The 55045-nt window shown below is 76.3% G+C and carries 60 protein-coding genes and 2 riboswitches (2 of these 62 running past the window's edge); of the genes, 30 read left to right on the top strand and 30 right to left on the bottom strand.

What is annotated here, in order from left to right; genetic code table 11:
- Window positions 1-696, bottom strand: partial view of an ABC transporter ATP-binding protein gene (locus tag FN207_RS04730; RefSeq protein ID WP_281282126.1) — the beginning only. 1152 nt of this gene lie to the left of the window's left edge; only the first 696 of its 1848 coding nucleotides appear in the window; it begins with the start codon at window positions 694-696; its stop codon lies off the left edge, out of view.
- Between the two features lie 65 nt (window positions 697-761).
- On the opposite strand from FN207_RS04730, the gene FN207_RS04725 reads away from it, so the two are divergent.
- Together FN207_RS04725 and FN207_RS04720 are read left to right on the top strand one after the other, a co-directional pair.
- Window positions 762-1178, top strand: coding sequence for a MarR family winged helix-turn-helix transcriptional regulator (locus FN207_RS04725; RefSeq protein ID WP_246065760.1), 417 nt, complete (start codon window positions 762-764; stop codon window positions 1176-1178).
- A gap of 56 nt (window positions 1179-1234) precedes the next feature.
- Window positions 1235-1669: a DUF1707 SHOCT-like domain-containing protein gene (locus FN207_RS04720; RefSeq protein ID WP_221888026.1), complete on the top strand. Its 435-nt coding sequence runs from the start codon at window positions 1235-1237 to the stop codon at window positions 1667-1669.
- Here FN207_RS04720 and FN207_RS04715 read toward each other — a convergent pair.
- From FN207_RS04715 to FN207_RS04705, 3 genes are all read right to left on the bottom strand, one after another.
- Window positions 1666-2535 (bottom strand): GGDEF domain-containing protein, encoded by an 870-nt coding sequence (locus tag FN207_RS04715; RefSeq protein ID WP_142457113.1) that lies wholly within the window; start codon window positions 2533-2535, stop codon window positions 1666-1668. The two genes, FN207_RS04720 and FN207_RS04715, sit on opposite strands and share 4 nt — an antisense overlap.
- Entirely contained in the window at window positions 2536-3669 is a 1134-nt protein-coding gene (locus FN207_RS04710) for a serine hydrolase domain-containing protein (protein ID WP_142457112.1), read from the bottom strand.
- Window positions 3670-3777: 108 nt separating this feature from the next.
- Complete coding sequence (locus tag FN207_RS04705; RefSeq protein WP_142457111.1) at window positions 3778-4992, bottom strand: hypothetical protein; 1215 nt, start codon at window positions 4990-4992, stop codon at window positions 3778-3780.
- A 101-nt stretch (window positions 4993-5093) separates the two neighbouring features.
- On the opposite strand from FN207_RS04705, the gene FN207_RS04700 reads away from it, so the two are divergent.
- The gene (locus FN207_RS04700) at window positions 5094-7184 is read left to right on the top strand and encodes a hydantoinase/oxoprolinase family protein (RefSeq protein WP_142457110.1); all 2091 of its coding nucleotides are present in this window, start codon (window positions 5094-5096) and stop codon (window positions 7182-7184) included.
- Window positions 7181-9049 (top strand): hydantoinase B/oxoprolinase family protein, encoded by a 1869-nt coding sequence (locus FN207_RS04695; protein ID WP_142457109.1) that lies wholly within the window; start codon window positions 7181-7183, stop codon window positions 9047-9049. Before FN207_RS04700 ends, FN207_RS04695 begins: the two co-directional genes overlap by 4 nt.
- Before the next feature lie 47 nt (window positions 9050-9096).
- Here FN207_RS04695 and FN207_RS26150 read toward each other — a convergent pair whose 3' ends face one another.
- A complete protein-coding gene (locus FN207_RS26150; RefSeq protein WP_185938158.1) occupies window positions 9097-9264 on the bottom strand; it encodes a hypothetical protein in 168 nt (55 codons plus the stop codon).
- A gap of 38 nt (window positions 9265-9302) precedes the next feature.
- Window positions 9303-10112, bottom strand: coding sequence for a helix-turn-helix domain-containing protein (locus tag FN207_RS04690; protein WP_142457108.1), 810 nt, complete (start codon window positions 10110-10112; stop codon window positions 9303-9305).
- 87 nt (window positions 10113-10199) lie between these two features.
- Between FN207_RS04690 and FN207_RS04685 the strand changes: the two genes are divergently transcribed.
- Window positions 10200-10613, top strand: a complete 414-nt coding sequence (locus FN207_RS04685) for a hypothetical protein (protein ID WP_142457107.1) — start codon at window positions 10200-10202, stop codon at window positions 10611-10613.
- A 23-nt stretch (window positions 10614-10636) separates the two neighbouring features.
- Window positions 10637-11005 (top strand): nuclear transport factor 2 family protein, encoded by a 369-nt coding sequence (locus tag FN207_RS04680; protein WP_142457106.1) that lies wholly within the window; start codon window positions 10637-10639, stop codon window positions 11003-11005.
- A gap of 4 nt (window positions 11006-11009) precedes the next feature.
- Here FN207_RS04680 and FN207_RS04675 read toward each other — a convergent pair whose 3' ends face one another.
- Window positions 11010-11504 carry a DnaJ family domain-containing protein gene (locus FN207_RS04675; RefSeq protein WP_142457105.1) on the bottom strand — a complete coding sequence of 165 codons (495 nt, stop codon included), beginning with the start codon at window positions 11502-11504 and terminating at the stop codon, window positions 11010-11012.
- A gap of 48 nt (window positions 11505-11552) precedes the next feature.
- On the opposite strand from FN207_RS04675, the gene FN207_RS04670 reads away from it, so the two are divergent.
- Window positions 11553-12080 carry an NUDIX domain-containing protein gene (locus FN207_RS04670; protein ID WP_142457104.1) on the top strand — a complete coding sequence of 176 codons (528 nt, stop codon included), beginning with the start codon at window positions 11553-11555 and terminating at the stop codon, window positions 12078-12080.
- An 18-nt stretch (window positions 12081-12098) separates the two neighbouring features.
- Here the strand turns inward: FN207_RS04670 and FN207_RS04665 are convergent, their stop codons facing one another.
- Window positions 12099-12692: an NADPH-dependent FMN reductase gene (locus FN207_RS04665; RefSeq protein WP_221888025.1), complete on the bottom strand. Its 594-nt coding sequence runs from the start codon at window positions 12690-12692 to the stop codon at window positions 12099-12101.
- 237 nt (window positions 12693-12929) lie between these two features.
- Here FN207_RS04665 and FN207_RS04660 point away from each other — a divergent pair, with 237 nt between their 5' ends.
- Window positions 12930-13943, top strand: a complete 1014-nt coding sequence (locus FN207_RS04660; protein ID WP_142457103.1) for an ATP-dependent DNA ligase — start codon at window positions 12930-12932, stop codon at window positions 13941-13943.
- Window positions 13944-13953: 10 nt separating this feature from the next.
- On the opposite strand, the gene FN207_RS04655 is transcribed toward FN207_RS04660, so the two are convergent.
- From FN207_RS04655 to aceB, 5 genes are all read right to left on the bottom strand, one after another.
- Window positions 13954-14457, bottom strand: coding sequence for a MarR family winged helix-turn-helix transcriptional regulator (locus FN207_RS04655; RefSeq protein WP_110909298.1), 504 nt, complete (start codon window positions 14455-14457; stop codon window positions 13954-13956).
- A 32-nt stretch (window positions 14458-14489) separates the two neighbouring features.
- A complete protein-coding gene (locus FN207_RS04650; RefSeq protein WP_185938155.1) occupies window positions 14490-15443 on the bottom strand; it encodes a sensor histidine kinase in 954 nt (317 codons plus the stop codon).
- A gap of 179 nt (window positions 15444-15622) precedes the next feature.
- Entirely contained in the window at window positions 15623-20731 is a 5109-nt protein-coding gene (locus FN207_RS04645) for a SpoIIE family protein phosphatase (RefSeq protein ID WP_142457101.1), read from the bottom strand.
- Window positions 20732-20752: 21 nt separating this feature from the next.
- Window positions 20753-21979: a DUF6986 family protein gene (locus FN207_RS04640; protein ID WP_142457100.1), complete on the bottom strand. Its 1227-nt coding sequence runs from the start codon at window positions 21977-21979 to the stop codon at window positions 20753-20755.
- Between the two features lie 77 nt (window positions 21980-22056).
- The gene (aceB, locus tag FN207_RS04635; protein ID WP_142457099.1) at window positions 22057-23628 is read right to left on the bottom strand and encodes a malate synthase A; all 1572 of its coding nucleotides are present in this window, start codon (window positions 23626-23628) and stop codon (window positions 22057-22059) included.
- A 45-nt stretch (window positions 23629-23673) separates the two neighbouring features.
- On the opposite strand from aceB, the gene uraD reads away from it, so the two are divergent.
- From uraD to pucL, 4 genes are read left to right on the top strand one after another with little or no spacing between them, the layout of a single operon-like run.
- On the top strand, window positions 23674-24171 hold the full coding sequence (gene uraD, locus FN207_RS04630; RefSeq protein ID WP_221888024.1) for a 2-oxo-4-hydroxy-4-carboxy-5-ureidoimidazoline decarboxylase: 498 nt from the start codon (window positions 23674-23676) through the stop codon (window positions 24169-24171).
- Entirely contained in the window at window positions 24168-24485 is a 318-nt protein-coding gene (gene uraH, locus FN207_RS04625) for a hydroxyisourate hydrolase (protein ID WP_142457097.1), read from the top strand. Before uraD ends, uraH begins: the two co-directional genes overlap by 4 nt.
- 14 nt (window positions 24486-24499) lie before the next feature.
- A complete protein-coding gene (locus FN207_RS04620; RefSeq protein WP_142457096.1) occupies window positions 24500-25399 on the top strand; it encodes an arginase family protein in 900 nt (299 codons plus the stop codon).
- 55 nt (window positions 25400-25454) lie between these two features.
- Window positions 25455-26360, top strand: a complete 906-nt coding sequence (gene pucL / locus FN207_RS04615; RefSeq protein WP_142457095.1) for a factor-independent urate hydroxylase — start codon at window positions 25455-25457, stop codon at window positions 26358-26360.
- Between the two features lie 6 nt (window positions 26361-26366).
- Here the strand turns inward: pucL and FN207_RS04610 are convergent, their stop codons facing one another.
- Window positions 26367-26756, bottom strand: coding sequence for a DoxX family protein (locus FN207_RS04610; protein WP_142457094.1), 390 nt, complete (start codon window positions 26754-26756; stop codon window positions 26367-26369).
- Between the two features lie 131 nt (window positions 26757-26887).
- Between FN207_RS04610 and FN207_RS04605 the strand changes: the two genes are divergently transcribed.
- Entirely contained in the window at window positions 26888-27382 is a 495-nt protein-coding gene (locus tag FN207_RS04605; protein ID WP_142457093.1) for a phosphoribosyltransferase, read from the top strand.
- A gap of 55 nt (window positions 27383-27437) precedes the next feature.
- Here the strand turns inward: FN207_RS04605 and FN207_RS04600 are convergent, their stop codons facing one another.
- The 3 genes from FN207_RS04600 to FN207_RS26850 all read right to left on the bottom strand — a co-directional run bounded on the left by FN207_RS04600 (window position 27438) and on the right by FN207_RS26850 (window position 29690).
- Window positions 27438-28553, bottom strand: coding sequence for a class I SAM-dependent methyltransferase (locus tag FN207_RS04600; protein WP_142457092.1), 1116 nt, complete (start codon window positions 28551-28553; stop codon window positions 27438-27440).
- Between the two features lie 9 nt (window positions 28554-28562).
- Window positions 28563-29480, bottom strand: coding sequence for a haloalkane dehalogenase (locus FN207_RS04595; RefSeq protein WP_142457091.1), 918 nt, complete (start codon window positions 29478-29480; stop codon window positions 28563-28565).
- 78 nt (window positions 29481-29558) lie between these two features.
- Entirely contained in the window at window positions 29559-29690 is a 132-nt protein-coding gene (locus FN207_RS26850; RefSeq protein WP_246065759.1) for a peptide-methionine (S)-S-oxide reductase, read from the bottom strand.
- 294 nt (window positions 29691-29984) lie between these two features.
- On the opposite strand from FN207_RS26850, the gene FN207_RS04585 reads away from it, so the two are divergent.
- The 4 genes from FN207_RS04585 (at window position 29985) to FN207_RS04570 (ending at window position 32606) form a co-directional block, all read left to right on the top strand.
- Window positions 29985-31007, top strand: a complete 1023-nt coding sequence (locus FN207_RS04585; protein ID WP_221888023.1) for an NADP-dependent oxidoreductase — start codon at window positions 29985-29987, stop codon at window positions 31005-31007.
- 5 nt (window positions 31008-31012) lie between these two features.
- Complete coding sequence (locus FN207_RS04580) at window positions 31013-31252, top strand: hypothetical protein (protein WP_246065758.1); 240 nt, start codon at window positions 31013-31015, stop codon at window positions 31250-31252.
- A complete protein-coding gene (locus tag FN207_RS04575; protein WP_142457088.1) occupies window positions 31249-31947 on the top strand; it encodes a serine aminopeptidase domain-containing protein in 699 nt (232 codons plus the stop codon). The genes FN207_RS04580 and FN207_RS04575 overlap by 4 nt, the downstream gene beginning before the upstream one ends.
- A gap of 155 nt (window positions 31948-32102) precedes the next feature.
- Window positions 32103-32606: a hemerythrin domain-containing protein gene (locus FN207_RS04570; protein WP_221888022.1), complete on the top strand. Its 504-nt coding sequence runs from the start codon at window positions 32103-32105 to the stop codon at window positions 32604-32606.
- On the opposite strand, the gene FN207_RS04565 is transcribed toward FN207_RS04570, so the two are convergent.
- From FN207_RS04565 to FN207_RS04550, 4 genes are read right to left on the bottom strand one after another with little or no spacing between them, the layout of a single operon-like run.
- Complete coding sequence (locus tag FN207_RS04565) at window positions 32585-33607, bottom strand: 1-aminocyclopropane-1-carboxylate deaminase (RefSeq protein WP_142457086.1); 1023 nt, start codon at window positions 33605-33607, stop codon at window positions 32585-32587. The two genes, FN207_RS04570 and FN207_RS04565, sit on opposite strands and share 22 nt — an antisense overlap.
- Window positions 33591-34256: a GntR family transcriptional regulator gene (locus FN207_RS04560; protein ID WP_425459841.1), complete on the bottom strand. Its 666-nt coding sequence runs from the start codon at window positions 34254-34256 to the stop codon at window positions 33591-33593. Before FN207_RS04560 ends, FN207_RS04565 begins: the two co-directional genes overlap by 17 nt.
- Before the next feature lie 42 nt (window positions 34257-34298).
- Entirely contained in the window at window positions 34299-34736 is a 438-nt protein-coding gene (locus FN207_RS04555; protein WP_142457084.1) for a PaaI family thioesterase, read from the bottom strand.
- A complete protein-coding gene (locus FN207_RS04550) occupies window positions 34733-35353 on the bottom strand; it encodes a TetR/AcrR family transcriptional regulator (protein WP_142457083.1) in 621 nt (206 codons plus the stop codon). The genes FN207_RS04555 and FN207_RS04550 overlap by 4 nt, the downstream gene beginning before the upstream one ends.
- 119 nt (window positions 35354-35472) lie before the next feature.
- Between FN207_RS04550 and FN207_RS04545 the strand changes: the two genes are divergently transcribed.
- The gene (locus FN207_RS04545) at window positions 35473-35919 is read left to right on the top strand and encodes a rhodanese-like domain-containing protein (protein ID WP_142457082.1); all 447 of its coding nucleotides are present in this window, start codon (window positions 35473-35475) and stop codon (window positions 35917-35919) included.
- Here FN207_RS04545 and FN207_RS04540 read toward each other — a convergent pair.
- The 3 genes from FN207_RS04540 to FN207_RS04530 form a co-directional block, all read right to left on the bottom strand.
- On the bottom strand, window positions 35903-36478 hold the full coding sequence (locus FN207_RS04540; RefSeq protein ID WP_221888021.1) for a GNAT family N-acetyltransferase: 576 nt from the start codon (window positions 36476-36478) through the stop codon (window positions 35903-35905). The two genes, FN207_RS04545 and FN207_RS04540, sit on opposite strands and share 17 nt — an antisense overlap.
- Window positions 36479-36500: 22 nt before the next feature.
- Window positions 36501-37304 carry an SDR family NAD(P)-dependent oxidoreductase gene (locus FN207_RS04535; protein ID WP_142457081.1) on the bottom strand — a complete coding sequence of 268 codons (804 nt, stop codon included), beginning with the start codon at window positions 37302-37304 and terminating at the stop codon, window positions 36501-36503.
- 74 nt (window positions 37305-37378) lie between these two features.
- Window positions 37379-37891 carry a VOC family protein gene (locus tag FN207_RS04530; protein WP_142457080.1) on the bottom strand — a complete coding sequence of 171 codons (513 nt, stop codon included), beginning with the start codon at window positions 37889-37891 and terminating at the stop codon, window positions 37379-37381.
- 134 nt (window positions 37892-38025) lie between these two features.
- Here FN207_RS04530 and FN207_RS04525 point away from each other — a divergent pair, with 134 nt between their 5' ends.
- The 3 genes from FN207_RS04525 to FN207_RS04515 all read left to right on the top strand — a co-directional run bounded on the left by FN207_RS04525 (window position 38026) and on the right by FN207_RS04515 (window position 40942).
- A complete protein-coding gene (locus FN207_RS04525; protein WP_142457079.1) occupies window positions 38026-38754 on the top strand; it encodes a Mut7-C RNAse domain-containing protein in 729 nt (242 codons plus the stop codon).
- 99 nt (window positions 38755-38853) lie between these two features.
- The gene (locus FN207_RS04520) at window positions 38854-39483 is read left to right on the top strand and encodes a superoxide dismutase (RefSeq protein WP_142457078.1); all 630 of its coding nucleotides are present in this window, start codon (window positions 38854-38856) and stop codon (window positions 39481-39483) included.
- Window positions 39484-39646: 163 nt separating this feature from the next.
- On the top strand, window positions 39647-40942 hold the full coding sequence (locus tag FN207_RS04515; protein WP_142457077.1) for an Nramp family divalent metal transporter: 1296 nt from the start codon (window positions 39647-39649) through the stop codon (window positions 40940-40942).
- A gap of 6 nt (window positions 40943-40948) precedes the next feature.
- Here FN207_RS04515 and FN207_RS04510 read toward each other — a convergent pair whose 3' ends face one another.
- Window positions 40949-41854 carry an alpha/beta fold hydrolase gene (locus FN207_RS04510; protein ID WP_221888020.1) on the bottom strand — a complete coding sequence of 302 codons (906 nt, stop codon included), beginning with the start codon at window positions 41852-41854 and terminating at the stop codon, window positions 40949-40951.
- Between the two features lie 54 nt (window positions 41855-41908).
- On the opposite strand from FN207_RS04510, the gene FN207_RS04505 reads away from it, so the two are divergent.
- Both FN207_RS04505 and FN207_RS04500 read left to right on the top strand, forming a co-directional pair.
- Window positions 41909-42547 (top strand): TetR/AcrR family transcriptional regulator, encoded by a 639-nt coding sequence (locus FN207_RS04505; protein ID WP_142457076.1) that lies wholly within the window; start codon window positions 41909-41911, stop codon window positions 42545-42547.
- Window positions 42544-43443, top strand: a complete 900-nt coding sequence (locus FN207_RS04500) for a DUF1028 domain-containing protein (protein WP_142457075.1) — start codon at window positions 42544-42546, stop codon at window positions 43441-43443. Before FN207_RS04505 ends, FN207_RS04500 begins: the two co-directional genes overlap by 4 nt.
- A 31-nt stretch (window positions 43444-43474) precedes the next feature.
- Here FN207_RS04500 and thiD read toward each other — a convergent pair whose 3' ends face one another.
- The 5 genes from thiD to FN207_RS04475 all read right to left on the bottom strand — a co-directional run bounded on the left by thiD (window position 43475) and on the right by FN207_RS04475 (window position 47008).
- Window positions 43475-44290 (bottom strand): bifunctional hydroxymethylpyrimidine kinase/phosphomethylpyrimidine kinase, encoded by an 816-nt coding sequence (thiD, locus tag FN207_RS04495; protein ID WP_142457074.1) that lies wholly within the window; start codon window positions 44288-44290, stop codon window positions 43475-43477.
- On the bottom strand, window positions 44287-44922 hold the full coding sequence (thiE, locus tag FN207_RS04490) for a thiamine phosphate synthase (protein ID WP_142457073.1): 636 nt from the start codon (window positions 44920-44922) through the stop codon (window positions 44287-44289). Before thiE ends, thiD begins: the two co-directional genes overlap by 4 nt.
- A complete protein-coding gene (thiM, locus tag FN207_RS04485) occupies window positions 44919-45704 on the bottom strand; it encodes a hydroxyethylthiazole kinase (RefSeq protein ID WP_142457072.1) in 786 nt (261 codons plus the stop codon). Before thiM ends, thiE begins: the two co-directional genes overlap by 4 nt.
- A riboswitch (TPP riboswitch) is annotated at window positions 45697-45793 on the bottom strand. It overlaps the preceding gene by 8 nt.
- Window positions 45786-46412 (bottom strand): TenA family protein, encoded by a 627-nt coding sequence (locus tag FN207_RS04480; protein ID WP_142457071.1) that lies wholly within the window; start codon window positions 46410-46412, stop codon window positions 45786-45788. (Overlaps the previous riboswitch by 8 nt.)
- On the bottom strand, window positions 46409-47008 hold the full coding sequence (locus FN207_RS04475; protein ID WP_142457070.1) for a TenA family protein: 600 nt from the start codon (window positions 47006-47008) through the stop codon (window positions 46409-46411). The genes FN207_RS04480 and FN207_RS04475 overlap by 4 nt, the downstream gene beginning before the upstream one ends.
- Window positions 47009-47040: 32 nt before the next feature.
- A riboswitch (TPP riboswitch) is annotated at window positions 47041-47153 on the top strand.
- On the opposite strand from FN207_RS04475, the gene FN207_RS04470 reads away from it, so the two are divergent.
- The 7 genes from FN207_RS04470 to FN207_RS04440 form a co-directional block, all read left to right on the top strand.
- Window positions 47143-48486: a purine-cytosine permease family protein gene (locus FN207_RS04470; RefSeq protein ID WP_142457069.1), complete on the top strand. Its 1344-nt coding sequence runs from the start codon at window positions 47143-47145 to the stop codon at window positions 48484-48486. Its footprint overlaps the riboswitch before it by 11 nt.
- On the top strand, window positions 48483-49604 hold the full coding sequence (thiO, locus tag FN207_RS04465) for a glycine oxidase ThiO (RefSeq protein ID WP_142457068.1): 1122 nt from the start codon (window positions 48483-48485) through the stop codon (window positions 49602-49604). The genes FN207_RS04470 and thiO overlap by 4 nt, the downstream gene beginning before the upstream one ends.
- Window positions 49595-49795, top strand: a complete 201-nt coding sequence (gene thiS, locus FN207_RS04460) for a sulfur carrier protein ThiS (RefSeq protein WP_110909265.1) — start codon at window positions 49595-49597, stop codon at window positions 49793-49795. The genes thiO and thiS overlap by 10 nt, the downstream gene beginning before the upstream one ends.
- The gene (locus FN207_RS04455; protein ID WP_185938151.1) at window positions 49796-50686 is read left to right on the top strand and encodes a thiazole synthase; all 891 of its coding nucleotides are present in this window, start codon (window positions 49796-49798) and stop codon (window positions 50684-50686) included.
- Complete coding sequence (locus tag FN207_RS04450; protein ID WP_142457067.1) at window positions 50683-51309, top strand: thiamine phosphate synthase; 627 nt, start codon at window positions 50683-50685, stop codon at window positions 51307-51309. The genes FN207_RS04455 and FN207_RS04450 overlap by 4 nt, the downstream gene beginning before the upstream one ends.
- Window positions 51310-51356: 47 nt before the next feature.
- A complete protein-coding gene (locus tag FN207_RS04445) occupies window positions 51357-52064 on the top strand; it encodes a 4'-phosphopantetheinyl transferase family protein (protein WP_142457066.1) in 708 nt (235 codons plus the stop codon).
- Window positions 52061-55045, top strand: the 5' portion of a protein-coding gene (locus tag FN207_RS04440) for an acetoacetate--CoA ligase (protein ID WP_142457065.1). 51 nt of this gene lie beyond the right edge of the window; 2985 of the gene's 3036 nt are visible here — the first part of the coding sequence; its start codon is at window positions 52061-52063; its stop codon lies beyond the right edge, outside the window. The genes FN207_RS04445 and FN207_RS04440 overlap by 4 nt, the downstream gene beginning before the upstream one ends.

Below are 55045 nucleotides of genomic sequence, written 5' to 3'. Positions count from 1 at the left end.
CCCCTCCTCGACCTGTCCGTGCAGGTCGGCGAGGTGCCGCTGCCGCTGCGCGGTGACCGCGCGGCGCATCCGGGCGACCCGGCGGGTCAGCGCGATCGCCGGCGGCAGCACGACCAGCGAGAGCAGCGACAGCCGCCAGGACAGCGCCACCATCGCCACCACGGTGCCGACGACGGTGGTGGCGTTGGACGCCAGCGACGTCGCCGTCGAGGTCACCACCGACTGCATGCCGCCGATGTCGTGGGTGAGCCGCGACTGCACCTCTCCCCCGCGGGTGCGGGTGAAGAAGCCGACCGACTGCCGCTGCAGGTGCGTGAACACCGCCGTCCGCAGGCCGTGCATGACGCGCTGGCCGACCGTCGTGGACAGCCAGGTCTGCAGCACGCCGAGGACGGCGGTCACCCCGGTGACGGCGACCATCCCGGCGACCGCCCAGACCAGCAGCTCGACGTCCTGCCGGGGCAGGGCCTCGTCGATCACCAGCCGGACGAGGAACGGCGTCGCCAGCGCGACGGTCGAGGAGGCGACGATGAGCGCCACCACGGTCGCGACCTGCCAGCGGTAGGGGCCGAACAGCGCCGTGACCCGGCGCAGGGAGACCGGCGCGCGCTCCAGCTGCGCCCGGTCGGCGGGGTCGACGGTCCGCCCGGACCCGCCCCTCCCCCGGTTCGTGTCCATCTCCGCGATGGCGACCACCTCCTGACAGTTGCTGAGGCTACCTCACGTTCCGGTAACCACACCATCGCCGCTACCATTCCCCCGTGGCGGACGACGACGGCGCGGAGATCGCCGAGCTGGTCATGCGGGTCGCCCGCACCCAGCGCCGGCGGTGGGGCGACGTCCTCGCGCCGTGGGCGCTCTCGCCGCACCAGGCCCGCGCGCTGCGGGTCGTGGTCGCCCGCGAGGGCGCGCGGCTGTCCGACCTCGCCGAGGCGCTGCACATCGCGCCCCGCTCGGCGACCGAGGTGACCGACGCGCTGCAGGAGCGCGGCCTGGTCGAGCGCAGTCCCGACCCGACCGACCGGCGGGCGGTGCTGCTGCGGGCGACGGAGGAGGGACGGCGGGTGCAGGCCGAGGTCGACGCCGCCCGCCGCGCCGACACCCGTGACCTGTTCGCCCGCCTGCCGGCCGCCGACCGCGCCGAGCTCGCCCGCCTGCTGCGCGCCCTGCTCGACTGACGCGTCCACCGGACGACGGACCCCACGGGGCGGGCCGCGGTGCCACGATGCTGCGCATGAACGAGCCGGTGCGCACCGAGGAGCTCCGCGTCTCCGACGTCGAGCGGAGGGTCGTCCAGGACCGGCTGCACCGCGCGGTGGGCGCCGGCCAGCTCGACCTGCACGAGTTCGACGAGCGCGTGCAGGCGGTCTGGGCCGCGCGGACCCGCGGCGAGCTCGACCACGTCACCCGCGACCTGCCCGAGCCGCCGGCGGCACCGCCCCCGCCGCGGCGGGCGCCGCGGCACCGCGTCTTCTCCGACACCGGCGGCGGGACGGCGATGCGGGTCCTCACCACCGTGTGGGCCTCGATCGTCGCGGTGAACGTCGTCGTCTGGCTGCTGGTCTCGCTGGGCAACGGCGGCCCGGTGTACCCGTGGTTCATCTGGCTGGCGCCCTCCGGTGCCGTCCTCGCCGTCCTGTACGGCACCGGGATCGGCCGGCCCCGCTAGTCCTGCGGGCGCCCGGGCCTGCGGTGCCGGCGGGTCTTGGCCCCGTACATCGCCCGGTCGGCGCGGGTGATCACCTCGTCCGGCGACTCCCCGGGCCGGCCGACGGCGCTGCCGATGCTCACGCCGACCGCCACCGGCCCGGCCGCGGTGGGCACCGGCGCGCCGACCCGCGCGCGCGCCGCGGCGGCGAGCGCGGTGAGCGCGGGCTCGTCGCAGCCGGGGCACAGGACGACGAACTCGTCGCCGCCGAGACGGGCGACGAGGTGGCCGGGGGCGGCCATCGCGCGCAGCCGGGCGGCCACCTCGACCAGCACGGCGTCACCGACGGCGTGCCCGTGCACGTCGTTGACGCCCTTGAAGCCGTCGAGGTCGCAGAAGAGCACCCCGCAGACGCAGTCGGCCCCCGCGTCGAGGTGGCGGGCCAGCTCCTCGAAGAACGTGCCGCGGTTGGGGATCCCGGTGAGCCGGTCGGTGCGCGCCCGCTCCGACAGCTGCGCCTCGCGCTGCCGCTGGTCGGTGACGTCGATGCCGACGGTGGCGACGGCGTAGGCCCGCCCGTCGGGCCCGGTGAGCACGTTGTTCTGCATCGAGATCAGGCGCCGGCCGCCGTCAGCGGTCAGCCAGTCGCCCTCCTGCGGGTGGGCCCGGCCGGTCGCGACCGCGCGGGTGACGGCGTCCACGGCCAGCTCCCGGTGCTCCGGGACGACGTAGACGTCGACGAAGCAGCGCCCGAGGAGCTGGTCGGCCGTGCGCCCGGTGAACCGCTGCAGGGCGGGGTTGGCCAGCAGGATGCGGCCGTCCCCGTCCACGACGCAGACGAGGGCGTCGGTGCCCTCGAGGAACTCGAGCGCGAGCCGGCCGTCCACCTAGCCCAGCGCGGCGTAGAGGGCGCGGACGTAGGCCTCGCTGCGGTCGGAGCCGACGATGCCCGGGGCCATGCGGTTCATCGTGTAGGTGAACGTCACCCGGCGGTCGAGGTCCATCAGCACCAGCGAGCCGCCCCAGCCGCCCCAGAAGCAGATCCTCCCGTCGGGCAGGTAGGGCAGGGCCGCCGAGCCGAGCGCGAAGCCGATGCCGAACCGGACGGGCACGCCGAGCACCAGGTCGACGCCGTCGGACTGCTGGTCGAAGACCAGGTCGATCGTCTTCTCCCCCAGCAGCCGGACGCCGCCGGTGACGCCGCCCAGGGACACCGCCCGCATCACCTGCAGGACGCCGCGGGCGTTGGAGTGCCCGTTGAGCGCGCCCATGTCCGCGCGGCGCCACGCCGGCGTGTTCGCGGCGGCGGCGTCGGCGACCGGTCCGGTGAACGTGCGCACCATCGGGCTGGCCGGGTCGAGGGCGGCGAGGTCGATCGGCAGCGGCGGCGGGGGGACGACGGGCGCGATGCGCGGCCAGTCCTCCTCGCGGGCGCCCACCTGGAAGTCCGCCCCGGCCGGGCCGGCGAGCTCCTCGGCCACGAACTGCCGGAACGGCTTCCCGCTCACCCGCCGGACCACCTCGCCGACGAGGTGCCCCTGGTCGTTGGCGTGGTAGCCCGACGCCGTTCCGGGCTCCCACCAGGGCGCCTGGGCCGCCAGCCGCGCCGTCGCGGTGTCCCAGTCGTACATGTCGGCGAGCGTGAACGGCTGCTCCCACCCGGAGACGCCGGAGGTGTGCGCGAGCAGGTGCCGGACGAGCACGCCCTCCTTGCCGTTGGCCGCGAACTCCGGCCAGTACTCGGCGACGGGGGCGTGCACGTCGAGCAGACCGCGGTCGTGGCAGACGAGGGCGGCCAGCCCGAGCACCGTCTTCGTCGTCGACCAGACGTTGACGATCGTGTCCCGCGTCCACGGCGTCGTCCGGGCCTCGTCCCGCCAGCCGCCCCAGACGTCGACGACCACCTCGCCGTCGACGTCGACCGCGATCGACGCGCCGAGCTCGTCCCTGTCCAGCTGCTCGGCCAGCGCCTCCCGGACACCGGTGAAGCGCTCGTCGCAGCTGCCCTCGACCTCGGCCACGTGGGTTCCTCTCGTACGGTCCGCCCCCACAGACGATGAGATCACGGTCACACGGGGCGCGTCACCCGTTCCGGCACGGCTCCGGCTCGTTGGTCCGGGCCGCGCGGCTCACCGGAGGACCCACAGGCCCTCGGCGCGGCCCTCGCAGGAGCCGACGGCGACGGCGCCGGCCGCGGTGAGCCGGAGGTGGTCGAACGCGGCGTCCTCGGGGCACAACGGGCCGGTCTCCGCGACCTCCCCGGTGGCCAGGTCGACCGTCAGCAGGACCGGGACCAGGACGTCCTGCGCGCCGAGGAGGTGGGCCTGGCCGGCGTCCTCGTCCACGACCAGGGCGTCGCGCGGCGGCGCCCCGCCGGTCTCGGCGAGCACGGTGGGCGCCGGGTCGCCCGGCGTGAGCGCGAGCAGCCGCGTGGTGTTGCTGTGCTCCTCCTGGACGGCGACCAGCAGCGTGCCGTCGGGACGCAGGTGCGAGTCGACGACGACCGCGCTCACCTCCGCCAGCGGCACCCGCGGCCCGGCCGGCTCCCCGGCGGCCGTGGCGTACTGCGCCCAGGGCAGCCGCCAGTCGTAACCGGGCGAGTCCCCCGGCGGCGCCTCCCGGGTGTCGGCGCCGAACAGCACGCGCGCGGTGCCGTCCGGTGCGGGCGTGCCGGGCAGGTCCGCGCCGGGTGGGTCCTCGGCCAGCACCTCCCCGGTGTCGGCGTCCAGGACGACGTCGGCGTCCGCGCCGTCGCCCTCGCTGAGCCGGGCCACGCAGGTCCCCTCGGCGTCGCACGCCAGCTCGGTCCAGGTCAGCAGCGCGCCGCCCGCGAACGGCCACTCCCAGGCCAGCGGCACGCGGGTCACCTCCCCGCTCCCGGGGTCGAACCGCAGCAGGACCAGCTCCGGCAGGCCCCGGTCGACCCCGCTGTCGTCGGCGACCTGGGCCAGCAGGAGGGCGTCGCCGTCGGGGGCCTGCGCCAGGCCGGCGGTGAGCGGCGAGGTGGTCCGCGGCCAGTGCTCCCCCTCGGTGAACACCACCGGCTCGCCCAGCCCGTCGGCCGTCACCGGGTGGGCGAGCAGCACGTCGGGCGGGCGGGGCAGGTCGTCGCGCTCGACGTCGAACGGGCGGTCGCCCAGCACGTACACGACCGCGTCGTCGCCGGTGACGTGCGCGGCCCCGAACTCCCCGTCGACGACGTCCCGGAACAGCGCGCGGTCGGCGAGCCCGGCGTAGGGGCCGGGCGGCACCGGCCCGCCGGCGTCGTCGGGCCAGCCGGTCCCGCAGGCGGAGAGCAGGAGGACGGCGGCGGTCGTCAGGACGGCGGCTCGGCGGCTGGTCACGGGGCCGACCGTCGTCCGCGGGGCTCGCAGGCGGCTTGCGCCCGGCTTGCGTCCGGCGCGGCTCTTCCCGCCGGGATTCCTCAGCACTAAGGTATCGGGGCATGGCAGCGGCGCGCCGGGTGCGGATCGGGATCGACACCGGGGGCACGTTCACCGACGTCGTCGCCGTCGACGAGGAGACCGGGCGGACGACGACCACCAAGACGCCGTCCACCCCGGCCGACCCCGCCGAGGGCTTCCTGGCCGGCGTCCGCAAGGTCCTCGACCTCATGGACCTCGACGGCAGCGCGGTGACGGCGGTCAGCCACGGCACGACGGTGGCCACCAACCAGCTGCTCGAGGGGAAGCTCGACCGGATCGGCTTCATCACCACCGAGGGCTACGAGTCGGTGCTGGAGATCGCCCGGCAGTCGGTGCCCGACGGCTACGGCAACAGCTACTTCTGGGTCAAGCCGCCGCGGATCGTCCCCGCCGACCTGGTGCGCACCGTCCGCGGCCGGCTCGACCCCGCCGGCGCCGAGGTGCGCCCCTTCGACCGCGACGACGCCGTCGCCACGGCCCGCTTCTTCCACGACGCCGGCATCACGACCGTCGGCGTCTGCTTCCTGCACGCCTACGCCGACGACACCCACGAGCGGGCGATGCTCGAGGTGCTGCGCGAGGAGCACCCCGGCGCGGTCGTGTCGATCAGCTCGCAGGTGCTGCGCGAGTACCGCGAGTACGAGCGGTCGGTCACCACGCTGGTCGACGCCGCCGTCAAGCCGCGGGTGGGCGCCTACGTCACCAACATCCGCACCCGCCTCGACGAGATCGCCCCGGGCGTGCCCTTCTACGTGATGAAGAGCAACGGCGGCGTGCTGTCGGCGGCCGAGGTGGTGCACCAGCCGATCACCACGATGCTGTCCGGCCCGGCGGCCGGGGCGCTGGGCGCGGCGCTCATCGCCGGGGCGGCGGGCTTCGACCGGGTCCTGACCTGCGACGGCGGCGGCACCTCCACCGACGTCACGGTCGTCGTCGACGGCGAGCCGACGCTCACCACCGAGGGCTCGGTCGGCGAGTACCCGTCGAAGATCCCGATGATCGACGTCGTCACCGTGGGCGCCGGGGGCGGCTCGATCGCCTGGCTCTCCCCCGAGGGGACGCTCAAGGTCGGGCCGCGCTCGGCCGGCGCCGACCCGGGACCGATGTGCTACCCCTCCGGCGGCACCGAGCCCACGGTCACCGACGCGCACGTCGTCCTCGGCCGGATCCCCCCGCACCTGCTCGGCGGGGAGATCGCCCTGTCGGTGGACGCCGCCCGCAAGGGGCTGTCCGCCCTCGGCGAGCGGCTCGGGCTGTCGCTGGAGCGCACCGCGCTGGGGATCCTGGAGATCTCGGCGTGGAACCAGGCCAACGCGCTGCGCCAGGTCACCGTGGCGCGCGGCCTCGACGTCCGCGACTTCACGCTCACCACCTTCGGTGGGTCCGGCTCGCTGCTGGCCTGCCGGCTCATGGACGTCCTCGGCCTCCCGCGCACGCTGGTGCCGCCGAACCCGGGCAACGTCAGCGCGTTCGGCCTGCTCACCGTCGACGTCCGCAACGACCACGTGCAGACGGCGATCAGCCGGCACACCGACCTCGACCTGGACCGGGTCGGCGCCCTCTTCGCCGCCCTGGAGGCCGACGCCGCGGCGGCGCTGGACGGCGAGGGCTTCCCCCGCGACGAGCAGCGGACGGTGCGCACGGCGGACCTGCGCTACGTCGGGCAGGCCTTCGAGGTGCGCGTGCCCGTGCCCGACGGCGACCTCGACGCCGACGCCGCCGACCGGGTGGCGCAGGCCTTCCACGCCGCGCACCGCCAGCTGTACGGCTACGACTTCGCCGCCGACCCGCGGCAGGCGGTGGAGTGGGTGAACCTGCGGGTGAGCGGCATCGGCCCGATCCGCCGCCCCGACCTGGTGGAGCTCCCGCCGGGCGACGGCGGCGCGGAGCGGGCCGTCACCGGCTCGCGGCCGGTGCTCTTCGGCGACGACGGGGCCGAGGAGTGGGCCGACACCCCGACCTACGACCGCACCCGGCTGGCCCCGGGCGACGTCGTCGCGGGCCCCGCGGTGGTCGAGGAGTTCGGCTCGACCGTGCCGGTGCACCCCGGCTTCACGGCCACCGTCGACCGGTTCGGCAACCTGCTGCTCGAGAGGGAGTCCGCGCGATGAGCCTGACCGACGGGGTCGCCGCCGACCCGGTGCTCGTGGAGATCGTCGCCGGCACGCTGGCCGCCATCGAGAAGGAGGTCGAGACCTCCATCGGGCGCACCTCGCGCTCGCCCATGATCCGCGACGCGCACGACTTCCGCGCCGGCATCCACGACCGGCAGCTGCGCAAGCTCACCGGCCGCTCGTACTCGGCGCTGGTGCACCCGGTGGTCCGCGACCACCCGATCGAGACCATGCACCCGGGCGACGTCTTCTTCCACAACGACGTCTACCTGTCCGAGGGCGGGATCGGGCACCTGCCCGACCTGTGCGTGACCGTGCCGGTCTTCGCGCACGTCGACGGCGGGGAGCGCGTCGTCGCGTTCGTCCAGGCCTTCGGCCACCACGACGACATCGGCGGCGCCGTCCCCGGGTCCATGCCGAGCGCGGCCACCAGCGTGTACGAGGAGGGCCTGATGGTCCCCCCGATCAAGCTGTGGGACCGGGGCGTGCCCAACCAGGCCGCGCTGGCGATCATGACCCGCAACTCGCGGATGCCCGACTCGCTGGCCGCCGACCTCGACGCCGAGTGCTCCGCGTGCCTGGCCGGCGCACGCCGCCTCGGCGAGCTGTTCGACCGGTACGGGGTGGCCGCCGTCGAGGCCTGCTTCGACGCGATCCTGGCCAACTCCACCGAGGTCTACCGGCGGGAGATCCTGTCGCAGATCCCCGACGGGACCTACGTCTGGGAGGACTACGCCGAGCACGACGGCGTCGAGGCGCCGAAGCTGCACCGCCAGCGGATCACGCTGACCATGGACTCCACCCGCGAGACGCCGCTGGTCATCGACTTCACCGGCACCGGCCCGCAGGCCAAGGGCCCGATCAACCACTGCGGCGACTACGCCGACGGCAACTTCCTCAAGAAGTGGCTCGCGCCGATCCTGCGCAACCTCGCCGAGACACCGGAGCGGATGGCCGAGCTCGACGTCAACGAGGGCGTCGTGCCGCTGATCGAGATGCGCTTCCCGGAGAAGGGCACGCTGCTCACGCCGGTCTTCCCGGCGCCGACCAACGCGCGCACCTTCGTCATCCTGCGGCTGCTCGGCGTGCTCGCCGGCGTGCTGGCCAAGGCCACCGGCGGCCGGATGCCGGCCGACCAGGAGACGATCCGCTACACCGGCGTCTACGGCACCGACCTCGACGGCCAGCCGTACCTCATGCGCGAGGTGCTCGGCGGCGGCTCGGGCGGGCGCTGGTACGCCGACGGCGAGGACACCATCCACGTCGTCCCGGACTCGCGGAACCTGCCGACGGAGTTCACCGAGTCGCGGTTCCCGCTGCGGGTTGAGCGCCTCGGCCTGGCGCTCGACTCCGGCGGCCCCGGGCGCTACCGCGGCGGCTGCGGCTACGAGAAGCACATCCGGGTGCTGCGCGACGCGCACTTCATGTCGATCGCCGACCGCTCGATCCTGTCCTGCTGGGGCGTCAACGGCGGCCGCGCCGGGCGGCCGTTCCAGGTGACCGTGGACCCGGGCGGCCCCGACGAGCGCGACGTCGACGCGCTGGCCGACGCCGAGCCGCTGCCGGCCGGCACGGTGGTCCGCATCCGCACCACCGGCGGCGGCGGGTGGGGCGACCCGCTCGAGCGGCCGGTGGAGGAGGTCCTGCGCGACGTCGCGTGGCGCAAGGTGTCGGTGGCCGGCGCGCGGGCGGACTACGGCGTCGTGGTGCTCGACGACGGCACGGCCGACCTCGAGGCGACCACCGCCCTGCGGGAGGAGCTGCGCGCCGCCCGCACCGGTGACGAGCCGTTCTTCGACCGCGGCCCGGGCTACGCGCTGCTGTCCGGCGGCGCGACGTCCAACGAGTTCGACGTCCTCTGAGCGCAGTCGTGCTCTGCCCCCGATCGGGGGCAGAGCACGAGCGTGCGTCAGGTGCCGAGGTCGGTGCTGTGCGGGCGGGGCTTGGCCTCCTCGCCGGTCTCGCCCTCGTCCCCCTCGGTGGAGTCGTCCTCCTCCACCCCCTCGGGGAGGAACGGCGTCTCGCGCAGGACGTTCTCCCGGGCCTGGTCGCGGTCCGTGCCGGGAACCTCGGACATGGGTCCTCCTCGAGATCGGGTGCGGCTGTCCTACCCGGTCACCGGTCGGGCAGCCGCGGGTTCGCCACCGGTGAACGTACGGCGCGGAGCACCTCGGCGGTGTGCTCGTCGGCGGGGAGGAACGCCTCCACGGACAGCTCCGCGGCGGTGAGGTCGACGGCGGTGCCGAAGGTGGTCACCGTGCTCAGGAAGGACAGCACCCCGTCGTCGGTGCGCAGCCGCAGCGGGACGGCGATGCCGTCGGGCGTCGAGCGGTCGGTGCCGCCGGGCAGCGCGGTGAGCTCCCGGTGCAGCGCGGCCAGCCCGGGGTCGCCGGTCAGGTGCGCCTCGCGGCCGAGCCGGTGCAGCAGGTGCGCCCGCCACTGCGGCAGGTTGCCGATCCGCGGCGCGAGCCCGTCGGGGTGCAGGCTCAGCCGCAGCACGTTGGCCGGCGGCTCCAGCAGGTGCGGAGCGACGCCGTCGAGGAACAGCGCCACGCTGGCGTTCGCCGTCACCAGCTCCCACGACCGGTCCACGACGACGGCCGGGTACGGCTCGTGGGCGCTGAGCACCAGGTCCAGGGCGCGGGTGACGGCGGCCATGTCGGGTGAGTCGAGGGCGCGGCGGCCGTAGGCGGGCGCGAAGCCGGCGGCCAGCAGCAGCTCGTTGCGCTCGCGCAGCGGCACCTCGAGCCGCTCGGCCAGCCGCAGCAGCATGTCCCGGCTGGGCCGCGCGCGGCCGGTCTCGAGGAAGCTCAGGTGCCGCGCCGACACCTCGGCGTCGTTGGCGAGGTCGAGCTGGGAGAGCCGGCGGCGCTGCCGCCAGCCGCGCAGCAGCTCCCCGACCGGCGGGCGCGTCAGGGTGGTCACGGCGGCGACGCTAGTGACGACGGCGTCCGGCGTCGCCTACCTGCGAGGTAATCGACCCGCCTCCCTCGCGGCGGCACGGTCTGCGGCATGACATCGACAGCCACCCGCCCCCGTCCCCTCGCCCGGCTCGGCGCCGACCCGCTGCGCACCGTCCTGCGTCTGGACGCCGTCGTCACCGGCGTCAACGGCGCGGCCTACCTGGCGTCCGCCCCGCTGCTCAGCGACCTGCTCGGCGTCCCGTCCGGCGCGCTGCGCGGCCTGGGCGCCTTCCTGCTGGCCTACACGGCCGGCGTCGCCCTGGTGGCGGCCCGCCCCGTGGTCTCGGCCGGCGCCACCGAGGTCGTCGTCGGCGCCAACCTGCTGTGGGCCGCCGCCAGCGTCGCCGCCGTCGCGACCGACCGCTTCGACCTCACCACCACCGGCGCGGTCTGGGTGCTGCTCCAGGCCGCCGTCGTCGCGGGCTTCGCCGCCCTCCAGCTCACCGCCCTCCGCACCCGCTGAACCCATCGAGAAGGAGAACCGCCATGACCGCCACCCCCGACCTCGCCGAGCGCTACATCGCCGCCTGGAACGCGACCGACCCCGCCGCGCGGCGGGCGCTGGTCGAGGAGGTGTTCGCCGAGGACGTCACCTACACCGACCCGATGGCCGACGTCGCGGGCCGGGCTGCGCTCGACGCCACCATCGCCGCCGTCCACGGGATGTTCCCGGGCTTCGTGTTCCGGCTGGCCGGCCCGGCCGACGCCCACCACGACCAGCTGCGTTTCACGTGGCACCTCGGACCCGAGGGCGAGGAGGCGCCAGTCGTCGGCTCCGACGTCGCGGTGACCGACGCCGACGGCCGCATCCGCACCGTGCTCGGCTTCCTCGACCGGGTGCCCGCCAGCGCCTGAGTCGTCAGGAGCCGCCGCGCCGCCGCTGCCACCAGCGGCGGCGCGGTGGCGTGTCCGGGACGGCCTCCTCGGCGGCGGGCGGCGGGGGCGGCGGTCGGTCGCGGCGCCAGCCCTCGACCAGCGCCTCGACGTCGGCCAGACCGGGCACCGGCGACCACCGGCTCGGCTGCGGCCGGCGCCAGAAGGCCTCCACCCGGGCGTTGTAGTCCTCGGCGACGGCGCGGACGGCGGCCTCCGACGGCAGCGCGGCCACGCGGGCGGGCAGGTCGTCGCGCTCCCGGCGCAGCGCCAGCCCCGGCGGCAGCATGTCCGCCGGCTGCACGCCCTCGCGGCGCGCCTTGGCCACCGCCCAGTCGTAGGCGGTCTCGTCGGGGTCGAAGGCCGGCAGCGGCTTGCCCGCACCGGGCAGCCGGCTGAAGTCGCCGCGCTCCTGAGCCTGGCCGATCTGCCGCTCCACCCAGGTCTCGAACGACACCCCCGGCGGCTTCCGCTGGGTCAACCCCACCACCTCCTGGTCCCATGCTCCGCCTCTGGGAGGCTCACCCGCATGCGGACGACGGGCAGCCGGGAGGTCTACCGCAACCCCTGGATCCGGCTGCGCGAGGACGTCGTCGAGCGCGAGGACGGCTCCACCGGCGTCTACTCCGTCGTCGAGAAGCCCGACTTCGCGCTGGTCGTCGCGGTGGAGCGGGACGGCGTCTGGCTGGTCGAGCAGTTCCGCCACCCGGTGGCCCGCCGCGCCTGGGAGTTCCCGCAGGGCACGTGGACCACGGGCAGTACCGGCACGCCCGAGGAGCTGGCCCGCGCCGAGCTCGCCGAGGAGACCGGCCTGCGGGCCGCGCGGATGACCCACCTCGGCCACCTCGACCTCGCGCCGGGGCTGTCCACCCAGGAGTTCGACGTCTGGCTGGCCACCGACCTCACGCCCGGCCCGACCGCCCGGGAGGCGACCGAAGCCGACATGGTGGCGGCCTTCGTGACCGAGGCCGAGCTGCGGGCGATGATCCGCGACGGCCGCCTCACCGACGGCCCCTCGCTGGCCGCCTACGCCCTGCTCCTGCTCTCCCGGGACTGACCCGAGCGGCAGAAATGGCTACTTCTGCCGCCCGAGCCCTATGCCGCGCGGAGGGTGCGCAGGGCGGTGGTGACGCGGGCGAGCTCGTCGAGCATCGCCTTGCCTCCGGCCTCGAGCTCGGCGTTTGGGCACGAACTCGTCGTCCTCGTCGAGGAACTGGGCGAAGAACGGCACCGACACCGCCTCGGGGACGACGTGCACCCGCAGCGCGCCGAGCACCGGCTTGACCGCCGACGACGCGCGCAGGCCGGCGGAGACGCCGCCGTAGGTGACCAGCCCGGCCGCCTTGTCCGCCCACTCGACCGAGAGGTAGTCCAGCGCGTTCTTCAGCGACGCCGGGAAGGAGTGGTTGTACTCGGGGGTGACGAGGACGAACGCGTCGGCGCGGGAGACCGTCGCGCTCCAGTTCCTCGTGTGCTGGTGGGTGTACTGCTGCAGCCGCGGGTGGTTGGGCTCGCCGAACACCGGCAGGCCCACCTCGGCGAGGTCGACCAGCTCGACGTCGAAGCCGGCGTGCTCCTCGGCCAGGCGCTGCACCCAGCGGGCGACGGCGAGGCCGCGGCGGCCGGGACGGGTGCTGGCGGCGACCACCTGCAGGACGGGACGGGACACCGGGACCTCCGAGGACGACGGGACGACTCGTTGACTGCTCAACTGTTGGGGCGGACAACCGCTTCCCGCACCGTCGGTGATCCCCGCCGCAGCGCCGTGACCCGATCGTGCCTGGACAGCCGGACCCCGCTCGTGCCGCCGGCCGGAGGCGTCGCGCAGCGTGGCGACCTGCCCTGAACGGGTGATCCGCCTGCTCAGGAGCCTGCGCACGGCCCGCGCAGCCCCGACGCTGTCCCGGTGCCGCTCAGCGTCCCCGGCCTGCCGGACCTGCCGCCGGACCTCGCCGGTCCGGTGGCGGTGCAGCTGGCCAAGCCGGTGCGCGACCTGCCGACGGCGTCCGCGCTGCCCGGCGGCTGCCGCTACGAGCCCAAGTGGGACGGCTACCGGCTGGTCGTCGTCCGCGGCCGCGGCGGCACCCGGCTGTGGTCCAAGCAGGGCCGCGACCTGACCGACCGCTTCCCCGACGTCGCCGCGGCCGCGCTCGCCCAGGTCCCCGCCGGCACGGTCCTCGACGGCGAGGTCGTCGTCTGGAACGGCGAGCGGCTCGACTTCGGGCTGCTGCAGCGACGCATGGTCACCGCGCCCTCCCGGATGGCCGCCCTCGCCGCCGCGCACCCCGCGTCCTACGTCGCGTTCGACCTGCTCGCCGCCGGCGGTGCCGACCAGCGCCGAAGGCCGTTCCGCACCCGCCGGTCGGCGCTGGAGGACCTCGCCGAGCGGTGGGCGCCCCCGATGCAGCTGTCCCCCGTCACCGCCGATCCGGACGAGGCGCGCGGCTGGGCCGAGGACCTCCGTCCCCTGGGCATCGAGGGGCTGGTGGCCAAGGGCGCGGCCACCCGCTACGCCGGCGGCCGCCGCGAGTGGCTGAAGGTCAAGTCCTGGGAGACGACGGAGGTCCTGGCCGGCGGCGTCATCGGGCCGCTGGAGCACCCGAGCCAGCTGGTGGCCGGCCGCTACCGCGACGGCGAGCTGGTCGTCGTCGGGCGCACCAGCCCGCTCTCCCCCGCCCAGTCGGCCGAGCTGGCCGCCGTCCTGACCCCCGCCGGTCCCGACCACCCGTGGCCCGAGCGGATCGGCACCGGCCGCTTCGGCGGCGGGCGGCTGTCGGTGGCGCTCACCCGGGTGGAGCCGGTCGCCGTCGTCGAGGTCAGCGCGGACGCCGCCCTGACCGCCGGGGTGTTCCGGCACCCGCTGCGCTTCGTCCGGGTCCGCCCCGACCTCGTGCCCGGCGACGTCCCGCCGGCCGACTAGCGCTGCGGTCTCACGGGCGCTGTGGCACGCGGCCGAGCGTCACCAGGAACCGGCGCAGCAGGCAGGCCAGCTGGGCCAGCTCGTCCTCCGACAGCCCGGCCAGCAGGCCGCGCTCGGTCTCCAGGTGGTCGGGCAGTGCCGCGTCCAGGGCCTCCCGGCCGGCCACGGTCAGGGTGACGACGACGGCCCGCCCGTCGGCCTCGCTGCGCGTGCGGGTGATCAGCCCCTTCTCCTCCAGCCGGTCCAGCCGCTGGGTGATCGCGCCGGAGGTGACCAGCGCCGTCCGCATGAGCTCCGTGGGCGTGAGCTGGTAGGGCTGCCCGGCCCGGCGGAGGGCGGCGAGGACGTCGAAGGACGGCGCGTCCAGGCCGTGCCGCGCGAACGTGGCGCGCTGGGCCAGGTGGACCTCCCGCTGCAGCTGGGTGATCCGGCCGATGACCCCCATGGGCGAGCAGTCGAGGTCCGGCCGCTCCCGGGACCACTGCTCGAGGATGAGGTCGACGGCGTCCTCCACGCCGGTACCTCAGCAGTGAGAGAACGCGAGCGTCAAGCCGCGCCGCGCGCCTCGCCCGGACGCAGCAGGCCGGCGACCAGCCGCACGGTCAGCCCGGAGGGGGCGGTCACCAGGTCGACGTCGTCCCAGAGCTTGCGGGCCAGCCACAGGCCCATGCCGCCGGCGGAGAGGTCGTCGCCGTGCGCCGGCAGGAAGCCCGCGAGGGGGTCGCCGAAGGTCGTGCCGGAGTCGGAGACCGTGCAGACGACCGTCGAGCCGTCGGCCCACAGCCGCGCCGAGATCGGCCGCCGGCCGTGCCGGAAGGCGTTGGCCGCCACCTCGCTCACGCCCAGGTGGAGGTCGGCGCGCTGGTCGGCGTCGGGGACGACCGCCTCGAGGGCCCGTCGTAGTCCGCCGCGCAGCCCGGCCAGCGCGGGCGCGGCGTCGACGGCGAACACCGGCTGGCCGTCCTCGACCGGCTCCCGGACGGTGCCGAGGTCGCGCAGGACGCCCAGCGGCTCGCGGTACCCGGGGCTGCCCACCCGCACACCGCCCATCCACAACTCCGGATGGGTGTGCCGCGCGGTGTCGAGGACCTCGGCCGGCAGCCGCTCCCGGTCGTAGACGCACAGGCAGGACACCGGCGCGCCGTCCACCAGGGCGTTCGCCGCGGCCTCGTAGCGCCGGATCTCCCGCCAGCGCCGCGGGTCGGACCCGAACAGCGGCTCGGCGAGGATCCGCAGCCGGCCCGATCCCCTGGTGACGGCCACCTCGACCCGTTCCCGGATCACGGCCATCGCGTCGGGCGCGCGGGCGCCGACCAGGCAGATGCGGGCGTCGTCCTCGACCTCGCGCGCCCGCAGGCCGAGCACCCCGCGGACGGCCTCGACGGTCTCCGGTGCGCAGGCCAGGACCGACAGGTCCCCGGCCCGCAGGCCCTCGTCGAGGTAGGCGGCGGCGATCCCGACCGCCTCGCCGGGGGAGTGGACGAGTGCGGCACCGTGCACGAAGGCCGACGACGCGCGGGAACTCCGCGCGAGCGTTCCGCTCCCCTGCTCCGCCTGTCTGGCGGAGGCCTCGACCACCGGATCCACTGACCCCTCGACCGCCTGCGGACCAGGACTTCTCCGGCCCGTCGGCCCCGATTGTGGAACACGTACCCATGGGCGCGCCTCCGGGGTGCGCCTCACGTCCCCCGGGAGGTGGACCGGCTCCCCCGCGCGCCGTCGGCGGAGCCGGGTCCGGCGCCGGTGTCCACTCCGGCCAGGGCGAGGACGCGGGCCGGCGCGGACCCCTCCCGGGTGCGCACCCGGACGACCAGGCGGCGCGCGCCCGCCACCCGCAGCAGCTCGAGCGCCAGGCCGACGCCGGCGCTGGCCAGGTAGGTGACCGCGTCCAGGTCGAGGAGCACCCGCGTGCCGTCCGGGGCGCCGTCGAGGGCGCGCAGGGCCTCCGCGCGCAGGGCCGGCGTGGCGGCCAGGTCGACCTCGCCGGAGAGCGCGAGGCGCACGCTGCCGGTGCCGCGGTCCACCGCCAGGCGGGCGGGCTCGGCGTCGGCCCGCCGACCGGCGCCCCGCACGACCGGTCCGTCCGGTCCGGGACCGGCCGGGACGAAGCGGAAGTGGACGGTGGTCCCCGCGCCCTCGCTGCCGCCGTCGTCGACGGTGCGGCCGACCTCGACGTCGGTGGCCAGCGCGGAGATGAGCTCCAGCCCGCGTCCGCGGTACCCCCTGTCGGCCGGCGCGGGCCGCCACACGCCCTCGTCGCGGACGCAGACGTCGACGCTGCCGTCGGCGGCCCGCTCCAGCCGGTACTCGCAGCGGCCCTCGCCGGCGGTGGCGGCGTAGGCGTGCTCGACGGCGTTGGCCAGCGCCTCGCCGAGGGCCAGTTGCAGGTCGTCGAGGGAGTCGCCGGTCAGCCCGGCGGCCAGCGCCCAGGCGGTCACCCGGCGGCGCACCCCGCGCAGCCGGGCGGGCTCGGCGCGCAGCATCTCGTGCAGCGGCGGCGGGATCAGCCGGGCGGCGATGACCGCGACGTCGTCGGGCAGCGCCGACTCGTCGAGCACCTCGGCCAGCAGCGCGCGGGTCAGCCGGCGCGGCTCGGCGCCGCCGAGGCGCGCGGCGGCCTCGGCCACGCGGCGCAGGCCGGTGTCGAGCGACTCGCCGCGGCGCTCGACCAGCCCGTCGGTGTAGAGCAACAGCGTCGTCCCGGGCAGGACCGTGGCGGCGCCCTCGACGTAGGGCCGCCGGCCGGGCGCGCCGAGGACCGCACCCCCGCCCTCCTCGAGGAAGGTCGCCGCGCCGTCGGTGACCAGCAGCGGCGGCGGGTGGCCGGCCCGCGCCCACCGCACGGTGCCGGCGTTCCAGTCGAGCACCAGGCACGCCGCCGTCGAGGCCAGCGCGCCGGGCAGCCGGGCGGCGAAGCGGTCGAGCAGCTCGAGGGCCTCCGCCGGCGGGCTGCCCTGCAGCAGCGCCGCCGACAGCGCGCTGCGCAGCTGGCCCATGACCGCGGCCGCCGCGGGGCCCTGGCCGACGACGTCGCCGACGGCGATGGCCACCCGGCCGCCGCCCAGCTCCACGACGTCGTACCAGTCGCCGCCCGCCGAGGTGCCCGCGGCGCCGGGCAGGTACTCGGCGGCCAGCGCGAGCCGCTCCAGCCGGGGCACCGCGGCGGGCAGCAGGCTGAGCTGGAGGGTGGAGGCGATGTCCTGCTCGGCGCGGTAGAGACGGGCGCGGTCCAGCGCCGAGGCGCACTGCTCGGCGACCGCCAGCAGCATGCCGCGCTCGGCCGGCCCGAGCCGCCCGCTCTCGGGGGAGCCGACGCCGAGGACGCCGACCACCCGGCCGGCGACCTGCAGCGGCAGCGCCACGACGGACCCGGGACCGCCGTCCACCCGGTCCGGGACGTCCTCGATCCACACCGCGCGACGCCCGGTGACCGCCCGGGTGAGCGCCAGCGGCGTGCTCAGCGGGATCTCGGTGAACCGCTGCGCGTCGTCGGCCGGGGGCCCGGCGAACGCGAGCAGGCGCAGGGTGCGGCCGGTGTCGTCGAGCTCGTGGACGCCGACGCGGCTGCCGCTGCCGGTGAGCGAGAGGACGGAGGCGGCCGCCGCCTCGGCCACCTCCACCGGGGTCGTGGCGGCCGACAGCTCGGCGGTCACCCGCTGCAGCAGGCCCAGGCGCCGCGCCGCGGCCCGCTCCTCGGCGAGCAGCAGCGCGTTGTCCAGGGCGAGCGCGGCGCGGGCGGCGATCTCCTCGACCAGCGCGCGGTCGTCGTCGTGGAAGGGCGGGGCGTCGTCGCGGCGGCCCAGCGCCAGCACGGCCCGCACCCGCCCGCGGACGGTGAGCGGCACCAGCAGGGCCGAGCTGAGGTCCAGCCGGACGCCGCCATTGCCGTTGCCGTTGCCGTTGCCGTCGCCGTTGCCCGACAGGTGCGGGCGCAGCAGCGGCGCGCCGGTGTCGAGCACCTCGACGCCCAGCCCGCCGTGCGGCTGCAGCCCGGCCAGCTGCTCGGAGGTCCCCTCGACGCCCGCGCGGCCGGCGTAGCGGAGCTGCCCGTCCGGGCCGACGACCCGCGCGGTGCAGACGTCGGCCAGGCGGCGGTCGACCACCAGCTGCGCCAGGCCGGCCAGCTGCCGATCGACCTCGGTCTCGCGGTCGAGCGCCGTGCCGACCTCGGCGAGCAGCGTCTGCCGCTCGGTCTCCTGGTAGCGGGCGTTGATGTCGGTGCAGCTGCCCACCCAGCCCCCGGCACCGTCGGCGGCACCGCCGCCGATCGGGACGGCGCGCTCGAGCAGCCAGTGGAAGGCGCCGTCGGCGCGACGCAGCCGGAACTCGACCTCCCAGCCCTCCCCCGCCGCCGTCGCCGCCGCCACGGTGCCGGCGTAGCGCCGGGCGTCGTCGGGGTGCAGCCCGGCCTGCCACCCCTCGCCGAGCTCGTCCTCCGGGGACCGGCCGGTGAACGCCGTCCAGCCGGCGTTGAGGAACTCGCGCCGGCCGGAGCCGTCGGCCACCCAGATCAGGGCCGGCGCGAGGTCGGCCATCGTGGTGAACCGCTCCTCGGCCTCGCGGCGGGCGCGGCCGAGCTGCAGGTGGGCGTCGACGCGGGCGAGCAGCTCCTGGGCGGAGAAGGGCTTGACCAGGTAGTCGTCGGCGCCGGCGGCCAGCCCCTCGACGGCGGCCTCCTGGCCGGCGCGGGCCGAGAGCAGGACGACGGGGACCCGGGACGTGCGGGGGTCCGCGCGCAGGGCGGCGAGCAGCTGCATGCCGTCCAGCCGCGGCATCATGACGTCGCTGACGACGAGGTCGGGCGGGTCGGCCAGGGCCGCCTCCAGGGCCGCCTGCCCGTCGGCGACCGCGCGGACCTCGTGCACCGGTGCGAGCAGCCGCACCACGTAGTCGCGCATGTCGCCGTTGTCGTCGGCCACCAGTACCCGGCCGGCGCGGCTGCCCTGCGAGCCGGGCGCGGACGCGGGGACGTCGTCGGCCGCCGACGGCAGCCAGCGCAGCGCCTCGGCGACGAACGGCGTGGCCCCGGGCGAGATCGCCGGCGCCTCGCCGGCCGCGGGGGCCAGCCGGTCGGCGGGCAGGTGCGCGGTGCCCAGGGGCACGGTGACGGTGAAGGTGGTCCCGACGTCGGGCGTGCTGTCCACCTCGACCGTGCCGCCGTGCAGGGCCACCAGCTCGCGGACCATCGCCAGCCCGATGCCGCTGCCCTCCCCGGAGCGCGCCCGGGCGCCGGAGACGCGGGTGAAGCGCTCGAACAGCCGGGGCAGCTCGGCGGCGGGGATGCCGGTGCCGGTGTCGGCGACGCTGAGGACCGCGGCGCCGTCGTCCTGCCGCAGCCGCACGGTGATGCCGCCCGCGAAGGTGAACTTCAGGGCGTTGGAGAGCAGGTTGAGGACGACCTTCTCCCACATGTCCCGGTCGACGTGGACCGGCCCGGACAGGGGCGGGCAGTCGACGGTCAGCCGCAGGCCGGCCCGGTCGACGGCGGAGCGGAAGACGCTGGCCAGTTCGGCGGTGGTCGCGGCCAGGTCGACCGGCTCGAAGCGCGCGTCGATGCGGCCGGCCTGGATGCGCGAGAAGTCGAGCAGCGTGTTGACCAGCTTCTGCAGCCGCAGCGCGTTGCGCTCGACCACCTCGAGCTCCTCGGCCACCCGCGGGTCGGCCGTGGCCGCCGCGGAGGCCCGCAGCTCGGCTACCGGGCCCATGATCAGCGTCAGCGGGGTGCGGAACTCGTGGCTGACGTTGCTGAAGAAGTCGGTCTTGGCGCGGTCGAGCTCGGCGAGGGCCTCGGCGCGGCGGCGCTCGGCCGCGTGGCTGCCGGCGTTGGCCAGCCCGGAGGCGATCTGGCCGGCGACCAGCTCGAGGAAGCCGGTGTAGGCCTCGTCGCGCGCGCGGTGCGGGTTGAGCCCCACGACCAGGAAGCCGGCGACCGCGGCGGCGTCGGCGACCGGGGAGGCGACCGGCACCGCGAGCGCCTGCGACGGCGGACGGTCCCAGGCGCCGGTGGGCAGGCCGGGGATCCCCCCGAGGTCGACGACGGCCTGCTCGCCGGCGCGCAGCCGCGACAGCGGCCACACCGTGTCGTCGGTCAGCGTCTCCGGCGCGGCCGGGGCGCCCGGGGTGAGGCCGGTCGTGGTGCCCAGCCGGGCGGTGCCGTCGTCGTCGACGAGGTAGGTGGCCGAGAAGGGCAGGTCGGCGTCGTTGCGGGCCAGCTGCTGCCCGACGGCGGCCAGGACCTCGTCCTCGGTCCGCGTCCCGGCGATCGCGGTCGCGAGGTCGCGCAGGCAGGCCATGCGCCGCTCGGCGAGCACCCGGTCGGTGTTCTCGGTGACGACGCAGAGCATCCCGGCGGTGCGGCCGTCGTCGTCGGCGACCGGGCTGTAGGAGAAGGTGTGGTAGGTCTCCTCCGGGTAGCCGCTGCGCTCCAGGAACAGCAGCAGGTCCTCGTCCCAGGTGGCGGTCCCGGTGGCCAGGACCGACTCGATCCGCGGGCCGACGGCGTCCCAGATCTCCGCCCACACCTGCGACGCCGGACGTCCGAGCGCCCACGGGTGCTTGCCCTGCAGCGTGTCCCGTTGGTAGGCGTCGTTGTAGAGGAACGACAGCTCCGGGCCCCAGGCGGCCCACATCGGGAACCGCGAGGTCAGGACGATGCGCACCAGGTTGCGCAGGGCCGGGGGCCACCGGTCGGCCGGTCCGAGCGGGGTGTCCGCCCAGTCGCGGGCGGCCATCTCCCGGCCCACCTCGCCGCCGCCGGCGAACAACGAGACGGCCGCACCCCCCGTCACCGTGCCACCACGGCAGGCAGCCTAGGCGCTGCTCCCCGGGCGCGCCGCGCCCCGTCCGGCCAGCGCGTCGAGGGCCGGGCGGTCCAGGCCGGTGGCCGCGGTGACCTCGGCCGCGTCGACGGCGCCGCAGTCCAGCCCGCGCAGCACCACCCCGGCCAGCGCCCGCGCGGTGGCCGGCTCGTCGAGGACCCCGGCGTCGGCCCGCTCGACGTAGGCCGTCAGCCGCGCGGCCGCCGCCGGCAGGGCGCCCCGGAAGAACGCGTAGGTGGCCACGTAGCGGGTGACCAGCTGGGCGGGGTGGAGGTCCCAGCCCTGGTAGAGGCCGCGCTCGAGCGCCCGCCGGACCAGCCCGGCGTGCACCCGCCAGCCGGTGTGCACCTGCTCGCGCGGGCCGACGGGCAGCAGGTTCGTGGAGCCGTCGACCGCCCGCGCGCCCGTGCCCGCGACGGCGACCTGCATGAGCTGCTTGGCGAGGTCGAGCGCCGGGTGGTCGGAGGACTGGTGCGCGGCCGCGATGCCCAACGCCGCGCTGTAGTCGTAGGTGCCGTGGTGCAGCCCGGTCAGCCGCGGGCCGGCCGCGTGCACCATGCGGGCCAGCGTCACCGCACCGTCGGCGCCGAGCACCGCCTGCGGCGTCTCCACCTGCAGCTCCAGGTCCAGCGCGACGCCGTGGGCGTCCTCCAGCGCGTCGAGGACGGGGAGGAAGGCACGCACCTGCTCGACGTCGGTGACCTTGGGCAGGGTGACGACCGCCGTCTTTGCGCGGACGGAGGAGAGGAAGAGGTCGAGGGAGCGGACGCCGCGGCGGCGGGTGGGGCCCTCGAGCGACTTGGCGCGGATCCCGACCGACGGCGGGGCCGTGCCGGCGGCGAGGTCGGCGGCGACCGCCTCCGCCGCGCGCACGACGTCGCCGTCCTCGGCCTCCGGCCGGCCGCGGTAGCCGTCCTCGGCGTCGACCCGCAGGTCCTCGACCGGCTCGTCGGCGAGCTTGGCGCGCACCCGCGGCAGCACCTGAGCCAGCAGACCGGCGTCGTACCCGAGGTCGGGCAGGCCGTGTTCGTCGAGGGCGGCCAGCGCGGCGGCGCCCCAGGCGGCGGCCAGCCCGGGGACGACGGCGTCGGCGGGGACGTAGCAGGTGTGCACCGGCTGCCGGCCGGGCCGCTCGCCCGGGTACGCGGCGGTGCGCGCGGCGTCGACGGGGGCCAGCCGCCGGTCGAGCTCGGCGTAGACGTCCTCCCCCAGGGTCATGGCGCAGCTCGGGTTGGCTCGGCCCTCGTGCAGGGTCCCGCCGCGAGCTCGCGAGTGGTGGGGGGCACGGGGGTCCTTCAATCGATCAGCTCGTACGCCGGCAGCGTCAGGAAGTCGGGGAAGTCCTGCGCGAGCGCGACCTGCTCGAACAGCCGGCGGGCGTCGTCGAGGTGCGGCAGGTCGCCGATGCCCTCGACCTCCTCGGCCACGACCCGGCGGACCAGGTCCTCCGTCACCGTCTCGCCGGTGTCGAGCTCGACGCCGGCGTGCACCCACTGCCACACCTGCGAGCGGCTGATCTCGGCGGTGGCGGCGTCCTCCATGAGGCCGTGGATGCCGACAGCGCCGTTGCCGCCCAGCCACGCGGCCAGGTAGCGGATGGCCACCTCGACGTTGGCCCGCAGCCCGGTGAGCGTGCGCCCGCCCGGGACCCCGGCGACGTCGAGCAGCTGGGCCGCGGTCACCGACACCTCGGGCCGCTGCCGGTCGAGCTGGTTGGGCCGCCCGCCCAGGACGGCGTCGAAGGCCTCGCGGCAGACGGGGACGAGGTCCGGGTGGGCCACCCAGGAGCCGTCGAAGCCGTCGCCGGCCTCGCGGGTCTTGTCCTCGCGGACCTTCGCCACCGCGCGCTCGTTGGCCTCGGCGTCCTTCCGGCTGGGGATGGCCGCGGCCATGCCGCCGATGGCCATGGCGCCGCGGCGGTGGCAGACGGCGACGAGCTGGTCGGTGTAGGCCCGCATCATCGGCGCGGTCATCGTGACCGCCGCCCGGTCGGGGAGCACGAACTCCGGCCCGGCCTCGCGGAAGACCTTGATGACGCTGAACAGGTAGTCCCAGCGGCCGGCGTTGAGGCCGGTGGCGTGGCTGCCCAGCGCGTGCAGCATCTCCTCCATCTCGAAGGCGGCCGGGATGGTCTCGATCAGCATCGTGGCGCGGATCGAGCCCTCGGGGATCCCGAGGACCTGCTCGGCGTGGTCGAACACGACCTTCCACAGCCCGGCCTCGAGGTGGCCCTCCATCTTCGGGAGGTAGAAGTACGGGCCGCTGCCGCGCTCGAGCTGCTCGGCGGCGTTGTGGAACAGGTACAGCCCGGCGTCGACCAGCGCGCCCACCGCCGGCTGCCCGTCGACCAGCAGGTGCCGCTCGGGCAGGTGCCAGCCGCGCGGGCGCGGGACGATCGTGGGCAGGTCGCCGTCCTCGCGCAGCCGGTACTCCCGGCCCTCGGGGGTGGTGAACGCCAGCTGACGGCGGACGGCGTCGCGCAGGACCTGCTGCCCGGTGACGACGTTGCGCCAGTGCGGGGTGTTGGCGTCCTCGAGGTCGGCGAGCCAGACGTCGGCGCCGCAGTTGAGCGCGTTGACCGCCATCTTCGGCTCCGTGGGGCCGGTGATCTCCACGCGGCGGTCGACGAGCCCGGGCGGCGGCGGGGGGACCTGCCAGTCGCCGTCGCGGACGTCGGCGGTCTCGGGGCGGAAGTCGAGCCACCGGGCGGTGGCGATCTCGGCCCGCCGGGTGGCCCGGGCGGCCAGCAGGGCGTCGCGCTGGGCCCCGAAGCGGCGCTGCAGGTCGGCGACGAACTCCAGCGCCTCCGGGGTGAGGACCTCCCCGCCCCGCTCGACGTCGGGGCCCTCCACGCGCACGTCCGTCATCGGTCGTCCCCTCTGCCTGCCCGGATGAGCTGCCATCCTGTCACCGTGTCCCGCCTCGACGAGTTCAACAGCGAGCCCGCCGACGCCGCCGTCGAGGCGCTGCGCGGCTGCAACGCCGCCCCCCGCTTCGCCGCCGAGCTGGTCGCCGGCCGCCCGTTCCCCGACGCCGGCACGCTGGTCCGCCGCGCCGGGGAGGTCGCCCGCGCCCTGCCCTGGGACGAGGTGCAGATGGCCCTGGTGGCGCATCCGCGGATCGGCGACCGGGTGGAGGGCTCCTCGGCCGAGGCGCAGGCCTCCCGCCGCGAGCAGGGCTCGATGGGCGGCGCCGACGACGACACCCGCGCCGCGATCGTCGAGGGCAACCGCGCCTACGAGGAGCGCTTCGGGCACGTCTACCTGATCCGCGCGGCCGGTCGCTCCCCCGACGAGATGCTCGCCGAGCTGCGCCGCCGGCTGGACAACGACGAGGAGGCCGAGCGGGCCGAGGTGGTCGAGCAGCTGGCGCAGATCACCGAGCTCCGGGTGGAGGGGCTCGTCTCGTGAGCGTGTCCACGCACGTGCTCGACGCCGTCGACGGGCGCCCGGCCGCGGGGATCGCCATCCGCCTGCTCGCGGGGGACTCCCTGCTGGCCGAGGGCGTGACCGACGACGACGGCCGCTGCCGGCTGACCGAGGAGGCCACGCCGGCCGGGCCGCACCGGCTGGTCTTCGCCACCGGCGCCTGGTTCACCGCACGCGGGACGACGGCGTTCTGGCCGGAGGTCACGCTGACGTTCACCGTGGCCGAGCCCGCCGCCCACCACCACGTGCCGCTGCTGCTCTCCCCGTTCGCCTACTCCACCTACCGCGGCAGCTGACCGGGCGCGCCGCGGTGGAGGTCGAGCTCGTCGGGGTGCCGTTCGACGGCTACGGCCGGCCCGGCAACCAGGCCCTCGCCGCGGCCGCCCTGCGCCGGGCCGGGCTCGCCGCGGCGCTCGGCTCCCCCGCCCGCGACACCCTGCTGGACCTCCCGGAGCCCGTCGCGGAGCGGGGTCCCGCCGGCGGCCTGCTCAACGAGGCGGCCCTGGTGTCGGCCACGGACCAGCTCGCCGCGCGGGTCGCCGCGGCCGTCGCCGCCGGCCGCCTCCCGGTCGTCCACGGCGGCGACTGCGCCCTGCTCCTCGGGACGGTCGCCGGCCTGCGGGAGGCGGCCGGGACCGCGGGCCTGGTGTTCGTCGACGGCCACGAGGACGCGGTGCCGCTGGACGTCTCCGAGGACGGCGAGGCGGCCAACACCGAGATCGGGCTGCTGCTCGGGCTCACCGGCCGGCTGCTCACCGGTCCGCTCGCCCGCCGTCGCGGCGCGCTCGACCCGGCGGCCCTGGCGGTGCTCGGCCCCCGCGACCGCGACTGGCGGGCATCGTTCGCCGTCGGCTCGCTGCGGGACGCCGGCGTCTGGCTGCGCGACGCCGGCGAGGTGGCCGCCGCCCCGCGCGCGGCCGGGCGGGAGGCGGCGGGGCACGTGGCCGCCGCGTCGGCCCGGTGGTGGCTGCACGTCGACCTCGACGTCCTGGACCCCGTCGTCTTCCCGGCGCAGGGGCTGCCCGGCGTCCCGGACGACCCCGGCGGCCTGGGCTGGGCGGACCTGACCGGCCTGCTGCTGGGCGCGCTCGAGGTGCCCGGCTGCGCCGGCTGGAGCGTGGCGATCTACGACCCCGAGCAGGACCCGGACGGCGGCTGCGCCGAGGACGTGGTCCGGCTGGCCGGGCAACTGGCCGCCGCGCTCCCCTGACCCGCCGGTTCCACGTGCAACACCGGCGCAACCCGCGTGGGGCAGGCTGCGCGGCATGGCGATCGTGCTCGGACCCAACCAGTACGGGAAGGCGGAGGTCCGCGTCGTCGCGGTCGACCGCAGCAGGGCCTCCCACGAGCTGGTCGACCTCAACGTCAGCAGCAGCCTGCGCGGGGACTTCGCGGCGGCGCACACCGACGGCGACAACGCGCACGTCCTCACCACCGACGCGCAGAAGAACACCGTCTTCGCCTTCGCCCGCGACGGCGTCGGCTCCCCGGAGGCGTTCGGACTGCGCCTGGCGCGGCACTTCGCCGGCTCCTACGACTGGATCACCGGTGCCCGGGTGGCCGTGGAGTCCTACGGCTGGGAGCGGATCGCCGTCGGCGGGCAGCCGCACATGCACGCCTTCCGCCGCCCCGGCGGGGAGGTCCGGACGGCGGTGGTCACCGCTGACGGGAACGACCTCCACGTGCTCGCCGGGCTCACCGACCTCGTCGTCCTCAAGACCACCGGCTCGGAGTTCTGGGGCTTCCCGCGCGACCGCTACACGACGCTGGCCGAGACCCGCGACCGCGTCCTGGCCACCGCGGTCACCGCCCGCTGGCGCTACACCTCGCTCGACCTCGACTGGGACGCGGTGTACGACGGCGTCCGGACGACGCTGGTGGAGACCTTCGCCGCCACGCACTCCCTCGCCCTGCAGCAGACGCTGTACGCGATGGGCGAGGCGGTGCTCGAGCGGTTCGGCGACGTCGCCGAGGTGCGGATGTCGATGCCGAACCGGCACCACTTCCTGCAGGACCTCTCGGCGTACGGCCTGTCCAACACCCCGGGCGAGGACGACGTGCTCGTCTACCACGCCGACGACCGGCCCTACGGCCTCATCGAGGGCGCCGTGCTGCGCGACGACGTCCCGCCCGCGGAGGTCGCGTGGCTGGGCACCCCGGGCTCCTGCTGACCGACCTCAGGAGCGCGGCGCCGCCGCCCGCCGGCCCCACGCGACGAGCACGGCCAGGACGAGCAGCGCGGCGGACGGGAGCGGGCTCGCCTCCAGCACTGCCACGTTGGTGACCGTCGCCCCGACCATGAGCAGTGCCAGCCCACCGGCGGCGGCGACGGCGAGGCGGGGCACCAGGACCCCGACCGCACCGGCGACCTCGCAGGTCCCGACCAGGAAGCGCAGCCACTGACCGGCCCCCACGTCGGCGAACATCTCGACCATGGCGGGGTCGCCGGCCAGCTTCGCCAGGCCGGCCCCGGCGAAGACCGCCGCGAGCAGCGCCTGGCCGGCCCAGAGGGCGGCGGTGGCGGCGCGGCCGCCGGCGGAGGTCCGGGGGATCGAGGTGCTGGTCATGTCGCCCTCCCGAGCGTTGTCAACCGAATGGTTGAGCAACCGTAGCCAGCGGCTGCCTCGGTCGTCAACCAGACGGTTGAACACGACCCTGCCCACCGTCCCCGGGGCGGCCGCTGGCACCATCGGCCGGCGTGGGCGACGAGCGCGAGGTCCTGACCTACGACCTGTTCGGGACGGCGGCGCGCGAGCTGGCGCAGCAGGTGGCCGACGACGGCTTCGAGCCCGACCTCATCCTGTCGATCGCCCGCGGCGGGCTGTTCCTCGGCGGGGCGCTGGGCTACGCGCTCGACGTCAAGAACCTGTTCGTGATGAACGTCGAGTTCTACACCGGCGTCGACGAGCGGCTGGACCTGCCGGTGGTGCTCCCGCCGACGCTGGACGCCGTCGACCTGACCGGGGCGAACGTGCTGGTCGCCGACGACGTCGCCGACACCGGCAGGACACTGGAGCTGGTGCGCGACTTCTGCGCCGGCTACGTGTCGGCGGTGCGGACGGCCGTCGTCTACGAGAAGTCCCGGTCCCTGGTCACGTGCGACTACGTGTGGCGTCGCACCGACGCCTGGATCGACTTCCCGTGGTCGTCCCAGCCCCCGGTACGCACCCGCAGCGCCCGCCCCGCGCACTGAGCGCCCCGGTCGCCGCCGCGCCGCAGCCGGTCCTGGCCCTGACCCTCTGAGCCGGCTACCCGCGCGTCGACACCGTCACCGTGTACCGGCGGTCGCTCGCGGCGGCACGGGTCGGGCCGACGAGCCGCCGCAGCGCCGCCCGGTGCGGCAGCCGGTTGTTGTAGACCGTCCACAGCTCGCCGCCGGGCCGCAGCAGCCGCGCGGCGGCGGTGAACAGCCGGTCGGCGGCCGCCGTCACCACGGCCGCGCCCAGGTGGAACGGCGGGTTGCAGACGACGAGGTCCGCGCCGGCGTCGGGCAGGGTCGAGGCGGCGTCGTCGCGCAGGACCCGCACCCGGTCGAGCCCGGCGCGCGCCAGCGTGGCCCGCGCCGAGCTCACCGCGGCGGCCGACTGGTCGGTGGCCGTCACCGTCAGGTCGGGCCGCGCGCGGGCGAGGGCGGCGGCCAGCACGCCGGTGCCGCAGCCCAGGTCGATCGCGATGCGGGCGCCGGGGGCGGCGGTGTCGAGGGCGCCGAGCAGCAGCCGGGTGCCGTCGTCGACGCGGGTGCCGGCGAAGGCCGCACCGTGCGCGCAGACGTCGAGGTCCAGGGCGTCGTCGTGCCGGCAGCGCGGGAAGGAGGGCCGCACGTCCGGCCGCGGCCCGCGGGCCACCAGCACCCGCGACTTCTGCCGCGCCAGGGTGGCCGAGACCTCGGTGAACCCGGCCCGCAGCACGTCGTTCATGCCGAGGGTCATGTGCTTGATCCGGCCGCCGACCAGCACGGTCACCCCCGGGTCGGCGGTCGCGGCGGCCAGCTCGGTGAGCTCGCGCAGCGCGTCGAGGGCCCGGGGCGCGCGGGCCAGCACGAGGGTCGCGCCGTCGAACAGCCCGGTGTCCAGGGGCGCGGAGCGGTAGGTGCCGGCCAGGCCGCAGCGCCCGGCGTTGAGCTCGAGCGCCCGCTCGCCGACCAGCAGGTCCTGCGACACCCGCACGTCGCGCGCCCCGGCCGCGACCGCGCCGAGGGTGAGCGCGCCGTACGCGTCGTCGACGACGACCACCCGCTGCTCCGGCAGCCGCTCGGCGGTGTCGAGCAGCAGCCGGTCGGTGGCGTCGACGGCGACCAGGTCCGGCGCCTCGACGTCGGGCTCCCGGCGCAGCCGGTCCAGGACCTCAGCGGCAGAGATGGCCATCTCTGCCGCTCAGGGGCGGGGCGTGGCGGCGACGAACGCGGCCACGACGCGACCCAGCTCCGGGCCGACGTCCTCCTGCAGGAAGTGCCCACCCCCGCGCAGGGTCGTGTGCGGCACGCCCCGCGCCCCGGGCACGACCCGCTGGAACACACGGTCACCGCCGCCGGTGATGGGGTCGCCGTCGGAGAACGCGGTGAGGAAGGGCCTGTCCCAACGGGCGAGCACCTCCCAGGCGGCGCGGTTGGCGGCCGCGGCGGGGTCGTCGGGCGCCGTCGGCACCAGCGCGGGGAAGACGCGGGCGCCGGCCTTCGACGCCTCGTCGGGGAACGGCGCGTCGTAGGCGGCGACCACCTCGGGCGGCAGGCCGGTGACCGTCCCGTTGGACACGATCCGGCCGACGTCGAAGGCGGGCGCGGTGGTGGCGAACCGCTGCCAGGCGAGGAACGCCTCGCTCATCGGGGCGTCGCCGGTGGGCAGGCCGGTGTTGGCGACCACGACACGGGCGAACCGGTCGGGGTGCTCGGCCACCAGCCGCAGGCCGATCAGCCCGCCCCAGTCCTGGCCGACCAGCGTGACGTCGACCAGGCCGAGGCCCTCGAACAGCGTCTGCCGCATCCACTCGACGTGCGCCGCGTAGCTGTAGACGGCCGGGTCGGTGGGTTTGTCCGAGCGGCCGAAGCCCACCAGGTCGGGCGCGACGACGCGCAGCCCGGCGGCGGTGAGCTCCGGGACGACCCGGCGCCAGAGGAAGGACCACGACGGCTCGCCGTGCAGCAGGAGCACGACCTCGCCGTCGGCCGGGCCGGTGTCGACGACCGCGACCCGCAGCATCGTGCCGTCACCGCCGTCGAAGGTGACGTACGTGGGCGGGTACGGGAAGTCCGGCAGCGCGGCGAACCGCTCCTCCGGCGTGCGGACGACGTCCATGCAGACCCCTCAGGCAAAGGAAGCTCTACGCACGTCCCGGCGCCCAGGACGTGCGTAGAGCTTCCTATGCCGCGGGGCTCAGACGCCGGGGTCGAACACGACGAGGACGACCTCGGTGTGCCCGGTGCGCGCCGAGCAGACCTCCTCGTAGGTCGGGTCGGGCGTGTAGCCGCCCGCGTAGCCGGCGGCGGTGGAGTGGACGCTCGGCACCTGCCGGAACACCTTCTCGACGCCCCAGAAGCAGCCCGCGCCGAAGACGGCGTCTGCATCCCCTCGGGGAACGGCGGCTGGATGCGGTTGCCGTTCACCGCCTGGGTCTCGGGGACGTGCGGGAGGGGATCGGGCCGACCCGGCAGCGCGTCGTCCCGGGACACCGGCCGGGTCCTGTACCGGGAGAACAACATGATCCGAGCCCAGGTGCGCCGCGCCACCCGCCGGGCCGCCCCGGTCGCGCCGGCGGCAGGATCGGTCCCGCACCCCACCCGACGACGCAGGGAGCGCCCCGTGCCCATCACCGCCCGAGAGTGGCACCTGGCCGCCCGTCCCCACGGCGAGCCGACCCCCGAGGACTTCGCACTGGTCGAGGTCGAGCACCCCGACCCCGCCGAGGGACAGGTGGTGGTGCGGATGGTCGCCATGTCGGTGGACCCCTACATGCGCGGGCGGATGCGGCTGGGCCCGTCCTACGCGGCGCCGTGGGAGGTCGGCGAGGTCATGAAGGGCGGCGCGGTCGGCCGGGTGGTCGAGTCGCGCTCCCCCGACGTCCCCGAGGGCGCGCTGGTCCTCACCGACGCCGCCTGGCGCGACGTCGCCGTCCTCGACGCCCGCGCGGTCCGGCAGCTGCCGCCGAACGAGGACCTGCCGCTCACCTACTCCCTCGGCATCCTGGGCATGCCCGGGCAGACCGCCTATGCCGGCCTGTTCCGGGTCGCCCCCTTCCGCGAGGGCGACGCCGTCTTCGTGTCCGGCGCGGCCGGGGCGGTGGGCAGCGCGGTCGGCCAGTTCGCGAAGCTGCGCGGTGCCTCGGCGGTCGTCGGCAGCGCCGGCAGCCCGGAGAAGGTGGCCTGGCTGCGCGAGATCGGCTTCACCGCCGCCTTCGACTACCACGACGGGAAGGTGAAGGACCTGCTCGCGCAGGCCGCGCCCGACGGCATCGACGTCTTCTTCGACAACGTCGGCGGCGAGCACCTCGACGCCGCGCTGGGGGCGCTGCACGTGCACGGCCGGGCGGTGATCTGCGGCTCCATCTCGAACTACAACGCCACCGAGGCGGTGCCCGGCCCGAAGAACTTCAGCTCCCTGATGATCTCCAAGCGGCTGGCGGTGAGCGGCCTGCTCGTGGGCGACCACAACGACCTGCGGCAGGAGTTCACCGAGACGGTGTCCGGGTGGATCCGCTCGGGCCAGCTGGTCGTGCGGGAGACCGTCTACGAGGGTCTCGACAACGCCGTCCCCGCCTTCCTCGACCTCCTGAAGGGCGCCAACACCGGGAAGATGGTCGTCCGCCTGGCGCCCGACCCCGACTGAGGCGGTTGCGAGCGGCGGGTGCCGGGAAGGGCCTGGGCATGTGGCTCTTCCTCACCCGGCGCCTGCGCGTCTGGCTCATCCTGACCGTCCTCGTCCCCCTGGCCACCGGGCTGCTGCGGCGGGTCGGGACCGCGCTCGAGCGGCGCGGCGGGTCCACGCCGGTCAGCCGGGCGCTGCTGCAGGCCGGTGACCTCGGCGACCGGGCACGCGCCCGGCTGCGCGGGGGCAGGCGCCGCCGCCGGTGACGACCGCCGCCCGGGTCCCCGCCCTCGACCACACCCCCGCGACCGCGCCCACCCGCGCGGTCGCGGTCTTCGCGCACGGCGGCACCGTGGCCAGCGTGGAACCCCCGCGGGAGCGGGCGCTGTCGCTGGTGCGCATGCGCGCGATCCAGGAGGCGGTGTCCCGCGCCGCCGCCGGCCGCGGCGTGGAGGCCTACGTCGTCCGTTACCGCGTGGCCGGCTGGAACGGCGCGGCCGCCGACGCGCACGCCGACGTCCGCTGGGCGCTGGACCAGGTGCGCGAGCGGCACGGGGACGTCCCGGTGGTACTCGTCGGGCACTCGATGGGCGGCCGGGCGGTCCTGCGGGCCGGCGACGACCCGTCGGTGACCGCCGTCTGCGGGCTGGCGCCGTGGACGCCGCCCGGCGAGCCGGTCGCCCACCTGCGCGGGCGCACCGTCGTCCTGGCGCACGGCCGCGGCGACCGGTGGGTGCCCGCACGGCTGTCGGAGGAGTACGCCGTCCGGGCGCACCGGGCCGGCGTGCGGGTCGCCCGGTTCACGCTGCCCGGCGGGCACGGGATGGTGCGCGCGGTCGGCCGGTGGCACGCGCTGGTCCGCGACGTCGTCCTGGCCGGTGCCGGCCTCGCCCCGGAGGCCCGAGACGTCCGCGCCGCCCTGGACGCGCCGCCCCCGGAGGGGCTCGCCGTGGCGCTGTGAGTCCCGCTACCCTCCCCGCCGTGACTGCCGGGTCGGCCTCGCGCCGCGCACGGATCGGGTCCCCGGCCGCCGGGTGAGCCCGCGGCGGGCCCGGAGCCCGCCCTCGTCGTCCTGTCCCCGCCCCCTCCCCCGCACCTCCCCTGGACAGGACTCACGTGCCCCACCCCCTCGGCGCCGAGCTGCGCCGCATCCACGACACCCTCCGCGCCGACCTGCGCGCCCTCCGCACCGCCGCGTCCGGCGGCGCGCCTCCGGACGCTCGCCGCACGCTGCCCGCCCACTGCCTGGCGTTCTGCGCCGCGCTGACCGCCCACCACACCGGCGAGGACGCCGGCGCCTTCCCCGCGCTGGCGCAGCGGTTCCCCGAGCTGGAACCGGTGCTCGAGAAGATGGCCGAGGACCACGTGTGGATCTCCGGCATCCTCGCCCGCGTCGAGGAGCTGGCCGGCGAGCTCGCGGCCTCGGGCACCTCGCCGCGGCTGGCCGGGGAGCTCGAGGGCCTCGCGGCGATCGTCGAGTCGCACTTCTCCTTCGAGGAGCGCCGGATCACCGCCGCCCTGGACCGGCTTCCCGGCGTGGCCCCCCTGCAGGATCCCCCCGCGAGCGTGCGAGCGGTGGGGGGCAGGGGGGTCCTCACTCAGGAGAACAGCGCGCTGTAGCCGTTGAGCGCGGGCTGTCCGCCGAGGTGGGCGTAGAGCACGGTCGACGACGGGTCGATCTCGCCGCGGCCGACCAGGTCGATCGTGGCGGCCATCGACTTCCCCTCGTACACGGGGTCGGTGACCATGCCCTCGGTGCGGGCGGCGGTCTCCATCGCGCGGATCGTCGCGGCGTCGGGGATGCCGTAGACGCCGCCGTGGAAGCGCTCGTCGAGCTCGACGTCGTCGAGGGTCAGCTCGCGCTGCACCCCGATGGCGCGGGCGGTGCGCTGGGCGATGCGCAGCACCTGGTCGCGGGTCTCGGCGGGCTTGGCGGAGGCGTCGACGCCCAGCACCCGCCGCGGCCGGGCGCCCTGCTCCTCCAGCAGCGCGAACCCGGCGACCATCCCGGCCTGCGTGGATCCGGTGACCGAGCAGACGACGACGGTGTCGAAGAAGACGCCCAGCTCGGCCTCCTGCTGCGCCACCTCCAGCGCCCAGTTGGCGAAGCCGTGCCCGCCGAGCGGGTGGTCGCTGGCACCGGCCGGGATGGCGTACGGCTTGCCTCCGCGCGCCTCGATCTCGGCGAGCGCGGTCTCCCAGCTCTCCTTGAACCCGATGCCGAAGCCGGCCTTGACCAGCCGCACGTCGGCCCCGGCCAGCCGGCTGACCAGGATGTTGCCGACCTTGTCGTAGACGGCGTCGGGCCAGTCCACCCAGCTCTCCTGCACCAGCACGCACGACAGCCCGACGTGCGCGGCGACGGCGGCCACCTGCCGGGTGTGGTTGCTCTGCACGCCACCGATGGACACGAGCGTGTCGCAGCCCCGGGCGAGCGCATCGGCGACGAGGTACTCGAGCTTGCGGGTCTTGTTGCCTCCGTAGGCGATCCCGGAGTTGCAGTCCTCCCGCTTGGCCCACACCGCGGCCCCGCCCAGGTGCGCGGTCAGCCGGTCCAGCCGGTGCACCGGCGAGGGCCCGAACAGCAGCGGGGTGCGGGGGAAGTCAGCCAGCGTCGTCATCGGTCTCCTCCAGTCCGGACAGCAGCGCCGTCCAGATCTCGGTGGTCGTGGCGACGGCGGCGTCGACGTCCCCGGCCGCGCAGGCGGCGATCAGGCGGTCGTGCAGCGCGACCGACTCCCGGCCGTGCGCCGCGGCGAAGCGGGCCCGCTCCAGCCGGCGGATGGTGGGCGTGAACCGCTCGACGGTCGCCGTCAGCGCGGTGTTGCCGGCGCGGGCGAGCAGGACGGCGTGCAGGTCGTCGTCGGCGTCGAGCGCGGCGTCGAGGTCACCGGCGTCGACCGCGGCGGCGAACCGCGCGTTGGCCACGCCCATGGCGACGACGTCGTCGGCCGTCGTCCGCCCGGCGCCCTCGCGCGCGGCGAGCTCGTGCATCGCCCGGACCACGACGGCGGCGTCGCGCACCTGCCGCGGCCGCAGCGGCGTGACGCGGGTGTGGCTCTGCGGCTTGGCCTCGACCAGCCCCTCGTCGACCAGCCGGGCCAGCGCGGCGCGCACCGGGGCCACCGACAGGCCGAGGCGGGCGGCGAGGTCGGCGTCCTTGACCACCGAGCCGGGCGGGAGCTCGCCGCTGACGATCGCCGTCCGGATGCGGACCAGCGCCTGGTCGCGCAGCAGCACCCGGCCGACGGGGACGAGCGGTGCGGTCACAACTGACATCTCAGATGTCAGCGGTAGATCCGTCAAGCCCTCTCAGGCAGCACGGGGGCGGGTGTTCCGCATGGTGACGAGAGCGGTGGCGCACAGCTCCTCCCGCCCCCCGGACACGGCGAACACGTCGACGGCAGCGACCGTCAGGGTGGTGCCGGGACGCACGACCCGGCCGCGGGCGACGAGGGCCTCCCCGCGGGCCTCGCTGAGGAACTTGACCGTGTAGTCCGCGGTGGCCGCCGTCGCACCGGCCGGCAGCAGGGTGACGCCGGCACTGACGCCGGTGAAGTCCGCCAGCGCCGCGATCGGGTTGGCCTGGAACGCCCCCGGCGCGTGCGAGTGCTCGGGCCGCCACCCCAGCCGGGTCACGGCACGGCCGTCGGCGAGCTCCTCGAAGGCGAAGCCGAGGGCTGCGGCCGCCGGCAGCCGCAGGACAGCTTCGGCGACGTCCCTGCGCAGGCCGTCCTCTGTCGTCGTCATGCCGTGCCCTCCTGCGCCGTTGCGGTGGGGGTGGAACCGGCCAGGGCACGCCAGGCCCCCTCGGCCAGGTCGCGGGCCGCTTCCCGGGGTGGGATCCGCGATCGGCCCTGCAGCCACTGGCGCGCCAGCTCCTGGGCCGGTCCCAGCCACAGGGCGTGGGTCACGGGGAACGGGAGGCGCCGGAGCTCGCCGCGCTCGGCCCGGGCGCGCAGCCAGCCGCCGACGTCCTCGACGTAGCGGCGGTTGTCCTCGCCGAACCGCGGCTCGGCGGCGAGGAGGACGTCGTCGGGGAGCTCGCCGTACAGCAGGCGCGCGAGGTCGGCATGGTCCTCCACCCAGCCCGACTGGTCCTCGATGACGCCCCGGATGCCCGCCTCCGCGGAGCCCGCGGCGGCCAGGACCCGCCGCACGCCGTCCTGGCACTGCCCCATGCCGTCGAGGACGAGCCGCGCCGCGAGGTGCGCCCGGGACGGGAAGTGGTGGTAGAGGCTGCCGTTGGAGATCCCCGCCGCGCGCCGGACCTCCTCCATCGAGGTCCCGGCGTAGCCACGTTCGGCGAACAGTCGCAGCCCGGCGATGGCGATGCGGTCGGGCGTGACCTGCTGGGCAGCCGTCATGGAGAGCCACTCTAGAGAGACTCTCCACCGACGTCACCCCCCGGACGCGTCCGGATCGGTGCGGTTCCTGGCAGGCGGCGACCTCGCCACGAGGCGCCGGAGTGCCCAGGCTCGACGGCGTGACCACCGACTGGAGCACCGACCCCGCCGAGGCCGCCGCGCACTTCGCCCGCCGGCTGGCCGTGGAGACCGACGTCAGCGACGTGCACGCCGCGCTGGAGTCCGGCGCCCCGGGCTTCGTGCTGCTCGACAGCCGCAGCCGCGAAGCGTGGGACCAGGGGCACGTCCCCGGCGCGGTGCACCTGCCCGGCCGGGAGGTCGCGGCCCGCGCGGAGGCCGAGCTGGACAGGTCCGTCCCGGTGGTCACCTACTGCTGGGGGCCGGGCTGCAACGGCGCCACGCGCGCCGCGCTCGCGCTGGCGCTGCTCGGCTACCGGGTGCGGGAGATGATCGGCGGCTTCGAGTACTGGGCCCGCGAGGGACTGCCGGTGGAGACCGCCGACGGCCTCACCCGGCCCGACGTCGACCCGCTCACCGCGCCGCGCACCGTCAGCTGCGGCTGCTGAGGTCGGGGACGTCGTCGTCGGCCAGGCGGGCCCACAGCAGCTCGTCGCGCTTGACGCCGTCGCCGTAGCGGTAGGAGCGGCGCAGCCGGCCCTCGAAGGTGAACCCGGCCTTCTCCGCCACCCGCCCCGACGCCGGGTTCTCCACGGCGTGCACGAGCTCGACCCGGTCGACCGGCAGCGTGGCGAAGCCCCAGCGCACAGCCGCGTCGACGGCGCGCGGCGCGACACCCCTCCCGCGCGCCGCGGGGACGGTCCAGTAGCCGACCTCCGCGTCGCCCTGGTGCCGGTCGATCGCGTGCAGGTTCACCGAGCCGAGCAGCTCGCCGGTGGCCGCGTCGGCGACGGCCCAGGCGGCGATCTGCCCGCTGCTCCAGTCGGCACGTCGGGCCACCCAGACGGCCGCGTCGCCGGGGGTGGCGACGCGGCCCGGGTTGCTCCACACGTCGGTGCTGGGGTCGGTGAGCGCGGCGAGGACGGCCGGCGCGTCGCCGGCCCGCCACGGACGCAGCAGCAGCGGGCCGGCGGGGACCTCGACGGGGGCGGGGAGGAGCTCGGTCACGCCCCGGATCGTGCCGGAGGGCTCAGCTCCCGGCGGAGCCCGGCTCGGCCATCTTCCGGTTGAGCTTGGCCGCCACGTTCCCGGGCGTGACCGCCGACAGCCGGCCCATCGCCTTGCTGGCCAGGGACCCGGCGAAGACCGACGCCTCGCCCTTCATCAGGCCCTCGAACCCCTGGCGGGCGACCAGCGCGGGGTCGTCCTTCGCATCGGTCGCGCCCATCCGGGTGTCGGTCAGGTCGGCGCGGTCGAAGAACTCGGTGTCGGTGGGGCCGGGCAGCAGCGCGGTGACGCTCACGCCCTTGTCGGAGAGCTCCTCGCGCAGCGCCAGGGACAGGTGCTGCACGAAGGACTTGCTCGCGCCGTACACGGCCTGGAAGGGCTGGGGCGCCTGCGAGGCCACCGAGGAGGTGAACAGGATCCGGCCCTCACCCTCGGCGGCCATGTCCTGCGCGACGCGCTTGGCGAGGTGCACCGTGGACCCGCAGTTCAGGGCCACGATGCCGAGTTCGGCGTCGAGGTCGGTGTCCACGAAGGCGCCGCCGACGCCGACGCCGGCGTTGATGGCCGCGGCGGCCAGCGGCCGGCCCGAGCCGCGCCAGGCGGCCACGAGCAGCTCGCGGTCCTCGTACCTCGTCAGGTCGCCGCGCACCGGGGAGACGGCGGCGCCCAGGCCGCGCAGCGTCTCGGCGGCGGCGTCGAGCTCGTCGTCCTCCGCGGCGACGACGAGGTCGTAGCCGTGCTCGGCGAACTGCTTGGCCAGCTCCAGGCCGATGCCGCTGGAGGCGCCGGTGACGAGGGCGAGGGGACGGGCGGTCGGCAGGGTCACGGGGACTCCCGGGGGTCGGTCCGGCTGCGGTCGACCCGCGTCATGCCCAACCGAACGGGGTCCGACCCATCGGCTCAGGCCGGGACGGAGACGCCCAGTCCGCCCCGGGTCTGCGCGCCGTAGCGGGCGATCTCCGCGTCGAGGTCCAGCGGGCGGATGGCCATCGCCCGCGCGCGGACCTCGTCGTCGATCAGGTCGGCCGGCAGCAGCCAGGAGACCTCGAACTCCAGCCCGTCGGGGTCCTGCGCGTAGAGGGCCTTGGTGGTGGCGTGGTCGGAGGCGCCGACCAGCGCACCGGCGGCGACCAGCGCCTCGCGGACCCGCACGAGCTCGGCGAGCGTGTCGACCTCCCACGCCAGGTGGTAGAGCCCGACGGTCGCGCGCCCGGCCTGGGAGGGACCGGCGCCGGTCCCGACGGCGAACAGGCCGAGGTCGTGGTCGTTGGTCGAGCCCTCGGCCTGGAGGAACACCGCCCGGCCGGGGATCTCGACCTTCACGCGGAAGCCGAGCACGTCGCGGTAGAAGGCGGTGCTGCGCTCGACGTCGCGGACGTAGAGGACGGCGTGGTTGAGGCGCTGGACCGGCATGGCGGGCTCCTGTTCGAGGCGTTCCGGCGCATCTCCGCGGAGATGCACGGTGCACTTCCGCGGAGGTGCCCGGGACCGAGTGTGCGCTCATGTTGATGAACGTTCAAGTATCTATCGTGGGTATCGCCCCAGGCATGGTCACGGTCACGGTCGCGGTCGACGACCGGCTGCGGCCGCTGCTGCCCGCCCGCGACCGCGCGGCCGGGCGACGCGTGCTCCTCGCGGATCCCGACGCGACCGTCGGCCACCTGGTGCAGGCCGCCGGCGTCCCACTGACCGAGGTGGGTGCGGTGCTCGTCGACGGCGTCGCGGTGGGGCGGGACGTCCAGCCGCCGCCCGGGGCGACGATCGCCGTCCACCCCGCGCCGCGGCCCCAGCCGGTACCGCCCGGCGGGTTCCTGCTCGACGTCGGCCTGGGCGCGCTCGCCCGCCGGATGCGGCTGCTCGGCCTGGACACCGCGTGGTCGCCGGAGGCCCGCGCCCCCGACGCCGACGACGCCGAGCTGGTGGCCGCGGCCGTCGCCGAGCGGCGGGTGCTGCTCACCCAGGACCGCGGCCTGCTCATGCGCCGGGCGCTGCCGGCCGGGGCATGGGTGCGGGGCTCCTCGCCCGACGCCCAGCTCGACGACGTCCTCGACCGCTTCCGCCCGCCGCTGGCCCCGCTCACCCGCTGCCCGGCGTGCAACGGCGTGCCGGTCGCCGTCGACGCCGCCGCGGTGGCCGGCGAGCTGGAGCCGGGCACCCGGCGCACCGCCACCGAGTTCTCCCGCTGCCCCGGGTGCGGGCGGGTCTACTGGCGCGGCGCGCACGCCCGCCGCATCGACGCCCTCGTCGAGCGCGCGCGGCGCCTCACCACCGGCTGACCCGGACGGCTGGCCCGCGCGGGCCACGGGTCGGCCCCGACGTGTCATCCCTCCCGGGCAGGACGACGGGTGTCCACCCAGCCTGACGGAGGAGACCCCATGCCCGAGTACGTGCTCCCGGACCTGCCCTACGACTACGCAGCCCTGGAGCCGCACATCTCCGGCCGCATCATGGAGCTGCACCACGACAAGCACCACCAGACCTACGTGACCGGGGCGAACACCGCGCTGGAGAAGCTCGCCGAGGCGCGCGAGAACGACGGGCTGGGCACGGCGAACCTGCACGAGAAGAACCTGGCGTTCAACCTGGCCGGGCACGTCAACCACTCGGTGTTCTGGCCGAACATGAGCCCCGACGGCGGCGACCGGCCCGACGGCGAGCTCGCCGCCGCGATCACCGACCAGTTCGGGTCGTTCGAGGCGTTCCAGGCGCACTTCACCGCCGTCGCCAACGGCGTGCAGGGCTCGGGCTGGTCGATCCTCGCGTGGGACTCCGTGGGCCAGAAGCTGCTGATCTGCCAGCTCTACGACCACCAGGGCAACCTCGCGGTCGGGCTGGTCCCGCTGCTGCTGCTCGACATGTGGGAGCACGCCTTCTACCTGCAGTACCAGAACGTGAAGGCCGACTACGTGAAGGCCTGGTGGAACGTCATCAACTGGGCCGACGTCTCCGAGCGCTTCACGCGGGCGCGCACCGCCACCGCCGGGCTCATCGTCCCCGCGGCCTGAGCCGGTCCCGGGGCCGCGGCACGCCCGCGGCCCCGGGACGGCACAGGGAAGCCTCACCTCGGCCCCCGCGGGCCACGTCCTGGCCCGACCGTGACACCCCCGGCGGGCAGACCAGGGACGAGACCCTCCCCCGTCCCCCGCTGCGCAGTCCTGTGAGGCCCCCGTGTACCTGTCGAAGACCGAGGCCGCCGTCCTGCCGACGACGCTGGTCGGCACCCCCAAGACCCCGCCACCGGCCCCCACCGGCCGCCGCCGGATCTGGCCCCTGCTCGGCCCGGCCTTCGTCGCCGCCGTCGCCTACGTCGACCCCGGCAACTTCGCCACCAACTTCTCCGGCGGCGCCTCCTTCGGCTACACGCTGCTGTGGGTGATCGTCGCGGCGAACCTCATGGCGATGCTCATCCAGTCGCTGACGGCCAAGCTCGGCCTCGCGACCGGCCGCGACCTCGCCACGCTGTGCCGCGAGCGGCTGCCGCGGCCGGTCACCTGGGGGCTGTGGGTGCAGGCCGAGGCGGTCGCCATCGCCACCGACCTCGCCGAGATCGTCGGCGGCGCCGTGGCGCTCAACCTGCTGTTCGGGGTGCCGCTGCCGATCGGCGGGCTCATCACCGCCGTCGTCGCGTTCGCGCTGCTGGGGGCGCAGTCGCGCGGGCACCGGCCCTTCGAGCGGGTCATCACCGGGCTGCTGCTGGTGATCGGCGCCGGGTTCGCGTACACCCTGTTCGGCGCGGGGGTCGACCTCGGCGGCGTCGCCGGGGGCATGGTCCCCTCCTTCGACGGCCCCGAGAGCCTGGTGCTGGCCACCGGCATCCTCGGCGCCACCGTCATGCCGCACGTCATCTACGTGCACTCCGCGCTCACGCCGGGCCGCTACGGCGACGTCGTCACCGCCGGGAAGACCGAGCAGGGACGGCGCCGGCTGCTGCGGGCCCAGCGCCTCGACGTCCTGCTGGCCATGGGCATGGCCGGGCTGGTCAACGCCGCCATGCTGGTCATCGCCGCACAGCTGTTCACCGGCAACGCCGACGAGGTGACCTCCCTGGAGGGCGTGCACGCCGGCCTCGGCGACCAACTGGGCACCGGCGCCGCGCTCGCCTTCGCCCTCGCGCTGCTGGCCTCGGGCTTCGCCTCCTCCTCGGTGGGCACGCACGCCGGCCAGGTGGTGATGGCCGGGTTCCTCAAGCGGCACATCCCGGTGCTCGCCCGCCGGCTGGTCACCCTCACCCCGGCGCTGGCGGTGCTCGTCCTGGGTGGCGACCCGACCACGGCGCTGGTGTGGTCGCAGGTGGTCCTCAGCTTCGGCATCCCGTTCGCGCTGGTGCCGCTGCTGTGGCTGACCAGCCGCCGCGACCTCATGGGCGGCTGGGTCAACCGGCGGGTCACCACGGTCGTCGGCGGCGTGGTGGCCGCGCTGATCATCGGCCTCAACGCCCACCTGCTGATCGGCTTCGTCTCCTGACCCACCTCAGGCGCGGCGGGCGGCCTCGTCGGCGACGGCGCGGACGTCGTCGGCGATCGCCGGCCACAGCGCCCGCGGCAGCTCGTGGCCCATCCCCGGGTGGACGACGAGGCGGGCGCCGGGGACCGCCTCCGCGGTCGCCCGGCCGCCCTCGGGCCGGATCACCACGTCACCGTCGCCGTGCACCACCAGCGTCGGCACCCGCACCGCGGCCAGGGCCGGGCGCAGGTCCGGCGCGATCCGCACGGCGGCGTTCTGCCGCTTGGCGCCCGGGCCGCTCAGTCCCGAGTCGTCGCGGGCCATGGCCACCCGCAGCATCTCCAGGTGGTCCTCGCGCCGGGCCGGGTAGCCGGACGAGCCGGTGACCTCCTGCATCGCCACCATGACGTCCGCCATCGCCTCGGGCGTCGTCGCCGGGCCCCGCTCCTTCGCGAGCCTCCGGGCCCTCCGCACCAGCGCCAGCACCGTGCGCGGGCGCATCCGGCCGATCCGCGGGGACGGCGTCGACATCACCGACGTCAGCGACAGCACCCGCTCCGGCGCGGACACGGCGAGCTGCTGGGCGATCATCCCGCCGAGCGAGGCGCCCACGACGTGCGCGGCCGGCCACCCGACGGCGTCCATCACCGCGAGCGCGTCGCCGGCCATGTCGGCCAGCGTGTAGGCGGCCGGCACCCGCGACCACGCGCGCCTGGGTACCGGCCGGTCGAGGTGCGTGGACAGCCCGACGTCGCGGTTGTCGAAGCGGACGACGCGGAAGCCGCGGGCGGTGAGCTCGGCGCAGAACCCGTCGGGCCAGCCGACCATCTGCGCGCCGAGACCCATCACCAGCAGCAGCGGCTCGCCCCCGGGGTCGCCGAGCACCTCGTAGGCGATGTCGAGGTCCCCGGAGTGTGCGGTCAGGATGGTCACGGCTGCCTCCGGGGGCGTCGACGGGGATACAGTCGTACCACGAAGGAGGTGCCGATGCCGCGCAGGGTCGACCACGACGAGCGGCGCGCGCACCTCACCGCCGCCCTGCTGCGCATCGCCAGCACCCGCGGGCTGCAGGCGGTGTCGATGCGCGAGGTGGCCGCCGAGGCCGGCGTCTCGCTGCGGGTGGTGCAGTACTACTTCACCGACAAGAGGACGCTGATGCTCTCCGGCGTCACCGAGCTCGCCGCGCGGCTCGACCGGCGAGTCCGCGAGCGGGCCGCTGCCATCGGCACCGGCCTGCCGCCGCGCACGGTGTTCGACGTCGTCCTCGGCGCGATCCTGCCCACCGACGACGACAGCCGCGCCGACCAGCTCGCCTGGACCGCCTACTACGCCGCCGGCCTCACCGACCCCGCCGAGGCGGTCGACGGCCGCTACGCGCCAAACGCGCTGGAGCGCTGGCTCACCGGGGTGCTCGCCGAGGCCGTCGAGGCCGGGGACGTGCCGGGCGACGTCGACCCGCGCATCGAGGTGGTCGGCCTGCTCGCGCTCACCAACGGCCTGGTCAGCAGCGTGCTGGGGCAGCAGCGCGACGTCGACGACGCCCTGCGCGTGGTCCGCTACCGCCTCGACCGGCTGTTCACGGGGCGGGTGCGGGGCGCCGGACCGCGGGTGACGGAGGCGGGATGACGTACTCGATCGTCGCCCGCGACCGCGACACCGGCGAGATGGGTGTCGCCACCCAGTCCCAGGCCTTCGCCGTCGGCAGCAGCGTGCCCTTCGCCCACCCGGGCCAGGGCGTCATCGCGACCCAGTCGATGGGTGAGCCGATGTACGGCGAGATCGGGCTGGACCTGCTCCGAGGCGGCCTGAGCGCGCAGGAGGTGCTCACCGCACTGCAGAGCGTGGACCCGCACCCCGAGCGGCGCCAGGTCGCCCTGCTCGGCCCGTCCGGGGACGTCGCCCTGTTCACGGGCGACGCGTGCGTGCCCGCCGCCGGGCACCTGGCCGGCGCCGACTGTGGCGCGCTGGCCAACCTGGTCACCGGCGCGCACGTGTGGGAGGCCATGGTCGCCGCCTTCGAGTCCACCCCGGGGCCGCTGGCGCAGCGGCTGCTGCGCTCGCTCCACGCGGCCGAGGACTCCGGCGGTGACCTCCGGGGGCGGCGGTCCGCCGCGGTCATGGTCGTGCGGACGCGGACGACCGGCCGCCCGTGGCACGACCGGGTCGTCGACCTGCGCGTCGACGACGACCCCGATCCCGTCACCGAGCTCGACCGGCTCGTGGCGAGGCGGCTGCGCTACCAGCGGGTGGTGACGGCCTTTCAGCTCGCCCTCGACGGGGACCCGCTCACCGCCGACCGGCAGCTGGAGGAGCTGCGCCCGCAGGACCCGGAGACCGAGCCGGACCAGGTGCTCTGGCGCGCCGTCGTCGCCGCCCTGGCCGGGCGCGAGGAGGCCGCACGCGGGATGCTCGCCGACCTCGCGGCCACCGCACCGCAGTTCCTCGAGGCGGCCCGCCGCTTCGGCCCGGCCGGCCTGCTGCCCCAGGACCTGCTCGACCGGCTCCTGCCCGACAACACCTGACCCCGCGGCACCTGACCCGCGGAAAGCAGCGTCAGACGGACCAGATCCCGGCGAAGTGGTGCACCGGGCCGTGGCCGGAGCCGATCCCGAGCGACGCCCCGCCCTCGAGCATCCGCTGCAGGTGGTCGCGTGCCTGCTCGACCACCGGCTCCCACCGCCCCGGGCCGCCGACCCCGCGGGCCACCAGCGCGGCGATCGCCGAGGACAGCGTGCAGCCGGTGCCGTGGGTGGCGGTGGTGTCCACCCGCGGCCGGCGGGTGACGACGACGCCGTCGGCGGTGGCCAGGACGTCGACGCTCTCCGGCCCGCCGAGGTGGCCGCCCTTGGCCAGCACGGCGCCGGGCCCGAGCTCGAGCAGCGCCTCGGCCTGCGCGGCCAGCTCGTCGACCGAGCCGGCCGGCGCGACGCCGAGCAGCGCGGCCGCCTCGGGCACGTTCGGGGTGACCAGCTCGGCCACGGGCAGCAGCTCGGTGCGGACGGCGGCGATCGCGTCGTCGTCGACCAGCCGGTCGCCGCTGGTGGCGACCATGACCGGGTCGACGACGAGCGGCCCGGCGGCGCGGCCGGCCAGCGCCGCGGCGACCTCTCGGACGACGTCGGCGGTCCCGAGCATCCCGGTCTTGGCCGCGTGCACGGGAACGTCGTCGAGCAGCGTGCGGATCTGCTCCCCCACGAACGCCGCGGGCACCGGGTGCACGCCGGTGACGCCGCGGGTGTTCTGCGCGGTCAGCGCGGTGAGGACGGCGGTGCCGTAGACACCGAGGGCGCTGAACGTCTTCAGGTCGGCCTGGATGCCGGCGCCGCCGCTGGGGTCGCTGCCCGCGACGGTGAGCGCGACCGGCGTCACCGCGCGCTCCGCAGGGCGCGCGCCGCGGCGGCGGGGTCCGGCGAGGCGCAGACTGCGGAGACCACGCAGATGCCGTCGACCCCGGTGACCAGCGGCGCCCGCCCGACGTCGATGCCGCCGATGGCCACCGAGCGCAGGCCCCCGGCCGCCGCCTTCGCCGCGAGCGCCGCGACGCCCTCGGGCCCGAGACCGGTGCCGGCGTCGGGCTTCGTGGGCGTGGACCACACCGGCCCGATGCCCACGACGTCGACCGTGCCCGGCGGCAGCGCGAGCGCGACGGCCAGCTCGTCGTCGGACCCGGCGGACAGGCCGAGCAGCCGGTCGGGGCCGATGAGCGCGCGCACCTCCGCCGCCGGCAGGTCGTCCTGCCCGACGTGCACGCCGTCGGCGCCGGCCAGCAGCGCGACGTCGACGGCGTCGTTGACGAACAGCGCCACCCCCGTGCCGGCCAGGACCTCCCGCACGGCGAGGGTCAGCGCGTACAGCTCGCGCCGCGACGCCGTCTTGTCCCGCACCTGCACCGCGGTCACGCCACCGGCCACCGCCGCGCGGACGACCTCGGGCACGCCGCGCGGGCCGGCCAGCGCGGTGTCGGTGACCAGGTAGAGCGCCGGGTCGAACGCGGGCCTCACGCGGTCACCTGCGCGGCGGACAGGTCGGTGACGGCGTCGAGCGCGTCGAGCCACAGCGGGGCGAACGTGCCCGGGCCCGCGGCGACGGCGGCCGCCGCCTCGGCGGCCAGCGCCACGTGCGCGTGCGCGGCGACCGCGCCGGTGAGCGGGTCACCGGTCACCGCGACGTAGGCGGCGACCAGCGCGCCGAGCGCGCAGCCGGCACCCGTGGTCCGGGTGAGCAGGACCGAGCCGCCGCCGACCCGCACGGTGCGCGTCCCGTCGGTGACGACGTCGACCTCCCCGCTCACCGCGACCACTCCCCCGGTGCGCCCGGCCAGGGCGACGGCGGCGTCGAGCGCGTCGTCCGCCTTGTTCGTCGAGTCCACCCCGCGCCCGCCCGAGCCGGCCCCGGCCAGCGCCATGACCTCGGAGGCGTTGCCGCGCACGACGGCCGGGCGGGACCCGAGCAGCCCGGCGGCCAGCTCGGTGCGGAACGCGAGCCCGCCGACGGCGACCGGGTCGAGCACCCACGGCGTGCCGGCGGCCGACGCCGACCGGGCGGCCAGCCGCATCGCCTCCGCCGTCCGCTGGTTGACGGTGCCGACGTTGACGAGCACCGCCGAGGCCACCGCGGCGAAGCCCTCGGCCTCGAGCGGCTCGTCGACCATCGCCGGGGCGGCGCCGACGGCGAGCAGCGCGTTGGCGGTGAGCGTCTGCACGACGGTGTTCGTGAGGCAGTGCACGAGCGGCGCGGCGCTCGTCAGCGCCGATCGGGCAGCGGTCAGAGCAGCGGCATCCACGCCGTGACATCCCTTCGCCAGCATGACCTGGACAGGTTCGACGGGTGTGTTCTCAGTCCGCCGGACGGCGGACACCCCGAGTCACTGGTCCGCGAAGGTACTCCAGGCGGCGGTGAAGAAGCCCAGCTCCAGCTCCATCGCCCGGCGGTACGCCCGCCGCACGGCCGGGGTGTCGACGGCGACCCGGTCCAGCAGCGCCTCGAGCGTGGCGGCCAGCTCCTCGAACGCGGGGTCGGCGTAGGTGTCCACCCACTCCCGGTACGGCCCGGTTGCACGTGGAACCAGGGCCCGACCGAGGTGGGCGTAGAGCCGCATGCACGGCGTCATCGCCGCGCACAGCTCCCCGACGTCGCCGAGCGCGGCCGTGGCCAGCAGGAACTCGGTGTAGGCGAGCGTCGCCGGCGCCGGGGCGACGGCGGTCAGGTCGATGCCCCACCGGGCGGCGTATCCGTCGTGCAGCCGCAACTCCTCCCGGACGCCGGCCAGCAGGTCGGCGAGGGCCTCCAGCGTCGCGCGGTCGCGGCTGTGCGCCACCCCGAGGGCGTAGGCGCGGGCGAAGGCCTCGAGGAAGAACGCGTCCTGGGCGACGTAGCCGGCGAACCGCCCGCGCGGCAGCGTGCCGTCGGCGACGCCGGTGACGAACGGGTGCTCCAGCGCGGCGGCGGCGAGGTCGGCGTTGTCCGCCCACAGCCGGGCCGACAGGCTCACCGCGGCATCTCCCAGAAGGCCGCCTCCGCCTCGGCGACCTCGAGGAACACCGCGGCGTCGTCGGCGCCGGCGTCGTCGACCGCGGCACCGTCGGCCGCCGCCTCCAGCCCGGCCACGTAGGCCGCGAAGGCGGGCGTCGTCCAGTGCTCGACGAACGGCCGGTACAGCTCGGCGCCGGGCCTCGCCGCGGACCACGCGTCGAGGTAGGCGCGCTCGACCGCCCACAGCGCGACGAGGGCGGTGCCGACGTCCGCGGCGTCGAGCCGGTACAGCAGGTCCCCGTAGGCGATGGTGGCCGGGAGCTGGGGCGCGTCGAGGTCCAGGCCCCGCGCGGCGGCCACCCGACCGAACCAGTCCAGCTCCCCGACCAGCGCGACGCACCCGCCGGCGAGCACCGCCTGCGCCGGACGCGGCGCGCGGGCCAGCAGCCGGGCCTGGAAGCGCAGCAGGTCACCGAGGAAGTGCGCGTCCTGCACCAGCCAGGTGTCGAACACCGCCGGGGGCAGTGAGCCGTCGCGGACGGCGTCGAGGAACGGGGATCGGGTGGCCCGGGTCCACGCGTCGGCGTGGCGGACGAGCAGCTCGGCGACCGGCACGGCGGAGCACGTTACGGCGTGCGTATGGTGGCCGCGCCATGTGCGGGAGCTCGGGGCAACCGGGCTGAGAGGGCGGCTGCGTGCGCCGCCGACCGCTGGAACCTGACCGGGTAATGCCGGCGTAGGGAGCGCTCATGAGCACGTCGGACCCTGTCCGTACCGCTGTCCGCACCCCTGATGCACCTCTCACCCTCGACCAGGCGCCGCCGCGCACGATGGGCCTGGGCGAGTCCCTCGGCCTGTGGGCCAACCTCGGCATCAGCGTGCTGCTGCCGGTGGCGGCCGTCTTCGTCGTCCTGCCCGGGCGCCCGCTGGCGGTGACCCTCGCCGCCGTCGTCGTCGGCGCGGCGATCGGGGCGGCGCTGCTCGGCGCGGTCGCCGCGGCCGGGGCCCGCGAGGGCGTGCCGGGGATGGTGCTGCTGCGCGGGCTGCTCGGCCGCCGCACCTCCTGGCTGCCCACGGCGTTCAACCTCGTCCAGTGCATCGGCTGGGCGACGTTCGAGATCGTGGTCATCGCCGAGGCCGCGTCCCGGGTGCTCGACGCGCCGCGCTGGCCCTTCGTCGTCGCCGCGGGCGCCCTGGCCACCCTCATGGCGCTGCGGCCGCTCGGCGTCGTCCGGGTGCTGGCCCGCTACGCGGTCTGGGCCGCGCTCGCGGCCGTCGTCTACCTGTACGTGCAGGTCCTGGCCGAGCCGCTGCCCCCGCTGGAGGGCGGCGGGGCGACGTCGTTCTGGACGGCGGCCGACATCGTCATCGCGCTGCCGGTCTCGTGGCTGCCGCTGGCCGCCGACTACACCCGCCACGCGCGCAGCGCCCGGGCCGCCGGCGTCGGGTCGGCGGTCGGCTACGGCGTCGCCACCGTCGTGATGTTCACCCTCGGTGTGCTGGCGCTGGCCGCCTACGGCAGTGCGGGCATCGACGTCATCGGCGCGCTGCTGGCCGTGCCGCTCGGCGCCGTGGCGGTGCTCGTGCTGGTGTCGGTGGAGCTCGACGAGGCGTTCGCCAACCTCTACTCGACGGCGGTGTCGGCGCAGAACGTCGTCGCGCGGCTGGACCGCCGGGTGCTCGCCGTCGTCGTCGGTGCGGTGGCGACGCTGCTGGCGCTGACCTTCGACGTCGCCGCCTACGAGCCGTTCCTCTTCCTCATCGGCGCGGTCTTCGTGCCGCTGGCCGGCGTGCTGCTCGTGGCCTACTGGCTCACCCCGCGCGGCGGCTGGGACACCTCCGACGCCGCGCCGGCCCGGCCGCTGTACCTGCTGCCGTGGCTCGCCGGCTTCGTCGCCTACCAGCTCACCCTGCCCACGTACTTCCCCGGGCCGGGCGCGGGCTGGACGGCGTGGTGGAGCGCGTGGCAGGCCGACCTCGGCATCGACCCGGCCAACGGCTGGTCGGCGTCGCTGGTGGGGCTGGCCGTGGCCGTCGTGCTCACGGTGCCCCTGGTGATCCGGCCGCTGGTCCTGGCCGGTCGGCGCCGGTGACCGACGTCGCGGTCGCCGGCGGCGGGCTCGTCGGCCTGGCGGTCGCCTGGCGGGCGGCGCGGCGCGGGCTGTCGGTGACCGTCGTCGACGACGCCCCCGGCGCCGGCGCCTCGGCCGCGGCGGCCGGGATGCTCGCGCCGGTCACCGAGGCCGGCTACCGCGAGGAGCCGCTGCTGCGCCTCGGCCTGGACTCCCTCGCCCGCTGGCCGGCCTTCGCCGCCGAGCTGGAGGCGGCCGCCGGGACGCCGGTCGGCCTGCGCACCGCCGGCACGCTGGTGGTCGGGTTCGACGAGGACGACGTCCGGGAGCTCGACGCGCTGCACGCCTTCCAGCGGGAGCTCGGCCTGGCCGCGCACCGGCTGACCCCACGCGAGGCCCGCCGCCGGGAGCCCGCGCTGGCCACCCGGGTGCGCGGCGGGCTGCTGGTCGAGGGCGACCACTCGGTGGACGGCCGGGCCGTGCACGCCGCGCTGCTCGCCGCGGCGGAGGCCGCCGGGGTCGTGCTGGTGCGCGACCGCGTCGCGGAGGTCGTGACCGACGGCGGCCGCGCGGGAGGGCTCCGGCTGGCGTCACGGGTGCTCCCGGCGGACCGGGTGGTGCTCGCCCTCGGCGCCCGCAGCGGGCAGCTGCCCGGCGTCCCGCCGCTGCCGGTGCGCCCGGTGAAGGGCCAGGTCCTGCGGCTGGCCGGCGCCGCCGGGCTGCTCGAGGGCACCGTGCGCGCGCTGGTCCGCGGCCGGCAGGTCTACCTGGTCCCCTACGGCGGCGACCGGCTGGTCGTGGGCGCCACCTCCGAGGACCGCGGCTTCGACGCCCGGGTCACCGCCGGCGGCGTGCACGACCTGCTGCACGACGCGATCGACGTCGTCCCGGAGGTCGGCGAGCTGGAGCTGACCGAGACGCTGGCCCGCTGGCGGCCGGGCACACCGGACAACGCGCCGCTGCTCGGTCCCTCGTCGCTGCCCGGGCTCGTGCTGGCCACCGGCCACCACCGCAACGGCGTCCTGCTCACCCCGGTGACCGCCGAGGCGACCGCGGAGCTGCTGGCCACCGGCGAGCTGCCGGAGGTGGCCGCCCCCTTCACCGCCGACCGCTTCGAGAGGAGCCCCGTGTGGAGCTGACCGTCAACGGCGCCCCGGCCGAGCTGGCCGACGACGCCACCGTCGCCGACCTGGTCGCCGCCCGCGCGGCCGGCCACGACCGCGTGGCCGTGGCCCGCAACGGCGACGTCGTCCCCCGCAGCAGCTGGACGGCGACCCGGCTGGCCCCCGGCGACGCCGTCGAGGTGCTCGCCCCGACCGCAGGAGGCTGAATGAAGGACCCCCTTGCCCCCCACCGCTCGCAAGCTCGCGGCGGGCCCCTGCACGGGGGCCAGGAGGACCGGACTGAAGGCCTCCCCCAGGACCTCGCGCCCGCCCTCGCCGCCGAGGAGGCCGGCGACCCGTTCGTCCTCGGCGGCGAGACGTTCACCTCGCGGCTGCTGCTCGGCACCGGCGGCGTGCCGAGCCTGGAGGCGCTGGAGGCCGCGGTGCGCGCCTCCGGCACCCAGCTCGTCACCGTCGCGCTGCGCCGCGTGGAGGCGTCGGCCACCAGCTCGATGATGCAGGTGCTCGACCGCGCCGGCGTGCGGCTGCTGCCCAACACCGCCGGGTGCATGACCGCCCGCGAGGCGGTGCGCACCGCCCGGCTCGGCCGCGAGGCGTTCGGCACCGACTGGGTCAAGCTCGAGGTGATCGGCGACGACCGCACGCTGCTCCCCGACGCCGTCGAGCTGCTCGACGCCGCCGAGCAGCTGGTCGCCGAGGGCTTCACCGTCCTCGCCTACACCACCGACGACCCCGTGCTGGGCCGCCGCCTGGCCGATGCCGGCTGCGCCGCGGTCATGCCGCTGGGCTCGCCGATCGGCAGCGGGCTGGGCATCCGCAACCCGCACAACGTCGCGCTGCTGCGGGAGGCCGTGGAGGTCCCCGTGGTGCTGGACGCCGGCATCGGCACCGCCTCGGACGCCGCGCTGGCCATGGAGCTCGGCTGCGACGCCGTCCTGCTCGCCTCCGCCGTCACCCGCGCCCGCGACCCCGAGCGGATGGCGCTGGCCATGCGCCAGGCCGTCGAGGGCGGGCGGCTGGCGAAGCTGGCCGGGCGGATCCCGCGCCGCTGGCACGCCGAGGCCTCGACGTCGTTCGAGGGGCTGCCCGCGCTGTGAGCGTCCCCCGTCTGCTCGTCGTCACCGACCGGACGCAGGCGGCCCGCCCGCTGCCGGAGGTGGTGGCCGGCGCCGTGGCGGCCGGCGCGCGGGCGGTGCTGCTGCGCGACAAGGACCTCCCCGCCGCCGACCGGGCGGCGCTGGCGCACGACCTGCGGGCGGTGCTCGACCCCGTGGGTGGGCTGCTCGTGTGGGGCGGGGCGGCGTCCGCGCCGGCCGGGCTGCCGGTGCACCTGTCGGCCGCCGACCCGTTCCCGCCCGTCCGCCCGCCGCTGGTGGGCCGCTCCTGCCACTCGGCCGCCGAGCTGGCGCGGGCGGCGGCGGAAGGCTGCGACTGGGTGACGCTGTCCCCGTACGGGGCGACCGCGTCCAAGCCCGGCTACGGCCCGGCGCTCGGCCCGGCGGGCCTGGCGGCGCTGGTCCGGGGCGCCCCGCCGGTGCTGGCGCTCGGCGGCGTGCGCCCCGGCGACGTGGCGGACTGCCTCGCCGCCGGGGCGTCCGGGATCGCCGTCATGGGGCCGGCGATGCGCGACCCCGCCGTCGTCGCCGGCTACTGCGCCGCGCTGGCCGCCGCCCCCGCACCCGCGCGGAGGTGGGTTGGCACGGACGGGGGCCGGGTCTAGCGTCGGGGACCCGGTGCGGGGGACCTCCCGCGGGTGCGCGGAGCGGGATGTCGACTCGGACGTCGGAACGGCTGGCCACCTCCCCGGCGCTGCCCGCCGAGATCACTCTCCGTGTCCTCGACCTGACGGACAGGGGATGGGACCTCACCCTCGCGGCCACCGACCTGACTCCGGCCGAACGGGAACGCGCCGACCGCGGGGCCCCCTCCGTCCGCCGCCGGCGGGTGCTGCTCCGCTCGGGCCTGCGCCGGGTCCTCGGCTTCCTGCTCGACGTCGCACCGCGTGACGTACCGCTGCAGACCACCGGCGGCCGCCCCGTGCTCCCCGGCTCCGGCCTGGGGCTGTCCTGCTCGGCGAGCGAGGGCGTGGCGCTCGTCGCCGTGGCGGCCGGCGCCACCGTCGGCATCGACGTCCAGCGCCACCGCGACGAGGAGGCCGCCGCCGCCGCGGACGAGGGCTGGCTGAGCCCGGCGGAGTTGGCGCGGCTCGCGGTCCTGCTCCCCGGGCCCGTGCGGCTGCGCGCCGTCACCCGGTGCTGGACGCAGAAGGAGGCGGTCCTCAAGGCGGAGGGGACCGGCCTCCGCCGCCCGCCGGCCGGGGTGGAGACACCGGTGGCCGACATCGGGAGGGTGGGACCGTGGGCGCTCGCGCCCGTCGCCGTGCCCGAGGAGTACGTCGCCAGCCTCGCCTGCGACGCGCCGCTGGTGCCCGACCGCCTCGACGTCGTCCGCCTGACCCCCGGAGGTCCTCGATGACCGTGCTCGTCCCCGCTCCGCCGCCGGTGCCCTCCGGCCGGGCGCCGCAGATCGCGGACTTCCGCGTCCGGGCCGAGTCCGTCGCCGGCCGTGCGCTGCCCACCGCGACGGCACTGCACGAGTGGTCGGTCCGCTCCCCCGACGACTTCTGGCGGACCCTGCTCGCCTGGTCGGACCTGGTCGTCGAGGGGTCGGCCGAGCCGGTCCGCACGGGGGACGACGTCGAGGGCGCACGGTTCTTCCCCGACCTGCGGCTCAACTACGCGGAGAACCTGCTGCGCACCCTGCCCGGTGCCGGCGACGACGCACCCGCGCTCACGTCGGTGCACGGGGACGGCACGGTGGACCGCCTCACGCGGGGCGAGCTGCGGAGGGCCGTCCGGCGCACCTCCCGCGCGCTGGCCGAGCTGGGCACGAGCCCCGGCGACACGGTGCTGGCGATCGCACCCAACTCGGCCGGGACCGCGGTCGCGGCGCTCGCGGTCGCCGCGCTCGGGGCCACGCTCTCGACGGCCACGCCGGACATGGGCCCCACCACCCTGGTCGGCCGCTTCGGCCAGGTGGGCGCCGGTACGGCGCTCGTGGACCGCACCGGCCTCGGGCAGGACGGCGCCGGCCCCGACGAGGTCCTCGGCACCGTGCTCGCGGGACTGCCGACGGTCCGGCGGGTGCTGCTGCTCGACGACGGCCCGCTGCCCGCGCTCGACGGGGTGTCGGTGGCCTCCCTCGCCGCCCTGGTGGCCGCCGTCCCTCCCGACGACCTCGGCCCCGCGTGGCCCCGCCAGGCCTTCGACTCCCCGCTGTTCGTCATGTTCTCCTCCGGGACCACCGGCCCGCCGAAGGCGATGGTGCACGGCGCCGGCGGCACGCTGCTCGAGCACGTCAAGGAGCACCGGCTGCACGGCGACCTCGGCCCTGGCGACACGCTCTACTTCCACACCACCACCGCCTGGATGATGTGGAACTGGCAGCTGTCGGCCCTGGCCGTCGGCGCGCACGTCGTCGTCTACGACGGCCCGGTCCGTGGTCCGGAGACCCTCTGGGAGCTGGTGGCCGGCCACGGGGTCACCGTGTTCGGCACCAGCCCGGCCTACCTGCAGCTGTGCCAGGACGCCGGCTACCGGCCGCGGGACGCCGTCGCCCTCCCGGCGCTGCGCGCGGTGCTCTCCACCGGCGCCGTCCTGCACGAGTGGCAGTTCGACTGGGTGGCCGACGCCGTCGGCCCGGTGCCCCTGCAGTCGATCTCCGGCGGCACGGACATCATCGGCTGCTTCGTCCTCGGTCATCCCGAGCTGCCGGTCCGCCGCGGGCGCGCCCAGTCGCTGAGCCTCGGCCTCGACGTCGCGGCCCTCGGCGAGGACGGCTCCCCGGTGCTCGGGGAGGTCGGCGAGCTGGTCTGCCGCAACCCGTTCCCGTCGCGCCCGGTCCACTTCCTCGACGACCCCGACGGCCGGCGGTTCCACCGGGCCTACTTCGCCGCGCACCCCGGGGCGTGGACCCACGGCGACCGGATCGAGATCGACCCGGACGGGTCCGCGCGGCTGCACGGCCGCTCCGACGGCGTCCTCAACGTCAACGGCATCCGCATCGGCCCGTCGGAGATCTACACGATCGTCCGCGCCGTGCCAGGCGTCGCCGACGCCATGGCCGTCGAGACCCGCGACCCGGACGCTCCCGGCAGCACGCGGCTCGCGCTCCTCGTCGTCCTGCGGCCGGGCGTCGGCATGGACGACGCGCTGGCGCTGCGGATCCGCTCGACGCTGCGGCGGGAGGGCTCCCCAGCGCACGTGCCCTCGCTGGTCCTGGCCGTCGACGAGGTGCCGCTCACCCACAACGGCAAGCGGTCGGAGAGCGCGGCGCGGTCGGTCCTCGACGGCGAGCCCGTCCGGAACGCCTCCGCGCTGCGGAACCCCGGGTCCCTGCAGGGGATCGCCGCCGCCCTCGCGGCCACGCAGGCGCGGGCGCGGGCCGCGGCGGACCAGCCGGCGGAGGCCCGGGGGGACGGCTACGGGGGAACGGTGCACGAGGTCGTCGCCCGGGTGTTCGCCGAGGTCCTCGGGGGGCCCGTGCCCGAGGACGCCGACTTCTTCGACGCGGGCGGCACCTCCCGGCAGTCGATGACGCTCCTGCGCCGGCTGCGGGGCGAGCTGCGCCGGCCGGTGGGTGTCGACGACCTCGTGGCCGCGCCGACCATCGGCGGGCTGGCCGCGGTCCTGGCCGTCGAGGGCCGGCGGGACGCAGCCGCCGAGGTGCTGCGCGAGGGTGCGCCCGGCGTCCCGCCGCTGGTCCTCGTCCACGGCCCGCAGGGCGACGTCGACCTGTACCGGTCGATGGTCGCGGCCCTGGACACCGACGCCCCGGTCCACGGGCTGACCGCCCACCTGGGCACCGCGGACGGCGTCGGCGAGGCCTCGATCGCCGAGCTGGCCCGCCGGCACGCCGAGCGACTGGAGGAGCTGCAGCCCACCGGCCCGGTGCGGCTGGCCGGCTACTCCTTCGGCGGGCTGGTCGCCCTCGAGATGGCCCGCCTGCTCAGCGCGCGCGGGCGCGAGGTCCGCTTCGTCGGCCTGCTGGACCTGCTCCCGCCGACCGGTCAGCTGTCCCGCAACGCCCAGCGGCTGTACCACCTGGCCGCGCTCGCGGCCCGCCTCGTGCCGGGCATGGCCGGGGACACGGTGGCGGACTTCCTCCGCGCCGGCCCACTCCGGCGGCTGCTGCCGGCTCCCGGACCGTCGACCCCGGACGAGGAGGTGCTGCGCCGCAGCGAGGAGGCGTTCAACCGGCACGTGTGGGGGCCCTACGCCGGGCCGGTGAGCTACTTCCGGGCCCGCCGGCGGATCCCGGTGATCATGAACCAGCTGTACGCGTTACGGCGCGTCGTGCCGGACCTGACGGTCGTCGACGTCCCCGGGGCGCACCACGACCTGCTCGCCGCCGAGCACGCCGCCGAGCTGGCGGCGCGCGTGTCCGAGGCCCTGCGT

The organism is Geodermatophilus aquaeductus, from assembly GCF_900182545.1.
Classification (GTDB): Bacteria; Actinomycetota; Actinomycetes; order Mycobacteriales; family Geodermatophilaceae; genus Geodermatophilus; species Geodermatophilus aquaeductus.
This window is presented reverse-complemented; position numbering and strand designations above follow the sequence as displayed.

Excerpts from the sequence above, each read along its gene's own strand:
- FN207_RS04720 (WP_221888026.1), top strand. The coding sequence starts at position 1,235 with ATGAACGAGCCGGTGCGCACCGAGGAGCTCCGCGTCTCCGACGTCGAG.
- FN207_RS04700 (WP_142457110.1), top strand. The coding sequence starts at position 5,094 with ATGGCAGCGGCGCGCCGGGTGCGGATCGGGATCGACACCGGGGGCACG.
- FN207_RS04695 (WP_142457109.1), top strand. The coding sequence starts at position 7,181 with ATGAGCCTGACCGACGGGGTCGCCGCCGACCCGGTGCTCGTGGAGATC.
- FN207_RS26150 (WP_185938158.1), bottom strand. The coding sequence starts at position 9,264 with ATGTCCGAGGTTCCCGGCACGGACCGCGACCAGGCCCGGGAGAACGTC.
- FN207_RS04685 (WP_142457107.1), top strand. The coding sequence starts at position 10,200 with ATGACATCGACAGCCACCCGCCCCCGTCCCCTCGCCCGGCTCGGCGCC.
- FN207_RS04680 (WP_142457106.1), top strand. The coding sequence starts at position 10,637 with ATGACCGCCACCCCCGACCTCGCCGAGCGCTACATCGCCGCCTGGAAC.
- FN207_RS04670 (WP_142457104.1), top strand. The coding sequence starts at position 11,553 with ATGCGGACGACGGGCAGCCGGGAGGTCTACCGCAACCCCTGGATCCGG.
- FN207_RS04640 (WP_142457100.1), bottom strand. The coding sequence starts at position 21,979 with ATGACCCTGGGGGAGGACGTCTACGCCGAGCTCGACCGGCGGCTGGCC.
- aceB (WP_142457099.1), bottom strand. The coding sequence starts at position 23,628 with ATGACGGACGTGCGCGTGGAGGGCCCCGACGTCGAGCGGGGCGGGGAG.
- pucL (WP_142457095.1), top strand. The coding sequence starts at position 25,455 with ATGGCGATCGTGCTCGGACCCAACCAGTACGGGAAGGCGGAGGTCCGC.
- FN207_RS04610 (WP_142457094.1), bottom strand. The coding sequence starts at position 26,756 with ATGACCAGCACCTCGATCCCCCGGACCTCCGCCGGCGGCCGCGCCGCC.
- FN207_RS04600 (WP_142457092.1), bottom strand. The coding sequence starts at position 28,553 with ATGGCCATCTCTGCCGCTGAGGTCCTGGACCGGCTGCGCCGGGAGCCC.
- FN207_RS04595 (WP_142457091.1), bottom strand. The coding sequence starts at position 29,480 with ATGGACGTCGTCCGCACGCCGGAGGAGCGGTTCGCCGCGCTGCCGGAC.
- FN207_RS04565 (WP_142457086.1), bottom strand. The coding sequence starts at position 33,607 with ATGACGACGCTGGCTGACTTCCCCCGCACCCCGCTGCTGTTCGGGCCC.
- FN207_RS04555 (WP_142457084.1), bottom strand. The coding sequence starts at position 34,736 with ATGACGACGACAGAGGACGGCCTGCGCAGGGACGTCGCCGAAGCTGTC.
- FN207_RS04550 (WP_142457083.1), bottom strand. The coding sequence starts at position 35,353 with ATGACGGCTGCCCAGCAGGTCACGCCCGACCGCATCGCCATCGCCGGG.
- FN207_RS04530 (WP_142457080.1), bottom strand. The coding sequence starts at position 37,891 with ATGCCGGTCCAGCGCCTCAACCACGCCGTCCTCTACGTCCGCGACGTC.
- FN207_RS04525 (WP_142457079.1), top strand. The coding sequence starts at position 38,026 with ATGGTCACGGTCACGGTCGCGGTCGACGACCGGCTGCGGCCGCTGCTG.
- FN207_RS04520 (WP_142457078.1), top strand. The coding sequence starts at position 38,854 with ATGCCCGAGTACGTGCTCCCGGACCTGCCCTACGACTACGCAGCCCTG.
- FN207_RS04505 (WP_142457076.1), top strand. The coding sequence starts at position 41,909 with ATGCCGCGCAGGGTCGACCACGACGAGCGGCGCGCGCACCTCACCGCC.
- FN207_RS04500 (WP_142457075.1), top strand. The coding sequence starts at position 42,544 with ATGACGTACTCGATCGTCGCCCGCGACCGCGACACCGGCGAGATGGGT.
- FN207_RS04470 (WP_142457069.1), top strand. The coding sequence starts at position 47,143 with ATGAGCACGTCGGACCCTGTCCGTACCGCTGTCCGCACCCCTGATGCA.
- FN207_RS04455 (WP_185938151.1), top strand. The coding sequence starts at position 49,796 with ATGAAGGACCCCCTTGCCCCCCACCGCTCGCAAGCTCGCGGCGGGCCC.
- FN207_RS04445 (WP_142457066.1), top strand. The coding sequence starts at position 51,357 with ATGTCGACTCGGACGTCGGAACGGCTGGCCACCTCCCCGGCGCTGCCC.